Annotated in this window: 61 protein-coding genes and 1 pseudogene (2 of these 62 running past the window's edge); 44 read left to right on the top strand and 18 right to left on the bottom strand. The window is 38.1% G+C overall.

The window, feature by feature from the left end; translation table 11 throughout:
• Positions 1–256: the 5' end (the start) of an HDOD domain-containing protein gene (locus CYP64_RS00615; protein ID WP_021091523.1), read on the bottom strand. The gene continues 563 nt to the left of window position 1, outside the view; 256 of the gene's 819 nt are visible here — the first part of the coding sequence; the start codon lies at positions 254–256; its stop codon lies off the left edge, out of view.
• A 142-nt stretch (positions 257–398) separates the two neighbouring features.
• Between CYP64_RS00615 and ilvC the strand changes: the two genes are divergently transcribed.
• Genes ilvC through ruvX form a run of 4 tightly spaced genes read left to right on the top strand, consistent with a single transcriptional unit; the run spans position 399 to position 3963 of the window.
• On the top strand, positions 399–1421 hold the full coding sequence (ilvC, locus tag CYP64_RS00610) for a ketol-acid reductoisomerase (protein WP_054196937.1): 1023 nt from the start codon (positions 399–401) through the stop codon (positions 1419–1421).
• Between the two features lie 3 nt (positions 1422–1424).
• Positions 1425–2816 (top strand): divergent polysaccharide deacetylase family protein, encoded by a 1392-nt coding sequence (locus tag CYP64_RS00605; RefSeq protein WP_103648292.1) that lies wholly within the window; start codon positions 1425–1427, stop codon positions 2814–2816.
• Positions 2813–3583 carry a DNA-processing protein DprA gene (locus CYP64_RS00600; RefSeq protein WP_103648291.1) on the top strand — a complete coding sequence of 257 codons (771 nt, stop codon included), beginning with the start codon at positions 2813–2815 and terminating at the stop codon, positions 3581–3583. The genes CYP64_RS00605 and CYP64_RS00600 overlap by 4 nt, the downstream gene beginning before the upstream one ends.
• The gene (ruvX, locus tag CYP64_RS00595) at positions 3580–3963 is read left to right on the top strand and encodes a Holliday junction resolvase RuvX (protein WP_103648290.1); all 384 of its coding nucleotides are present in this window, start codon (positions 3580–3582) and stop codon (positions 3961–3963) included. The genes CYP64_RS00600 and ruvX overlap by 4 nt, the downstream gene beginning before the upstream one ends.
• A 21-nt stretch (positions 3964–3984) precedes the next feature.
• Here the strand turns inward: ruvX and CYP64_RS00590 are convergent, their stop codons facing one another.
• The 6 genes from CYP64_RS00590 to CYP64_RS00560 all read right to left on the bottom strand — a co-directional run bounded on the left by CYP64_RS00590 (position 3985) and on the right by CYP64_RS00560 (position 9017).
• Positions 3985–4785: a hypothetical protein gene (locus CYP64_RS00590; protein ID WP_103648289.1), complete on the bottom strand. Its 801-nt coding sequence runs from the start codon at positions 4783–4785 to the stop codon at positions 3985–3987.
• Complete coding sequence (gene queA, locus CYP64_RS00585) at positions 4782–5804, bottom strand: tRNA preQ1(34) S-adenosylmethionine ribosyltransferase-isomerase QueA (protein WP_103648310.1); 1023 nt, start codon at positions 5802–5804, stop codon at positions 4782–4784. The genes CYP64_RS00590 and queA overlap by 4 nt, the downstream gene beginning before the upstream one ends.
• Positions 5797–6567 (bottom strand): twin-arginine translocase subunit TatC, encoded by a 771-nt coding sequence (gene tatC, locus CYP64_RS00580; protein WP_103648288.1) that lies wholly within the window; start codon positions 6565–6567, stop codon positions 5797–5799. Before tatC ends, queA begins: the two co-directional genes overlap by 8 nt.
• Positions 6567–6965 (bottom strand): Sec-independent protein translocase protein TatB, encoded by a 399-nt coding sequence (gene tatB / locus CYP64_RS00575; protein WP_103648287.1) that lies wholly within the window; start codon positions 6963–6965, stop codon positions 6567–6569. The genes tatC and tatB overlap by 1 nt, the downstream gene beginning before the upstream one ends.
• A gap of 67 nt (positions 6966–7032) precedes the next feature.
• Positions 7033–8079 (bottom strand): radical SAM family heme chaperone HemW, encoded by a 1047-nt coding sequence (gene hemW / locus CYP64_RS00565; RefSeq protein WP_103648286.1) that lies wholly within the window; start codon positions 8077–8079, stop codon positions 7033–7035.
• A 53-nt stretch (positions 8080–8132) separates the two neighbouring features.
• Positions 8133–9017, bottom strand: a complete 885-nt coding sequence (locus CYP64_RS00560) for an AraC family transcriptional regulator (protein WP_103648285.1) — start codon at positions 9015–9017, stop codon at positions 8133–8135.
• Positions 9018–9159: 142 nt separating this feature from the next.
• Between CYP64_RS00560 and CYP64_RS00555 the strand changes: the two are divergent.
• The 12 genes and pseudogenes from CYP64_RS00555 (at position 9160) to cmoA (ending at position 21331) form a co-directional block, all read left to right on the top strand.
• Positions 9160–11070, top strand: a pseudogene (locus tag CYP64_RS00555) (TonB-dependent receptor domain-containing protein).
• Position 11071: 1 nt separating this feature from the next.
• Complete coding sequence (locus tag CYP64_RS00550) at positions 11072–12169, top strand: PepSY-associated TM helix domain-containing protein (protein WP_103648284.1); 1098 nt, start codon at positions 11072–11074, stop codon at positions 12167–12169.
• 63 nt (positions 12170–12232) lie between these two features.
• Positions 12233–12697 (top strand): RNA pyrophosphohydrolase, encoded by a 465-nt coding sequence (locus CYP64_RS00545; RefSeq protein ID WP_021091471.1) that lies wholly within the window; start codon positions 12233–12235, stop codon positions 12695–12697.
• Entirely contained in the window at positions 12697–13899 is a 1203-nt protein-coding gene (locus CYP64_RS00540) for an aspartate kinase (protein WP_103648283.1), read from the top strand. Before CYP64_RS00545 ends, CYP64_RS00540 begins: the two co-directional genes overlap by 1 nt.
• Positions 13899–14441 carry a HobA family DNA replication regulator gene (locus CYP64_RS00535; RefSeq protein ID WP_103648282.1) on the top strand — a complete coding sequence of 181 codons (543 nt, stop codon included), beginning with the start codon at positions 13899–13901 and terminating at the stop codon, positions 14439–14441. The genes CYP64_RS00540 and CYP64_RS00535 overlap by 1 nt, the downstream gene beginning before the upstream one ends.
• Positions 14442–15062 (top strand): DNA polymerase III subunit delta', encoded by a 621-nt coding sequence (locus CYP64_RS00530; RefSeq protein ID WP_103648281.1) that lies wholly within the window; start codon positions 14442–14444, stop codon positions 15060–15062.
• Positions 15059–16198 (top strand): dihydropteroate synthase, encoded by a 1140-nt coding sequence (gene folP / locus CYP64_RS00525; protein WP_103648280.1) that lies wholly within the window; start codon positions 15059–15061, stop codon positions 16196–16198. The genes CYP64_RS00530 and folP overlap by 4 nt, the downstream gene beginning before the upstream one ends.
• 24 nt (positions 16199–16222) lie before the next feature.
• Positions 16223–17083, top strand: a complete 861-nt coding sequence (locus CYP64_RS00520) for an NADAR family protein (protein WP_103648279.1) — start codon at positions 16223–16225, stop codon at positions 17081–17083.
• A 41-nt stretch (positions 17084–17124) separates the two neighbouring features.
• Entirely contained in the window at positions 17125–19068 is a 1944-nt protein-coding gene (gene ligA, locus CYP64_RS00515) for an NAD-dependent DNA ligase LigA (RefSeq protein ID WP_103648278.1), read from the top strand.
• Positions 19058–19771, top strand: coding sequence for a 23S rRNA (cytidine-2'-O)-methyltransferase TlyA (tlyA, locus tag CYP64_RS00510; RefSeq protein WP_103648277.1), 714 nt, complete (start codon positions 19058–19060; stop codon positions 19769–19771). The genes ligA and tlyA overlap by 11 nt, the downstream gene beginning before the upstream one ends.
• Positions 19737–20630, top strand: coding sequence for a bifunctional riboflavin kinase/FAD synthetase (locus CYP64_RS00505; protein WP_002939474.1), 894 nt, complete (start codon positions 19737–19739; stop codon positions 20628–20630). The genes tlyA and CYP64_RS00505 overlap by 35 nt, the downstream gene beginning before the upstream one ends.
• On the top strand, positions 20627–21331 hold the full coding sequence (gene cmoA / locus CYP64_RS00500; protein WP_103648276.1) for a carboxy-S-adenosyl-L-methionine synthase CmoA: 705 nt from the start codon (positions 20627–20629) through the stop codon (positions 21329–21331). Before CYP64_RS00505 ends, cmoA begins: the two co-directional genes overlap by 4 nt.
• A gap of 145 nt (positions 21332–21476) precedes the next feature.
• Here cmoA and fdhF read toward each other — a convergent pair whose 3' ends face one another.
• Both fdhF and rpsO read right to left on the bottom strand, forming a co-directional pair.
• Positions 21477–23756, bottom strand: coding sequence for a formate dehydrogenase subunit alpha (gene fdhF / locus CYP64_RS10415; protein WP_345968928.1), 2280 nt, complete (start codon positions 23754–23756; stop codon positions 21477–21479).
• A 393-nt stretch (positions 23757–24149) separates the two neighbouring features.
• On the bottom strand, positions 24150–24422 hold the full coding sequence (gene rpsO / locus CYP64_RS00485) for a 30S ribosomal protein S15 (RefSeq protein ID WP_004317763.1): 273 nt from the start codon (positions 24420–24422) through the stop codon (positions 24150–24152).
• A gap of 147 nt (positions 24423–24569) precedes the next feature.
• On the opposite strand from rpsO, the gene CYP64_RS00480 reads away from it, so the two are divergent.
• The 7 genes from CYP64_RS00480 to CYP64_RS00450 are packed head-to-tail and all read left to right on the top strand — an operon-like array spanning position 24570 to position 31074.
• Positions 24570–24974, top strand: coding sequence for an RrF2 family transcriptional regulator (locus tag CYP64_RS00480; RefSeq protein ID WP_054196916.1), 405 nt, complete (start codon positions 24570–24572; stop codon positions 24972–24974).
• A 2-nt stretch (positions 24975–24976) separates the two neighbouring features.
• A complete protein-coding gene (flhA, locus tag CYP64_RS00475; protein WP_103648275.1) occupies positions 24977–27169 on the top strand; it encodes a flagellar biosynthesis protein FlhA in 2193 nt (730 codons plus the stop codon).
• 9 nt (positions 27170–27178) lie between these two features.
• Positions 27179–28204: a DHH family phosphoesterase gene (locus CYP64_RS00470; RefSeq protein WP_103648274.1), complete on the top strand. Its 1026-nt coding sequence runs from the start codon at positions 27179–27181 to the stop codon at positions 28202–28204.
• A complete protein-coding gene (locus CYP64_RS00465) occupies positions 28201–28428 on the top strand; it encodes a hypothetical protein (protein WP_103648273.1) in 228 nt (75 codons plus the stop codon). Before CYP64_RS00470 ends, CYP64_RS00465 begins: the two co-directional genes overlap by 4 nt.
• Positions 28429–28437: 9 nt before the next feature.
• Positions 28438–28848 carry a tetratricopeptide repeat protein gene (locus tag CYP64_RS00460; RefSeq protein ID WP_103648272.1) on the top strand — a complete coding sequence of 137 codons (411 nt, stop codon included), beginning with the start codon at positions 28438–28440 and terminating at the stop codon, positions 28846–28848.
• A gap of 16 nt (positions 28849–28864) precedes the next feature.
• On the top strand, positions 28865–29794 hold the full coding sequence (locus tag CYP64_RS00455; RefSeq protein WP_103648271.1) for an aspartate carbamoyltransferase catalytic subunit: 930 nt from the start codon (positions 28865–28867) through the stop codon (positions 29792–29794).
• A 2-nt stretch (positions 29795–29796) separates the two neighbouring features.
• Positions 29797–31074, top strand: coding sequence for a dihydroorotase (locus CYP64_RS00450; RefSeq protein WP_103648270.1), 1278 nt, complete (start codon positions 29797–29799; stop codon positions 31072–31074).
• A gap of 89 nt (positions 31075–31163) precedes the next feature.
• Here the strand turns inward: CYP64_RS00450 and CYP64_RS00445 are convergent, their stop codons facing one another.
• Genes CYP64_RS00445 through CYP64_RS00430 form a run of 4 tightly spaced genes read right to left on the bottom strand, consistent with a single transcriptional unit; the run spans position 31164 to position 34119 of the window.
• On the bottom strand, positions 31164–32453 hold the full coding sequence (locus tag CYP64_RS00445; RefSeq protein ID WP_103648269.1) for a M28 family peptidase: 1290 nt from the start codon (positions 32451–32453) through the stop codon (positions 31164–31166).
• A gap of 16 nt (positions 32454–32469) precedes the next feature.
• Positions 32470–32727 (bottom strand): heavy-metal-associated domain-containing protein, encoded by a 258-nt coding sequence (locus tag CYP64_RS00440; RefSeq protein WP_103618595.1) that lies wholly within the window; start codon positions 32725–32727, stop codon positions 32470–32472.
• Positions 32720–33043, bottom strand: coding sequence for a hypothetical protein (locus CYP64_RS00435; protein WP_054196908.1), 324 nt, complete (start codon positions 33041–33043; stop codon positions 32720–32722). Before CYP64_RS00435 ends, CYP64_RS00440 begins: the two co-directional genes overlap by 8 nt.
• Positions 33040–34119 (bottom strand): transglutaminase-like domain-containing protein, encoded by a 1080-nt coding sequence (locus CYP64_RS00430; protein WP_103648268.1) that lies wholly within the window; start codon positions 34117–34119, stop codon positions 33040–33042. The genes CYP64_RS00435 and CYP64_RS00430 overlap by 4 nt, the downstream gene beginning before the upstream one ends.
• Before the next feature lie 93 nt (positions 34120–34212).
• On the opposite strand from CYP64_RS00430, the gene CYP64_RS09910 reads away from it, so the two are divergent.
• The 4 genes from CYP64_RS09910 (at position 34213) to CYP64_RS00415 (ending at position 37088) form a co-directional block, all read left to right on the top strand.
• Positions 34213–34380 (top strand): hypothetical protein, encoded by a 168-nt coding sequence (locus CYP64_RS09910; protein ID WP_181001659.1) that lies wholly within the window; start codon positions 34213–34215, stop codon positions 34378–34380.
• Between the two features lies 1 nt (position 34381).
• The gene (gene cmoB, locus CYP64_RS00425) at positions 34382–35251 is read left to right on the top strand and encodes a tRNA 5-methoxyuridine(34)/uridine 5-oxyacetic acid(34) synthase CmoB (RefSeq protein WP_258032876.1); all 870 of its coding nucleotides are present in this window, start codon (positions 34382–34384) and stop codon (positions 35249–35251) included.
• Positions 35252–35259: 8 nt separating this feature from the next.
• Complete coding sequence (locus CYP64_RS00420; protein ID WP_084109358.1) at positions 35260–35793, top strand: thioesterase; 534 nt, start codon at positions 35260–35262, stop codon at positions 35791–35793.
• Positions 35794–35921: 128 nt separating this feature from the next.
• Complete coding sequence (locus CYP64_RS00415) at positions 35922–37088, top strand: major outer membrane protein (protein WP_103648266.1); 1167 nt, start codon at positions 35922–35924, stop codon at positions 37086–37088.
• Between the two features lie 176 nt (positions 37089–37264).
• Here CYP64_RS00415 and CYP64_RS00410 read toward each other — a convergent pair whose 3' ends face one another.
• Positions 37265–37867 carry an MBL fold metallo-hydrolase gene (locus CYP64_RS00410; RefSeq protein ID WP_103648265.1) on the bottom strand — a complete coding sequence of 201 codons (603 nt, stop codon included), beginning with the start codon at positions 37865–37867 and terminating at the stop codon, positions 37265–37267.
• A gap of 121 nt (positions 37868–37988) precedes the next feature.
• Between CYP64_RS00410 and CYP64_RS00405 the strand changes: the two genes are divergently transcribed.
• From CYP64_RS00405 to kdsB, 6 genes are read left to right on the top strand one after another with little or no spacing between them, the layout of a single operon-like run.
• Positions 37989–38726 carry an NAD+ synthase gene (locus CYP64_RS00405; RefSeq protein ID WP_103648264.1) on the top strand — a complete coding sequence of 246 codons (738 nt, stop codon included), beginning with the start codon at positions 37989–37991 and terminating at the stop codon, positions 38724–38726.
• A gap of 10 nt (positions 38727–38736) precedes the next feature.
• The gene (locus CYP64_RS00400) at positions 38737–39867 is read left to right on the top strand and encodes a DegT/DnrJ/EryC1/StrS family aminotransferase (RefSeq protein ID WP_084109354.1); all 1131 of its coding nucleotides are present in this window, start codon (positions 38737–38739) and stop codon (positions 39865–39867) included.
• A complete protein-coding gene (locus tag CYP64_RS00395) occupies positions 39860–40780 on the top strand; it encodes a tetraacyldisaccharide 4'-kinase (RefSeq protein ID WP_103648263.1) in 921 nt (306 codons plus the stop codon). The genes CYP64_RS00400 and CYP64_RS00395 overlap by 8 nt, the downstream gene beginning before the upstream one ends.
• Positions 40781–40830: 50 nt before the next feature.
• Positions 40831–41145, top strand: coding sequence for a divalent-cation tolerance protein CutA (gene cutA / locus CYP64_RS10465; RefSeq protein ID WP_103648262.1), 315 nt, complete (start codon positions 40831–40833; stop codon positions 41143–41145).
• Positions 41142–42605, top strand: coding sequence for a threonine synthase (gene thrC, locus CYP64_RS00385; RefSeq protein WP_103648261.1), 1464 nt, complete (start codon positions 41142–41144; stop codon positions 42603–42605). Before cutA ends, thrC begins: the two co-directional genes overlap by 4 nt.
• Positions 42602–43315, top strand: a complete 714-nt coding sequence (gene kdsB / locus CYP64_RS00380; RefSeq protein WP_103648260.1) for a 3-deoxy-manno-octulosonate cytidylyltransferase — start codon at positions 42602–42604, stop codon at positions 43313–43315. The genes thrC and kdsB overlap by 4 nt, the downstream gene beginning before the upstream one ends.
• 105 nt (positions 43316–43420) lie before the next feature.
• Here the strand turns inward: kdsB and CYP64_RS09905 are convergent, their stop codons facing one another.
• A complete protein-coding gene (locus CYP64_RS09905; RefSeq protein WP_021091517.1) occupies positions 43421–43594 on the bottom strand; it encodes a hypothetical protein in 174 nt (57 codons plus the stop codon).
• Positions 43595–43840, bottom strand: a complete 246-nt coding sequence (locus CYP64_RS00375; RefSeq protein WP_072594609.1) for a DNA-binding protein — start codon at positions 43838–43840, stop codon at positions 43595–43597. It lies immediately after the preceding gene.
• Between the two features lie 347 nt (positions 43841–44187).
• Between CYP64_RS00375 and CYP64_RS00370 the strand changes: the two genes are divergently transcribed.
• The 4 genes from CYP64_RS00370 to CYP64_RS00355 all read left to right on the top strand — a co-directional run bounded on the left by CYP64_RS00370 (position 44188) and on the right by CYP64_RS00355 (position 47989).
• A complete protein-coding gene (locus CYP64_RS00370) occupies positions 44188–44982 on the top strand; it encodes an HrcA family transcriptional regulator (protein ID WP_103648308.1) in 795 nt (264 codons plus the stop codon).
• Positions 44979–45521 (top strand): nucleotide exchange factor GrpE, encoded by a 543-nt coding sequence (grpE, locus tag CYP64_RS00365; RefSeq protein WP_103648259.1) that lies wholly within the window; start codon positions 44979–44981, stop codon positions 45519–45521. Before CYP64_RS00370 ends, grpE begins: the two co-directional genes overlap by 4 nt.
• Before the next feature lie 35 nt (positions 45522–45556).
• Entirely contained in the window at positions 45557–47431 is a 1875-nt protein-coding gene (dnaK, locus tag CYP64_RS00360) for a molecular chaperone DnaK (protein ID WP_103648258.1), read from the top strand.
• Between the two features lie 126 nt (positions 47432–47557).
• On the top strand, positions 47558–47989 hold the full coding sequence (locus tag CYP64_RS00355; RefSeq protein WP_103648257.1) for a trehalose-6-phosphate synthase: 432 nt from the start codon (positions 47558–47560) through the stop codon (positions 47987–47989).
• A 51-nt stretch (positions 47990–48040) separates the two neighbouring features.
• On the opposite strand, the gene ppk2 is transcribed toward CYP64_RS00355, so the two are convergent.
• Entirely contained in the window at positions 48041–48850 is an 810-nt protein-coding gene (ppk2, locus tag CYP64_RS00350) for a polyphosphate kinase 2 (protein ID WP_021091543.1), read from the bottom strand.
• Positions 48851–48955: 105 nt separating this feature from the next.
• Here ppk2 and dsbD point away from each other — a divergent pair, with 105 nt between their 5' ends.
• Positions 48956–50686, top strand: a complete 1731-nt coding sequence (gene dsbD / locus CYP64_RS00345) for a protein-disulfide reductase DsbD (protein WP_103648256.1) — start codon at positions 48956–48958, stop codon at positions 50684–50686.
• Here the strand turns inward: dsbD and nth are convergent.
• Complete coding sequence (gene nth, locus CYP64_RS00340) at positions 50679–51311, bottom strand: endonuclease III (RefSeq protein ID WP_103648255.1); 633 nt, start codon at positions 51309–51311, stop codon at positions 50679–50681. The genes dsbD and nth overlap by 8 nt on opposite strands.
• Before the next feature lie 93 nt (positions 51312–51404).
• Here nth and CYP64_RS00335 point away from each other — a divergent pair, with 93 nt between their 5' ends.
• The 6 genes in view from CYP64_RS00335 to hisD are tightly spaced (at most 15 nt apart) and all read left to right on the top strand, a layout consistent with a single transcriptional unit that may run on beyond the window.
• On the top strand, positions 51405–52223 hold the full coding sequence (locus CYP64_RS00335; RefSeq protein ID WP_103648254.1) for a peptidylprolyl isomerase: 819 nt from the start codon (positions 51405–51407) through the stop codon (positions 52221–52223).
• A 15-nt stretch (positions 52224–52238) separates the two neighbouring features.
• Positions 52239–53303 carry a class II fructose-bisphosphate aldolase gene (gene fbaA / locus CYP64_RS00330; protein ID WP_021091432.1) on the top strand — a complete coding sequence of 355 codons (1065 nt, stop codon included), beginning with the start codon at positions 52239–52241 and terminating at the stop codon, positions 53301–53303.
• A 4-nt stretch (positions 53304–53307) separates the two neighbouring features.
• Positions 53308–54621, top strand: a complete 1314-nt coding sequence (locus tag CYP64_RS00325; RefSeq protein WP_103648253.1) for a MotA/TolQ/ExbB proton channel family protein — start codon at positions 53308–53310, stop codon at positions 54619–54621.
• Positions 54618–55709: an OmpA family protein gene (locus CYP64_RS00320; RefSeq protein WP_103648252.1), complete on the top strand. Its 1092-nt coding sequence runs from the start codon at positions 54618–54620 to the stop codon at positions 55707–55709. Before CYP64_RS00325 ends, CYP64_RS00320 begins: the two co-directional genes overlap by 4 nt.
• A complete protein-coding gene (locus tag CYP64_RS00315) occupies positions 55702–56553 on the top strand; it encodes a pyridoxal-phosphate dependent enzyme (RefSeq protein WP_103648251.1) in 852 nt (283 codons plus the stop codon). The genes CYP64_RS00320 and CYP64_RS00315 overlap by 8 nt, the downstream gene beginning before the upstream one ends.
• Positions 56550–56874, top strand: the 5' portion of a protein-coding gene (hisD, locus tag CYP64_RS00310; protein ID WP_103648250.1) for a histidinol dehydrogenase. The gene runs 968 nt beyond the window's last position; 325 of the gene's 1293 nt are visible here — the first part of the coding sequence; the start codon lies at positions 56550–56552; its stop codon lies beyond the right edge, outside the window. Before CYP64_RS00315 ends, hisD begins: the two co-directional genes overlap by 4 nt.

Genomic DNA, 56874 nt, shown 5'->3' with positions numbered 1-56874 from the left:
AAAGTGCAAAACCTCGAATAGTAGCCATACCAAAAAGAGAAATAGCTCTTGCGATGGTTGTGATCTCTTGAGAAAACCCATAAAGTGGAGAGTTTGCTGAACGCAAGATATTTGCTGTTAGCATCGGATCCTTTTCGACCACTTTTGTAAGATCACTTATTGAGCTATTTTCGTCCGCATGTAAGCGCTGAATTTGTATAACTGTGTCATCTAATGGTGGAAGTGCTTTGATTTTTTTAAAAACTGATTCATTCATTGAGTTATCTCTTTTTTTGAAATTTCAGCGTATTTTATCAAAATAAATTATCATAAAACTTAAAAAGAGTTTCTGTATATTTCAGCCGAATTTTTGCTGGCTAAAGTTATAATTTCGCCAAATTTTAATAATAGGAGTAACAATGGCTATAAATGTTTATTATGATAAAGACTGCGATTTAAGCCTTATTCAAAGTAAAAAAGTAGCAATCATCGGCTTTGGCTCACAAGGTCATGCACATGCTGAAAATTTAAGAGATAACGGTGTAAGCGTTGTGATTGGCCTTTCAAAAGGTGGCAAAAGCTGGGCAAAAGCTGAAGCAAAAGGCTTTGAGGTAAAAACCGTAAGTGAAGCTACAAAAGGCGCTGATGTGGTTATGATTTTAACTCCAGATGAGCTTCAAGCAGAAATTTATAAAAATGAGATCGAACCAAATTTAAAAGATCACGCTGCTATCGCGTTTGGACATGGTTTTAACGTTCATTTTGGCCAGATAAAAGCTCCAGCAAATATAGATGTCATCATGATCGCTCCAAAAGCTCCGGGACATACAGTTAGAAGCGAATTTGTAAGAGGTGGCGGCATACCTGATCTTATCGCTGTTGAGCAAAATGCAAGCGGAAAGGCTAAAGAGATCGCTCTAAGCTATGCTTGCGGTATAGGTGGCGGTAGAACTGGCATCATTGAGACAACATTTAAAGATGAAACTGAAACAGATTTGTTTGGTGAGCAAGCTGTTCTTTGTGGCGGTCTTTGCGCGCTAGTAAATGCTGGCTTTGATACACTTGTAGAGGCTGGTTATGAGCCTGAGATGGCCTATTTTGAATGCTTGCACGAGCTAAAACTAATCGTTGATCTAATGTATCAAGGTGGTATGGCTGATATGCGCTACTCTATCTCAAACACAGCTGAATACGGCGACTACGTAAGCGGCGTAAGAGTAGTTGGCGAAGAGAGCAGAAAAGCTATGAAAGAAGTTTTAAAAGAGATTCAAAATGGCAAATTTGCAAAAGACTTTATCCTAGAGAGAAAAGCAGGATATGTTAGAATGAACGCTGAACGCGGTATAGCTGAGAGAAGTTTGCTAAATCAAACTGGCAAAAAACTTCGCGCGATGATGCCTTGGATAACTAACGGCAAACTTATAGATCAAAATAAAAACTAAGCCTTGAGCGAAAAAAAGACTGCAAAGAAGCGACCCATAAAAAATAGTGCAGGTCGCTCTCACAATAAAACCTATCTTGGTATCGGCATTATCGCAGCTATTTTGATAATAGCACTTAGCGTAGCCCTTAGTATAAAAAATAATGGTACAGAGCAGTTAAGCAAAACAAATGAGCCAAAGATAGAGAAGCAAATTTCTAAAAAAACTGAGCCAAAGTTTGCCAGTAAAGAGAAAAAACAAGAGTACGAAAAGAGAAAATACCCTCTAAAATTTGATGAAGATGAAAATTTAAGTAAAATTTTTACTGATCCTAAGCATAAAAGTGAGCTTGCTTTAAATTCAAAAGTTGAGCCAAAAGAGCAAAAAAAGATAGCTGAAGTAAAGAGTGAAGCTAAAAAAGAAGAGATAAAAAAAGAGCAAAACGATACTAAAAATTTACTTGCAAGTTATAAAAACACAGAGCCTAGTGTAATAGAAAATGAACAAAAGATAGAGCCATTTTATAGCTCAAAAGTCGAACAAAAAACCGAGTTAAAACCTCAAAATTTTGAAGCAAAAGTCGATCAAAATAAAAGCACTGAAATAGAAAAAAAAGAAAAATTCAAAAGCGAGAACACAAAAGTCGAGTCAGCTAAAAAAGCTGAAAATTTAACCACTAAAAAGATAGAAAAAACAAAGTATAAAGAAAAGAATATAAAAAAAGATAGCTTTGAAGCGGTACCTTTTACGCCAAATGCCAGCATAAAAGGGCGCGCAAAGCTCGTTATCATAATAGACGATGTGGCGACATTTGAACATGCAAGTATGATAAAATCACTTGGCCTAAAAATCACGCCGTCTATTTTTCCAGCGACAAAGACTCATCCAGATACGCCAAATATCGCAAGAACATTTGAGTTTTATATGATACATCTTCCGATGCAAGCGAAACACTTTGATAGTCCAGAGATAGGCACTCTCACGATCAACGAGAGTTTTGAGAGCATGCTTGAGAAGATAAAAAAGATACGCAAAGACTTCCCACGTGCAAAATATACAAACAACCACACAGGATCGCGCTTTACAAGCGATTTTGACGCTATGGATAAAGCTTATAGGGCGCTGATAGAGCAGGGCTTTATCTTTGTTGATAGTAAAACTATTGCTCAAACCGCAGTAGCAAGAGCTGCAAAAAAACATAATCAGCCATACATTTCAAGAGATATATTTTTAGACGACGATCCATCGGCTAGTGCTGTTAGGCGTGAGCTTGTGGCTGCTGTAAATTTGGCCAAAAAAAGAGGCTATGCGATCGCCATCGGGCATCCAAAGAAAAATACGATCACAGTGATAAAAGAGAGCAAAAATAATCTTTTAAAAGATGTTGATGTGGTTTATCTAAAAGATATTTTATGAGACTTGATTTTATCCCAGAGCCGTTAAAAAGACTAAAAAATCCACCAAAACAGCTAAATTTTATCGGAGATACTTCACTTTTATCCTTACCAAAGATCGCAGTTGTTGGCTCAAGAAAGGCAAGTGTTTATACAAAAGAGTGTGTCGCGGCACTTTGCGCAGCGCTAAAAAGTGCAAACATATGCGTGGTAAGTGGTGGAGCTATCGGCGTTGATATTGCAGCTCATAAAGCTGCTATGCCACGAACGATTGGCATTTTTGCGAGCGGACTTGACACCATCTATCCAAGCCAAAATAAAGTGGCGATAAATGAAATTTACACCAAAGCCTTGGCACTTAGTGAGTATGATGAAGGTGAGCCGCCACTTGCTTATAGATTTTTGGAGCGAAACCGCATAGTTGTGGGGCTTTGTGAAGCTCTAGTCGTCGCGCAAGCTGATCTTAAAAGTGGCTCTATGCAAAGTGCGAGGCTTGCAAATGAGCTTAAAATTCCAGTTTATGTACTGCCACAGCGCATGGGTGAAAGCGATGGAACAAATTTTTTGCTTGCAAATAAAAAAGCCGAGCTTATCGATGACTATCATAAATTTGCTTCACTTTTTGGCAAGATTAAAGAGCAAGAAAAAACTAGTGATGAGATCTTAAAATTTTGTAAAAATGGCGTAAGTCTTGATGAAGTTTTAGTAAAATTTGGCGATATCATCTATGAGTACGAGCTTGAAGGACTAGTTGAAATTTCAAATCTAAGAGTAAAGAGCTTGCTATGAGAGAGAAATTTATGGCTATTGATGTTGGGCTAAAGCGAATAGGGCTTGCCTTTGGTTTTGGCGAGGTCGTGACGCCGCTTGAGCCAGTGCTTAGAAAAAATAGAAACCAAGCCGCAAGAGATGTGAGTCAAAAGGTAAATGAATATGCCCCAGATACGCTGGTAGTGGGCGTGCCAATCGGCGGTAGTAGCGAAGATGAGATGAGAAGACGCATCGAGCATTTTGTCTCACTTCTTGATGTAAAGGCAAATATTGTCTATCAAGATGAAGCCTTTAGTAGTAGCGAAGCTAGTGAAATTTACAACAATACAAAACGAGATGGTAGGCTAGATAGCATTTCAGCCACTATTATTTTAAAAAGATATCTTGGGATAAATTAAAATCATAAGGTAAAAATCGGTCTATTTCTCAAGCGAATTTTTAAAAGCTAGCTGAAAGCTATCTGTGCTAAAAGGCTGCTTTAATACCGTGACATGATTTGGCAAATCGTTAGCCGACTCATCGTTTTTGCAAATGGCTACGATACGAAAATTCTTAATATTTTTAAACTCAAGTATATCTTCTAGCATCGCTTCATTTTTTAAAATTTTACTATCGATAAAGATAACAAATGGGGTAAAAATAGAATCTTTTATGTGTCTCATTAGATTGCTAAGGTCGTTTTTGCCGATAACTTTTAGACCTAAAAAAATTATCTGAGTACTAATGGTGTCAAATAAAGCATCGTCATCGCAAGCGACTAAGATATTTGTATTTGTTTGATTTTTGATATTTATTTGTCTTTGGATGGCTCTATCGCCCGTTAGTGCCGCGCTAAAAGATATTAAAAATTCTCCATCATTATGAGAGATCATAGATTCATTTGCTTTTTTTAGATAGTCATTTATCTTGCTGAGATAGTAATGACTTGGTCTCATTACGCTATGGCTAGATTTTATCTTAATGTCAAAATGTACAGATTTGGGACTATAATTTTTAAGTTGAAAGAGAATGTAAATGTCTGCATATTCGGTAGAGTAAAGGAAAAATTTGCAAATATTTTCAAGTGTTTTTATGAGATTTGTAGCATCAAATTTTAAAAGCCTTGGATAACTTGGATCGTAGCTAAAAATGATGGAATTTTTAGTATCTTGCGCGTCTTGGTATATGGCGCTAAGAAAAATTTCCATTCTATTTATGATATCGATAGGCTTATCTTTCATATTATCAACATCCCGTCGCCGTATGAGTAAAATCTATACTTTTCATCAACTGCCGTTTTATAAATTCTCATCGTCTCTTCAAGCCCTATGAAGCTGGTAACTAGCATTATTAGAGTTGATTTTGGTAGATGAAAATTTGTAAGAAGGTAGTTTTGCCTGATAGGCTTATTATTTAGGTTTAAAAATAGCTTGCAAAAGCCGCTTGCTTGCTTGCTTCTTGCAAATTCTTCAACACATCTAGTAACCGTCGTGCCAACGCCAAGGATTGGTTTATTAGAATTTATAATCTCTTGAGCTTGCTCGCTTAGCTCGTAAAATTCTGAGTGCATTTTGTGGTCATTTATATTTTGGCACTCCACACCTTTAAATGTTCCAGCGCCAACGTGAAGCGTAATGTAGGCGACTTCATGCTTTGCTTTTATCTGCTCTAGCATTTGTTCACTTATATGAAGGCTAGCTGTCGGAGCTGCCACTGCGCCACTATTTTTAGCAAATATGCTTTGATACCAGCTCTCATCATCCTTTGTATCAGCCCTTTTAATGTATGGCGGAAGCGGGACGTGACCAATCTTTTCAAGCTCACTAAAAAGGCGAACATTATCAAGCAAAACGCCATTTTGCGTAAAATTTACCACTCTTGTGCCATCATCATTTAGCTCAAGCACATTTACTTTTAGATTATCATGAAAATTTAAAACGCTACCAGAACTTACTTTGCCTCTTATATAGACGCTAAATTTATTCTCGCCTATGGGCTGATTTAGCATCACTTCGCAAGCCCCGCCGCTTTCTTTTTGTCCTAAAATGCGAGCTTTGATAACTTTTGTATTATTAAAAATGACCGCTGCGTCCTCTGGGATGAGACTGGAGAGATCTTTAAATTTGTAGTGTTTTATCTCTTTTGTTTTTTTGAAATAAACAAGCAATCTTGCCTCTTCTTTTGGCAAAACTGGCTCTTTTGCGATGAGCTCTTCAGGCAAAAAATAGTCGTAGCTTGAAATATCGTTTATGTCACTCATCATCGTCACTGGTGTCATTTTGCTCTTTGTTATTTTCTTTTTCTTCTTCATCGTCATCGCTTTTGCCAGCTCTTTTGGCGACAACTATTGAAATTCCATAAAGTCCGATGAGCGGTACTGCCATTAAAATTTGACTTATCACATCAGGAGGTGTCACTATGGCCGCAAATATAAATATGACAACTACTGCATATCTAAAGTACTCTTTTAACATCTTGTCGTCGACTAGACCGATCTTTGCTAGGAAAAATGTAATGACTGGAAGCTCAAATGAAATTCCAAAGCCGATTAGCAGCTTTGTAAAAAAACCCACGTATTCGCCGATACTTGGTAGTGCCGTAAAGAGCTGGCCACCAAAATTTACCAAAAATGTAAAGCCAAGCGGGATGACCACATAGTAGCAAAATGCTGCTCCACACGCAAACATAAATGAAGCTGAAATAACAAATGGAATCACATATTTTTTTTCATTGTCATAAAGTCCTGGTGCGACAAATAGCCAAAATTGCCAAAATATGATAGGTAAAGCGACGATAAGGCCAGCAAAAAATGCAACCTTCATCGCAGTAAAAAATGGCTCTTGGATTTGAGTAAAGATGATGTTTGAGCCAGCAGGAAGTACTTGTTTTAGTGGTTCGCTCATCCATGCAAGTATTGGGTTCCAAAAAGTAAAGCAGATGCCAAAGCAGATAAAAACACTCACTATACTTACAAAAAGTCTTTTTCTAAGCTCGATTAAATGGGGTCTTAACTCTTCAAACATTACGCCTCTTTTTTATCGTTTAAGATTGTATCTTTAACTAAATTTGTTGGATTTTTTATATTTTCTACCGTTTTTTTGGTGTCATTTACGACATTGTGTATATCATTTGTAATGTCGGTAGCGCTTTTTTTGATCTCGTCAAGCTCTTCAAAAGTTAGCTTCTTACGTACGTTTTGTGTGCTTTTGGTTATGCTTTCTTTATATTTTTGAGCATCTTCTTTAAGTTCAGCTATCTTCATCTCTTGATCAAAGGTTGATTTTGCATCATTTATACCTTTTTTAAACGTCTTTAGAAATTTCGCGATCTGGACCATTGCACTTGGTAGCTTGTCCGGTCCTAAAATTAGTACTGCAATGACGGCGATAACTAAGACTTCAGAAAAACTCATTCCAAACATTTTTGCCTCTATTAAATTTTATTTAAGCTTTGTATTTTATCTTGACTTTGCTCAAAATTTTATAAATTCACCCTTCGATAAAGAGTGCAATTTCGTCGCTTAATAAGAAATTTGGATTATAAAATTTACCGTTTTTAAGATCAAGTTTTTTATTTTCCACAAGCAAATTTGCTCTGTTTAGCTGTGATTTATTTAAGCGAGTAGCATCTACTCCGACTATGCTTCTAAGCCCTAAAAATATATGCTCTCTTGCTAGCTCACTCTCGTTTAAAATTTCCTTTTCTCTATATGTTGGTTCGGCGATGTAAACATCTATGTTATTCTTGGCGTAGTGTCTGGTGCCATCCACAAAACCCACGCTAAAAGCCCCTACACCAAGGTAGTTTTTGCCTTGCCAGTAGCCAAGATTGTGCTTGCAAATTTGACCAAAATTTGAAATTTCATACTGCTTAAAACCAGCAAACCCAATTTGTTCTATCATAAATTTAGCCAGGCTGTCGCTATCCTTTTTATAGCTTTTTTTGCCAAAAAACGGAGTATTTTCTTCAAGTGTGAGCGAGTATGCGCTAAGGTGAGTGATATTAAGATCTTTTAAATTTGCCACTTCAGCTAAAAGGCGTTTTTTAGTATCAAATTTGGTGTCGTAGATGAGGTCTAAATTTATGCTCTCAAAGCCAGCTTTCTGGGCATTTTCTACGGCTTTAAAAATTTGTTCTCTACTGTGAATGCGACCAAGAAATTTAAGCTTATCTTCAAAAAAACTTTGAGCTCCAAAGCTTATGCGATTTGCCCCTAAATTTTTTACATGCTTTAGCCAAGCAAGGCTTGCTGAGTTTGGATTTGCTTCAAGTGTGATCTCGGTTTCTGGTGTGCAAAGAGGCGTTAAAATACTAAAAATTTCATCATAAAATTTAGCATTTACCGCGCTTGGTGTGCCTCCACCAAAAAATACGCTTGAGATTTCTTTTACATTTTGGCTTTTTAGCTGAAAATTTAAATCAAGGCAAAGTGCCTTAAAATAGGCGCTAACCTTGTTAAATTCGTCGTCACTTGAGCCAAAAGCACAATAAGGACATTTGCTTTCGCAAAATGGCACGTGGATATAAACTTGCAAATTTCTCTCTTTAAAATTTTGGCGATTATAAGAAATTTGGCATTTATAGCAGTTTAAAAGTAGCTTTTGGTCTTTAAGAGTTTACTTGGCAAAAAGCCAAAATTTATCTTAAAAATTTTTGCAAAATGTGCAGTATTCGCGTAGCCTACGATATTTGCGGCTTCTTTTATGCTGATATCATTTTGCTCTAAAAGAGTAAAAGCTAGCTTTAGGCGCTCTTTTGCTAAGAGTTGATAGATCGTATCTTTGAAAAATAGCTTAAAATTTTTCTTTAGCCAAAAGTCATTTGTGCCACAAAGATGGGCTAGTTCCTTGATGCTTGGAGGATTTTGCATACGGCTTAATAAGATCGTTTTAGCCTTTAAAAGAGTCTTTTCTTCGTCACTGCTAAGTGAAATTTCGCTCTCTTTTTGTATTTTACTTTTATAAATAAGCTCTAAAATTTTTGACTCGGTAAAAATTTCCCTCATCGCGCCTTCATATAAATTTGTCGTATCAAGTTCATTCAAAACGCAAATTTGAGCTAAATCTTTTTTATATTTTAAAAGCTCAAATTTATCATCAAATCTAAGTCCAGCAAATATCTCAAGCTTATTTGCATAGCTTTCGTCAAAAAGTAGTGTTTTAGTCTTATAAAATTTATTTTGATACTCAAAGACACCTTTAAAATCGTCATTAACAAGCCCAATGCAAAATTCATCTTTGTTTAAAATATACTCTTTTCTATCAAGCTTAAAGCAAAGATCGTTTTTATCCTCATTAAACATTAAAAATAGATATTTTTTAGACTTGTGACGATCTCTTTTTATCCTACCATTACATAAAATTTCACTTTTTAGATAGCTGATGCCGCTGCTTTGCTTGAAAAACTCCACGCTTACTTGTTTTTCCTTTTGAGATATCTTTCTCGTTCCATATTTTTTGTCTAAATTTATCATTTTATCCCTCAAGCATTAAATTTAATCCCTTTAGCGTTATGTATGATATTGATAACGATTATTTAATTTTAGTAAAATATGCATTAAATTTTTATAAGGAGTTTTTGTGAAAAGTGCATTAAAAATTTCTATTTGTGCGGCAATTTTTATAAATTTACCTCTTTTTGCAAATGAAGATAAGGTTCTACCAGAAGTTAAAGTAGTGAGTGCGACAGGATTTGAGCAAAATATCAAAGACGCACCAGCAACGCTTAGTGTTATAACCAAAGAGGCATTAGAAAAGAAAAATCACAAAGATATCGAGAGCATGACAAAGGATATCCCAAGTCTTTTTGGGACAAGTCCCGCAGCGGCAAATAGACGAGGAATTTCTATACGTGGATTCTCTCCAAGATTTACTAAAATTCTAGTAAATGGCATGCCAGTACCAGGCGATAACGCCTATAAAGGACTTAGAAGTGTTGGAGGCTCATATAGTTTCATTCCGCCAGCAAGTGCGATAAGCCGTATCGAAGTAATACGCGGCCCTATGAGCTCGCTTTATGGAAGCGATGCACTTGGTGGAGTTATAAATATCATTACAGATGAGTTTAGTAATGAATTTGGTGCAAATCTTGGCTCAAGCTATAAATTTGCAAGAAATAAAAATATAAGCGGTGAGTTTTACAATAGCCTTTATTTGCACTCTGGACTAATTGATGATGTTTTAAGTGTTTCTGTTTATGGTAAAAATTTAAATAAATCAGAAGATAAAATTTCTTATGCAATCAGAGAGCAAAAGGATAGAAATTTTGGTGCAAAGCTATTTTTTAAGCCAAATGAAAATAATGATCTTATACTTGAGCTTGCAAGAAGCGATGTGAAATATAAAAGAACTAAAGGCAAAACACTATCAACTGGTACTAACTCGGTTGCTAGCGAGAGAATAGAGGGAGATATGATAAATTTAAGCCACGAAGCAAGGCTTGATAATATCTTGCTTCAAAGCTATTTATCTTATGGCAAGCTAAAAGAGACAGCTCAACAAAATTTGACGTTAAAGACTCTAAATTTTGATACAAAAGGCTCATATTTTACCGATAATAATACCTTTACATTAGGACTAAACGCTAAAAAAGAAAAGCTTGACGAAAAGGCTACCACAGCAGATGCGGCAAATGTAAAAAGGTATGATGTTTCGCTTTACGGCGAAGATGATTATCATCTTACAAAAGACTTTATCTTAAGTACTGGTATTCGTTATAACTACGATGAAAACTATGGATCGCACGTTTCACCAAGAATTTATGGCATCTATAGCTTAAACGACTTTTTCGCCTTAAAGGGTGGAGTTAGCACAGGTTATGCAACACCCGATATCAAGCAACGCACACAAGATCTTGCGTTGCCATTTGCTGGAGGACGCGGAGCACAGCTTGGTAGAAGCAGCCTTAAGCCAGAGACAAGCGTAAGTTATGAATTTGGTGGCGTTTATAATAATAATGAAGGTTTTGAAACGTCTTTAACTGGCTTTTACACAAGTTTTAAAGATATGTTAAGCTATAACCCTATCTGCTCAAGAGGCAGCGTTTGTATGCATAAAGGTAAAATTTATCCAAATGGTATTTGGGAGAGTATAAATATCGGCAAGGCTGAAATTTACGGAGTTGAGCTAACAAATGAGTAGCAGGTGACAAATGCTCTTAGACTAAATCAAAGCTATGTTTATACAAAATCAAAACAAAAAGATGGACCAGAAGCTGGTAAAACCTTAAACAACTATCCGCTTCATACATTTAAATTTGGAGCGAACTACGAGCTAAATAGATGGCTAAATTTCTGGTCACAGATAAATTACTATGGTAGAACTAAAAACTCTTTTAACTATGCTAATGATATGGGAGCTTACGTTATTGCGGATCTTGGCATAAACTACAATGTAACTAAAAATTTCAGCCTAAACCTAAGCGTTTATAATCTCTTTAACGAGTTTTTTACGACAAGATCAAACGGATATGATATCTTAATAGCCGATGGGCAAAAGATCGAACTTGGCTTTAATCTAAAGTTTTAAAATGTTTAAAATTTGGCGAAAATTTCACTTAATTTTAGCTCTTATCTTTGCTTTACCGCTTTTGATAATCTCAATTAGTGGAGCAATTATTTCGTATCACGATGAGATAATTGAAGCTTTTAGTAAAGATGAGATAGACATAACGACTAATAAAAGCGCTTTAAAAATAGATGAAATTTTAAAGGTCTTTAATAAGACTTGGCCAAATTTTAACCTTAGTTATATAAAGATAAAAGGCGAGGCAAATAGAGCTTATGTAGTAAGTGGCACAAGCGAGAGTGGCGAGTTTAAGTCATTCTTTGTAGATCCTTATACGGGCGAGGTAGTCTCTGAAAACAGTGTGGAAAAATTTATAGGGCTAGCTTTAAATTTACATAAAAATCTAGGACTAGCTCTATTTAAAAATGAAAATTTATCTAAATTCGCAAGTGAGCTAGTGGCGATTTCAACGCTTGCACTACTTGTGATTTTATTGACTGGAGCGTTTATACAATTTTGGAGATTTAGAAGCAAATTTATTAGTGCCTTTAAGCTAAACCTAAAGGCAAAGAAATTTGCGTTTTTATATTCACTGCATGGATTTTTAGGGCTTTATTTGGGAGCCATTTTGCTTATTATCTGTTTTAGCGGTCTATACTTTTCTTATGAGAAATTTGCTCTTTTTATAAATCAAATTTGTGGCGAAGAGAAGGTCTTTAAAAAGCCAAATTTTACTAGTAAAAATGGTTTTAGCCTAAATGATGAGCAAAAGGTAGAAAATCTTCAAAAAGCTTATGAAATTTTTACTTTAAAATTTGGAAATGAGTTTGATGCTTTAAATTTTATTCTCAATAAAGACGGCGTAAAATTTATGATCTTTTACTTGCCAAAAGGCGCTAGTGAGAGTAATGGCGTTAGGTTTGTAGTCGATACGGCAAGTGGAGAAATTTTAAAAAACACCATGCCAAAATCTTTTGAAATTTATAAATTTATGCTTGATTTGCACGCTGGATATACATTCGGAGAGGCTGGAAAATTTATCTTTTTTATGGCTTCTTGTGGAGTTGGCGTGCTACTTTTTAGTGGCTGTGTGATTTACTACAAACGTCGTAAAAAGTAGTCTTATTTATCTATCTCTTAACTCTTTTTAGTTATTATCCCAAATAAAATTTTTGGAAAAATCATGCAAAAAAAATACAGACCAAATGTGGCAGCTGTTATTTTGTCTAGCTTGTATCCATTTAAATGTGAAATTTTAGTCGCAAAAAGGGTGGATATGGATGATATTTGGCAGTTTCCTCAAGGCGGAATAGACGAAGGTGAGAGTCCAAAGCAGGCTTTAAAAAGGGAGCTTAAAGAAGAGATCGGAACTGATAAAATCGATATCTTAGATGAGTATCCGCAGTGGCTAAGCTACGACTTTCCAGCTAATGCGGCAAAGAAATTTTATCCATTTGATGGACAGACGCAAAAATATTTTTTGGTTAGACTTAAAAATGGTGCCAGCATAAATTTAAAGACAGAGCATCCCGAGTTTAGTGAATATAAATTTGTAGATTTTGGTAGAAGTTTAGAGGGTATAAATCACTTTAAAAAGCCTATTTATGAAAAGGTTTTGAGTTATTTTAAAGAGAAAGGATATTTTTGATGTTGATCGTTCAAAAATTTGGCGGAACTAGCGTAGGAACACTTGAACGCATCGAAGCTGTGGCAAATAGAGTCATTGAGACAAAAAATAGCGGTGCAGACGTAGTTGTGGTAGTTTCTGCGATGAGCGGAGTTACAAATCAATTGGTTGAATATAGTGAGTATTTTTCAAAACACCCAGATGGCGTCGCCACTGATATGCTTTTAAGCTCTGGAGAGCAAGTAACGACCGCGCTTTTAACGATCGCACTTAATGCAAAAGGCTATGCGTGTGTAGGTATGACAGGTGCGATGGCGGGCATTATTACCGATGATGTACATACAAAAGCTAGAATAGAAAAGATAGATACACAAAGGCTAAAAGCTGAGCTAAAAGCTGGCAAGATCGTGGTTGTAGCCGGTTTTCAGGGCATAGATGAAAAAGGCGATATTACGACACTTGGTAGAGGCGGCAGTGATCTTAGTGCAGTTGCATTAGCAGGGGCGCTTGATGCTGATCTATGCGAAATTTTTACCGATGTTGATGGCGTTTATACGACTGATCCAAGGATAGAAAAAAAGGCAAAAAAACTTGAGAAGATAAGCTATGATGAGATGCTAGAGCTCGCTTCTGCTGGAGCAAAGGTACTACAAAATCGCTCAGTCGAGCTAGCAAAAAAACTAAATGTAAAACTCATTACAAGAAGTAGCTTTAATCACAACGAAGGTACATTAATAGCAAAGGAAGATGACAATATGGAAGCAGTTTTAGTAAGCGGAATAGCACTAGATAAAAATCAAGCAAGAGTAACACTAAGAGGCGTAGTTGATAAGCCTGGCATTGCAGCAGAAATTTTTACAGCTTTAGCTCATGAAAATATAAACGTAGATATGATCATCCAAAACGTAGGACATGACGGCACTACAAATTTAGGCTTTACAGTGCCGCAAAACGAGCTTGAGCTAGCAAAAGAGACTATGCAAAAGCTCTCGGCTGCAAAACATATAGAATTTGATGACGCGATCGTAAAAGTTTCAGTTATTGGCGTAGGCATGAAGAGCCATAGCGGCGTAGCATGTTTAGCATTTGAAACGCTTGCAAAAGAAGGTATAAATATCCAAATGATCTCAACAAGCGAGATAAAAATTTCAATGATCGTTGATCAAAAATATGGCGAGCTAGCGGTTCGCGTACTTCATGATGCTTATAAGCTAGATAAATAATGCAAGATTTTATTCAGTGGACGTTAAAGGCTATTAGGGACGAAGGCCCTTTGATGAGCTGGATGGAGGAAAGGCGTGTTGAATGGACGCCTTTGCTCGCATCTAGGCTTAAATTTTTACTTGAAGGAAGGGCTTTTATAACTATAAGTGATGAAGAGCGAAGATGGTTTGAAATTTATCTTTTAAAAAAGATGAACTATTCAAAAAGCATAAGGCCGTTTTTGCCATTTTTTAGCCTAAGATCGCTTTATCCATCGCTTGATGAGATAGAGACAAATGAGCAAAAGCAGCTTCTAAAAGATATGCTAAGTCTTGCTTTTCCAAACGGTTACTTGTTTTTTTATATCGGAAAGAGCCTTGATAAATATGCGAATTTAGCTAAAAGTGATGAGGATAGTTATATGTGGCTATTTGACGAGCAGGCGCAAAATAGCTTTACTCTTAGCTCGAGCGATGAAAATTTAGACATTAAACTAATAAGTCTTTGCAAAATTTTTGATAAAAGCATCGATGCGGCGCTCTTTGCAAAGGTGATACTCTAAATGCTTAATAAAATCGTCGTTACAAGCGATTTTGAAAGTTTAAAAGCCAAGCTTGAAAGCGAGTTTGGCATAAATAATTTAAGATTTTTTATAAGCGATGATTTTTTGCTAGAAAATGCAAAGGAGGTCATCGCAGAAGCTTACATTGCTGAAAAAGATGAAAAAATTTTAGTAATACATGCTAATTCTTTTAGGACAGAGGCTCAAAACGCACTTTTAAAGATCATCGAAGAGCCTCCAAGAAATATCAAATTTATAATAGCAACACAGAGTAAAAATTTACTTCTACCAACGATTAGATCAAGAATGCTCATAGAAAATAATCTCACAAAAAAGCCAAAAATAACTCTTGATCTAAACTTAAAAACACTTAGCCTAAAAGAGATAACAAGCTTTATCGATCAAAAGATCGCAGACGAGCAAGCTCAGAAATTTGGCAAAAACGAGCTAAAAGAGCTTGTTGGCGTTATCGTGACAAAAGCAGTTGATGCTGGGTATAAATTTAGCGGCGATGAGATGGATTATTTTTTCTCGCTTATAAAGCTAGCAGATCTAAATGCCAAGTCTCACGCCGTGCTAACACCACTACTGCTTACTATATTTCAAAAAGGACGACGTTGAAAATTTATAAGATAAATAACAAAAGTAACTTTGATGAAATTTGCAAAGCCATCTCGCCAAGCCCTGCTGGTGTGAAGCTCATGCATGAAAAGAGCGAGATAAATTTTATATTTATAGATGAGATAAAAACCCCAGCGGCAAATATTCTAAAGCAAGATGCTCTAAGCGTTGGAGCTGAGCTTGTGACGCATAAAGATACGATTTTGGGTCGTGAGAGTCTAAACAAAGCCTTACTAATGGCGACAAATGCACAACTTGGGCAGCTAGCCAAAAAAGAGAAGTTGCAAGACTTTGGACTTAAAAATTTAGCAGCCTTTTTAGAGACAAAATTTATAAAGCCAACAAAGCCTCTTATAATGGGCGTTGCAAACATAAATACAGATAGTTTTAACGAGCAAAGCCACATAAATACGCAAAATGGCATAGTAAAGATTGAAAGTATGATCGAAGCAGGTGCGGACTACATCGATCTTGGCGGCGTTAGCTCAAGGCCAGGGAGCGAGTATTGCGGACGTGAGGAGGAGTTTAGGCGCATAAAAGATATCATAGAAGAAATTTACAAGCTAAATTTACACGAAAAGGCGAAATTTAGCCTTGATAGCTTTGATGAGTATTGCTTAGAATTTGCTCTAAACCACGGCTTTAAGATGATAAACGACATCACGGCAAATGCAAATTTAGCCACGCTTGCTGCAAGATATGACGCCCAGTTTTGCATGATGCACATGCAAGGAGACCCTGCTACCATGCAGATTGCGCCAAAGTATAATGACTTAATTGGCGAAATTTCAGACTTTTTTGAGCAAAAGATAGTCCTAGCAAAGGAGCTTGGCGCTAAAAAGATAGTGCTTGATGTGGGTATCGGTTTTGGTAAGACGGCTGAGCAAAATTTGCTGCTTATTAAGCATTTGGAGCATTTTTTGAAATTTGGCTACCCGCTGCTAGTTGGTGCTAGCCGCAAATCAGTCATAAATCACTACTATAAAAGCGAGGTTAAGGAGCGCTTGCCAGGCTCACTTTATCTGCATCTAAAAGCCTTCGAAAATGGCGCGCAGATCATAAGAACGCACGATGTGGCCGAGCACAGACAGCTTTTTAATATGCACGAGGCGATGAGCCAAGCCACGCTTTGGTAGGGCGCTTGGCTAAAAAGAGGCTAGATGAAAAATTTATTGCCGCCACCTTGGATCAAATTTCCCCAGATTGCTCCCTTTTCTATCGGCTGGAGGATGGGCTGCGGCGAGGATTATAAGTTTAAATTTAATGAGTGGCTAAAAACGCTAAGTCAAGATGAAAAACGTCAATACGAGCAGCTCTTTGCCGAGCCTGCGACGTGGCGTGGATACTGGGATGAGAGGCTAGGCTTTGATGAAAGCACGCTTTTTATCAAGGATGATTTTGTCACCGACCTTTGGGAGCGTGAGCCTAGATATGAGTTAAAGTGGCTTAAAAAGCGCTATAACGCTGGCAAGTCGGATAAATTTCTCTTATTTTGGGGTCATCAAAAGAGCGCAAATTTAAGCGCAAGCTGCCTTAGTCAGTGGTATGGCTCTAGTTTTTGGCAAGATGAAACTAAATACATTTGCGCCGAGCAATATATGATGGCTAAAAAAGCCGAGTGTTTTGGCGATAAAGAGGCTTTGGAACAAATTTTATCCGCCAAAGATCCAGCGCAGATGAAGGCGCTTGGCAGGCAGGTGCGTGGCTTTGACGCTAAGGTCTGGGACGAGGTCAAATTTGGTGTCGTGCTAAATGCGAGTTATCTAAAATTTAGCCAAAATGCCCCTTTGCGAGAGTTTTTGCTCTCGACAAAGGATAAAATTTTGGTTGAGGCAAGCCCAGTTGATAAAATCTGGGGCATAGGTTTGGCCGCAAGCGATGAAAATGCGCAAAATCCTATGAAGTGGCGCGGGCAAAATTTACTTGGCTTTGCGCTGATGAGAGCTAGAGATGAGATAGCAAAGGTCTATAAAAATGTCCATCTTTGTGACGCAAGAGAGCTAAATTTGGATCATTTATAAAGTATGTTTAAGATAAAATGCGGTGTAAATTTGGAGCAAAAATGACAAAACAAGAGTACGAACGAGCGATAGATACGCTAAATGTGTGGGCAAATGCCTACTACGACGATGATGAGCCGCTTGCAAGCGACGAGGAGTATGACGCGCTCTATCACGCAGTGTTGGCCTTCGAGCAGGCAAATCCAAGCGAAATTTCTATCTTTTCACCTACAAAACGCGTGGGCGGTACTGTAAAAGAAGGCTTTAGTAAGGCCAATCACATCAAGCGCATGTGGAGTATGGAAGATATCTTTGATCTTGGCGAGCTTGATGCGTGGCTAAAACGCGGCGAGAAAGAAAATTTAACTTTTGTAGCCGAGCCTAAATTTGACGGAGCGAGCCTAAATTTACTCTATGAAAATGGTGTTTTAGTTAGGGCGATAACTAGGGGTGATGGCGTTACTGGTGAGGATGTGACACAAAATGCAAGGACCATTAGCTCGGTGCCAAATAGCATTAGCTACAAAGGACTTATCGAAATTCGAGGCGAAGTCGTCATAAGAAAAGATGACTTTGAGCTTCTAAACGCAGAGCGCGCAAAAAATGGCGAGGCGTCGCTTTCAAACCCTAGAAATGCAGCTGCCGGAAGCCTAAGACAGCTTGATAGCGCAGTCACTGCTAAAAGAAAGCTGCTTTTCATACCGTGGGGTGTAGGCGAGCAGAGCCTTGGGCTAAAAGATCACAGCGAGGTGATGAAATTTGTGCGTGATCTTGGCTTTGAAAGAGATGATTTTTTTAAAATTTTAACAAAGGATGAGCTTGAGGCTGCATACAACGAGCTTTTGGCAAATCGTGACTCAAAAAGCGTGATGATGGATGGTATGGTGATACGTGTAAATGACCTTACGCGCTGCGAAGAGCTAGGCTATACGGTCAAATTTCCAAAATTTATGGTGGCGTTTAAATTTCCAGCCATTGAAAAGGTGACTAGGCTAAGAGATGTTGCACTTCAGGTTGGCAGAAGCGGCGTAGTAACACCTGTTGGTGTGCTTGATGAGGTAAATATAGATGGCGCAAATGTAAAATCCGCTACGCTTCATAACTTTGACGAGATCGAGCGCCTTGGCGTCATGAAAAACGACTACATCGGCATCATCCGCTCAGGAGATGTGATACCAAAGATCACAAAGGTCTTTAAAGATAGGCGAGATGGCAGCGAGCAAGCGATTGATAGGCCTAAATTTTGCCCAGTTTGCGGCTCGCACCTGCTTGATGAAGGGGTCTTTGTAAAGTGCCAAAATTTAAGCTGCAGGGCAAGAGTGGTGGGCTCAATAATCCACTACGCATCGAAAAAATGCCTAAACATAGATGGCCTTGGCGACGCGATCGTAAATTTGCTATTTGATAAAGGACTAATTTTCTGCATAAAAGACATTTACGGCCTTAAATTTGATGATCTCATGGCGCTTGAGGGCTTTAAAGAGAAAAAGGTAAATAACCTTTTAAACGCTATCGAAGCCAGTAAGGGTGCGGAGCTTTCGCGCTTCATCACGGGGCTTGGCTGCGAGCACATTGGCGAAGTGGCAGCTAAAAAGCTTGCAAGTAGCTTTGGGCTGGGCTGGCTTGATGCTAGTTTTGAGGAGCTTGTCTCGCTTGAGGGCTTTGGCGTGGAGATGGCAAATAGCCTAATTGACTTTGCCGAGGTAAATAGAGCAGAAATTTTAGCTCTTAGCCAGATCGTGCAGCCAAGCGTGGCGCAGGTGCAAAGCGTCTCAAACGCGCTAAGTGGCAAGACGGTCGTGATAACTGGCACGCTAAGTCGCCCAAGAGATGAGATAAAGGCCGAGCTTGAGAGTTTTGGCGCAAAGGTTTCAAGCTCAGTTTCTAAAAAAACGGACTTTGTTTTAGCTGGCGATGAGGCTGGCAGTAAGCTTGATAAAGCAAATGAGCTAGGCGTGCGAGTGATCGATGAGAGCGAATATGAGAGGCTAAAACTTGAGGTTTGATAACTACGTCGCAAGCGTTTTAAACATAAGCAGAAACAAGGCGAGTGAGCTCATTAAATCTGGCAAGGTGCTAACAAATGGCGAAATTTGCACCAAGGTTTCAAGCGAGGTTAGTGAGGCTAAAATTTCGCTGCTTGATGAAATTTACGTTGGGCGAGGAGCTTTGAAGCTAAAGAGCTTTTTGGAGACGGTAAAATTTGATCTAACTGGCAAAAATGCGCTTGATATAGGTAGCTCGACTGGTGGCTTTATGCAAATTTTGCTTGAGCGTGGCGTAAAAAGCGTGACTGGTGTGGATGTTGGCACTGATCAGTTAGATGCCAGTCTAAGAAGTGATGAGCGAGTAAAAATTTATGAGAAGACCGATATAAGAGAGTTTACCAAGCAAGAGCAAGATAAATTTGATCTAATAACCTGCGATGTTAGCTTTATCTCTTTAGCTGAAATTTTGCCTGCTATTTGTGAGCTAGCAAGTGGGAATTCGCTCATTATCACACTCTTTAAGCCACAATTTGAAGTGGGTGTTGGCGTAAAACGAAATAAAAAAGGCGTCGTCACTGATATGAAAGCTATAAATTTAGCAATGAAGAGGTTTGAAGTGATGGCTAATGGCTTAGGATTTAAAATGATAGCTTGCAAAGAGTGCGAAGTAAAAGGGAAAGAGGGAAATGCCGAATTTTTCTACGCTTTTAACAAAAGATAACATCACTGCCGTTGCGATCGGGCACTTTGACGGCGTGCACAGGGGGCACAAGCAGCTCTTAAAGCAGCTTGGCGAGTTTGGCGGACTTGTCGTCATCGACAAAAATAAGGCAAACATAACGCCAAAGCTAAAGCGAGCCGAGTACTCAAACTATCCTTGCTTCTTGTATGATTTTGAAAGCATAAAAGGGCTTAGCGGTGAGGAATTTATCGCACTTTTAAAGAGGGATTTTAAAAATTTAAAAAAGATCGTTGTTGGATTTGATTTTAGATTTGGCAGAAACAGAGCGTGGGACAAGCACGATCTGAAAAGGATTTTTGATGGCGAGGTAGTCGTCGTTGATGAGGTTTGTTATGACGGCATGGGCGTGCATAGCTCATCAATCAGAGAGCTGATACGCCAAGGCAACATCGATGAGGCAAACAGGCTAATAGGCAGGGAGTACTCAATCGAGGGCAACGTGATAAAAGGGCAGGGCATCGGCGCAAAAGAGTTGGTTGCTACGCTAAATTTAGATATAAAAAGCTATCTTTTGCCGCGTGAGGGCGTCTATGCGACAAGAACGAGGATGGGCTCATACACCTATGGCTCGGTCACTTTTATAGGCAACAGACTTAGTACGGATGGAAATTTTAGTGTCGAGACGCACATCTTAGACGAGGTCGCGCCAAAAGTAACGAAGCACGTTGCCGTTTGCTTCATAAAACGCCTAAGAGATAATAAAAAATTTAATAATCTTAGCGAGCTAAAAGAGCAGATAAAGCGTGATATAAACGAGGCTAGACAGTGCGTGGGCGTGTGCGATCTCTTTTTTGGAGAGACGATGAGATACTTTGATGGATACGGAGCTGGCATATGAGAGATGAAATTTTTAAGGAGCCTATAAGCAAGCAGTTTGAATTTGATGACTTTGTGGCGAGCGTTTTTGATGATATGATCTCGCGCTCGGTGCCATTTTACGACGTGAGCTCAAATCTAAACGCAAAGCTGCTAGCTAAAATTTTGCCAAAAGATGCAAGTGTATGCGACCTTGGCTGCTCGACGGCAAATAGCCTACTTTTACTAAATAACCTTAGAAACGACCTCGTGCTAAGCGGTGTGGATAACTCTGAGGCGATGCTAGCAAATGCCAAAAACAAGGCAAAGGCATATGGAGCAAAGATAAAATTTTTGCTTGATGATATTTTAAAGTGTGAGCTAGCGGGCTTTGATGCAGTTTTGGCAAACTATACTTTGCAGTTTATCAGACCGCCAAAAAGGGCCGATCTAGTGCAAAAAATTTATAACGGACTAAATGAAAATGGAGTCTTTTTGTTTAGTGAAAAGATCATCTTTGAGGATAAAAAGCTTACTAAAAGCGTCATAGAAATTTACGAGGACTACAAGCAAGCGCAAGGCTACTCACGCTACGAGATCGCTCAAAAAAGAGAGGCGCTTGAAAATGTGCTGGTGCCATATACTGAAGAAGAAAATAGAAACTTAGCCCTAAATGCTGGCTTTAAGCGTGTCGAGAGCACATTTAAATGGGGAAATTTCATGAGCTTTTTGGCGTTTAAGTAAATTTAAAAATATCTGCTTTTGTATTTAAATATAAAATTTAATCACAAACAGTGAATTTAAAATTTAGATTTTGCTTTGCAATGTCAGCATTTTTGGACAATGAAATTTAATAGTAAAGAAATTTAGCGGGAGTTACCCGCTAAATTTACTCATTTATCGCTGCGTTTCCGTGGTGGTGGAAGTCATCGTAGATGATCTTTGAAGTTTGGAATTTCTCGCGTTTTAGCTCGCGAACTCGTAAAAATTCCTCTTCATCGATCTTTTTGATCTGGATAGCTGCTTTAAATGTCGGAGTCTTACTGATGTAGTCCCAACCGCTGCTTGTTAGCTCGTTGCAAGAGCTCTCCCAGTAGTGGAAAGTCATCTGTATGATGCCATCAGGCACGATGTCAGTCACTTCAGCTTTTACGACGATGTAACCGTATCTACTCCAAGCTTTGATAAAGTCGCCTTGTTTTAGTCCGTATCTTTCTGCAAGCGCTGGGCTCATCTCAGCGATAGGTCCGATGCTATCTCCGCCCTCTTCGATAGCACGTGAGCGTCTTGTCATGGTGCCAACTGTGTATTGATAAACTTTTCTTGTAGTTAAAAGCTGTATCGGATACTCAGCGTCAGTCTTCTCATCGACTGAACCAGCCATGATAGGATACTCAGGTGACATATTCATCTTCTTAGCAAACTCAAGTTTTGCGCTCTCGATCTCATCAGCCTTATCCACAAATAAGCAAGGCACAAAGCGACCTTTGCCATCAGGGGTAAAGAATTTCTTATCAAGATAGAGGCTTTGACCACCCATATCATCTTCAGTTGGGCATGGCCAGTGAAGTCCGTGATATTTTTTAAGTCTATAGTAGCTCATGCCGCCGTAGCGTCTAGGGTCGCATTTTCTAACTTCTTCCCAAATCTCTTCTGGTGAGTTAAAATTAAAGCCCTCGGTTGCGCCCAAACGACGTGCGATCTCGCAAACGATCCACCAGTCTTGTCTAGCATCACCTGGAGGTGTGATGACTGCTTCGTTGTGTTGGACACGGCGCTCCGCGTTTGTGTAAAGACCCTCTTTTTCGCTACTTGCAACGCCAGGGAGAACGACGTCAGCTTTTAGCGAAGTCTCAGTTAAAAATAGATCTTGAACCACGTAGAAATCGACATTTGCGATGCCTTTTAAGAAGTGGTTTGTATTTGGCTCAGAGATGACCGGGTTTTCGCCGATAGTCCAGAAGAAATGAACTCTGCCATCAAGGATCGCATCAGGTACTTCAGTTTTATGGATACCTATCTTTGAGTTTAAAAATCCAGGCTCTAAGTGCCAAATTTTCTCAAACCAAGCTCTTTGCTCTGGGTCAGTTACTGAGCCAAGATTTGGGAAGATGTTTGGTAAAACGCCCATGTCGCAGCAGCCTTGAACGTTCTCTTGACCTCTAAGTGGCAAGTCACCTGTGCCAAGCTCGCAGATATTGCCAGTGATCAAGAATAAATTTGATACATCGCAAACTCCGCCAACGCCGTGGTTGAAGTGAGTTACGCCCATACCGTGAGTGATGACGGCTGGTTTGGTTGTAGCATACATTCTAGCAGCTGCTCTGATATCCTCTGGATTTAGCCTTGTGTATTTTGCTACAACCTCTGGGGCATAGTCTTTTACAGCTTCTTTAACATACTCGATGCCTATTGTGTGGTCTCTTACAAATTCCTCATTTACAAGGCCTTCTTCGATGATAGTATAAAGAAGTGCGTTGATAACTGGGATGTTGTGCTCAGGCTCTAGCTGCAAGTGGATGTCTGCTCTACTTGCAAACTCGGTCTTGATAGGGTCGATAACGATCAGTTTTGCACCGCGGTTTAGCGCTCTTTGGATGTGCATAGCTGCTATTGGGTGGCCATTTTCTGGGTTTGAGCCTATCATTAATATACAGTTACTATAAGTGCCAATCTCTGTAAAGCTATTTGTGGCAGCTCCGTTTCCGATTGTTTTAGCAAGTCCTGCTACTGTCGGAGCGTGTCAAATTCTAGCACAGTGATCGACGTTATTTGTGCCAATTACAGCGCGCATTAGTTTTTGAGCAACGTAGTTGTCCTCAAGTGTGCAACGTGCTGAGAAATTTCCAGCTAATGAGTCAGGGCCGTATTTCTCTTTGGCTTCTTTCATTTTTTCTACAACAAGGTCAAGTGCTTCGTCCCAGCTGGCTTCCTCAAAATCACCATCCTTTGAAAATACGCCATTTTTCTTTCTGATAAGTGGTTTTGTGAGTCTATCTGGACTTGCAACGTAATCCCAGCCATAAAAGCCTTTTAAGCATAAATTTCCTTGATTAACCGGATTGTCTTCAACGCCAGTTGCAGCACGAACGACGTTATTTTCCACATGCAAGGTTACTTGACAGCCCGTCCCACAATAAGGACAGATGACTTTGCCCTCTTTCATCATTTTCTCCTTTACTATGCAATATTTGCATATTTCTATATGAGTAATATTACTAGCCGAATTCTTAATCTTTAATAAAAATTCTTTATTATTAAAAATAAATTTATATTCTAAGTTAAAATTAATATAGTTCTACTAAAGTCAATTATCTAGGGATTTTAAAATTTATTTAAAATTGATAAATTTATTATAAAAGAAATAAAGATATAGAGATTTAGCTTTTTATATAAAATGAATAAATTAATTCTAATTTTACTTTATTTAAAAAGGTTAGTCATATTGTGAGTAGATAAATTAATACTAAAGATGGAAAATTTTAAAATAGACTGTAAAATTTTGAATAAAAGAAATATATAAATGAAATTTAGTAAGGAGAGCAGATCGCTCTCCGATGGATCATTTATCTCTTAAGCCAAGCTCAGAGATTAGTTTTGAATATGTAGTGTAGTCTTTGTTTTTAAGATACTTTAAAAGTCTTTTTCTTTGACCAACTAGTTTTAAAAGACCTAAGCGTGATGAAAAGTCTTTTTTGAAAATTTTAAGGTGTTCTGTAAGTTCAGTTATTCTAGCTGTTAAAAGAGCTATTTGAACTTCTGGAGAGCCTGTATCTCCCTCTTTTCTAGCGAATTTCGCAACTATTTGAGCTTTTTTAGCCGAATCCAAAGCCATAATGACCTCCTGATTGGTGAATTTTGGAAGAGCGATTATAGCATTTAAAACATAAAATTAGATAAAACGGTGCTTTTTAAAAATTAATGAAAAATGCAGTAAAAATTTTATAGAATAATGGCTATTTAAAGAATTTAAGGAAGATAAATGCTTTTTACAAAGGCAAGCGAATACGCTCTACTTTCACTTATTTTAATATCTCAAAAATCATCACCAGTTGATGTTGATACGATCTCAAATGAGCTTAAAATTTCAAAAAGCTTTTTAGCCAAAATTTTACAAAATCTTGCAAAAGATGGAATTTTAAAGTCGTTTAAAGGGGCAAATGGCGGTTTCGCACTAAATAACGAACCTGAAAATTTAAGCATAAAGAAGATAATTGAGTGTGCCGAAAAACGTGAACTTAATGTCTTTGAGTGCTCATCTTCTGCAGATGGCTGCCCATCAAATAAAGCCTCAAGCTGTCAAATTTGGTCGATGTTTAGCGGTCTTCAAAGCAAGATCGACGAGATGCTTGATGCGATCAAGCTAAGTGACATCGTTAAGAAGTAGAATTGGCAAAGCAAAAAAATAATATCTTAACTCTTGTTGCGCCGTTTCTTGCGCCAATTGTTAAGTTTAAAAGTCTTAGCATCGTTGGTATCATTGTTGCCATCCTTGCTATCATCATCGTACCGCTTCCAAGTGCGGTGCTTGACTTTTTCTTGGCACTTTCGATCTCGATTTCAGTGCTTATAATCTTAATTTCGATTTATGTGCCAAAACCAACCGATCTTAGCACATTTCCGACACTGATCCTTATCGTTACGCTTTTTCGCCTCTCGCTAAACATCGCAACCACGCGTATGATCTTAAGTGAAGGTCACAACGGCCCAGAAGCGGTTAGTGAGATCATCTCAAGTTTTGGAAATTTTGTCGTTGGTGGCAACTTTGTCATCGGCACCATCGTCTTTTGTATCCTGGTACTCATAAATTTCATGGTTGTAACCAAAGGTTCAACTCGTGTAAGTGAAGTGCAAGCACGTTTTACACTTGATGCGATGCCAGGTAAGCAAATGGCAATAGACGCGGACCTAAATGCAGGTCTGATAGACGAAAAAACAGCGCGCGAAAGACGCCAGGCTATCATCGGCGAGGCAAATTTCTACGGCGCGATGGATGGTTCTTCTAAATTTATAAAAGGTGACGCTGTCGCTGGCATCATTATCACTATTATAAACATCATCGGTGGATTTGCTATCGGTTCGTTTCAGCATGGCCTTGATATGGCGACATCTGCTCAGTATTATACGATCCTAACTATCGGTGATGGCCTTGTGAGCCAGATCCCAGGACTTATCACTTCAACAGCGACTGCTATTATCATCACAAGGGCTAGCAAAGACGACGAGGACTTTGCAGAGGGTACGTTAAATCAGCTCTTAGGGGATTATAAAACATTGCTAATAGTGGGCTTCATACTATTTATGTTTGCCCTTGTTCCTGGCCTACCAACTCTATCTCTTGGCTTCATTGCAGTGCTATTTTTGGGACTTGGCTACATCATCAAGCAGACCAAAGATGGCGGGCTAAATTTAAGCCTTGCGTCAAAAGACAAAACAGCTTCTAAAAAAGCTGGAGCCGCTACGCAAGGTGGAGCAGGGGCAGCTGCTAGTGGTGCCACTACTAAGGTGCCAAAGAAGAGCGACGAAGAGATCGCAAGAGAAGAAGAGACAAAGATAAACGATATCTTAAAGCTTGAAATTTTAGAGCTCGACCTAGGATATGGTTTGCTAAAGCTAGCTGATGTGGATCTAATCGAGAGAATTCGCGCTATGAGGCGAAATATCGCTTCAAGTCTTGGCTTTTTGATGCCAAAGATAAGAATTCGTGACAACCTTCAACTACCGCCAAACGAGTACCGCTTTAAGCTAAAAGGTATCGTAATTGGTCAGGGTGAAATTTATGCGGATAAATTTCTAGCGATGGATAGTGGCCTAGTTAGCGAAGATATCGAGGGTATTCCGACAAAAGAGCCAGCTTTTGGACTAGACGCTCTTTGGATCGACGCTAGCGTCAAAGAGGACGCCATACTTAGCGGCTACACGATAGTTGATCCTGCAAGCGTCATCTCAACACATATGAGCGAGCTTATCAAGCAAAACGCAGCCGAGCTTCTAACTCGCCAAGAGACGCAAAATTTATTAGACAAACTAAAGATCGACTACCCAGTTGTAGTCGAGGATACGCTAAGGATCGCACCTATAAATTTGATCCAAAAGGTTTTAAAAGCGTTGCTTAAAGACAATATACCGATCAAAGATCTGCTTAGTATACTTGAATCAATTAGCGACATCGCCGAGGTTAGTAAAAACCTAGATATGATCATCGAGCACGTACGTGCAGCGCTCTCGCGTGTCATCACCTCGCTTTATGTTGATGAAAAAGGTCAGCTAAATTTTTACATTTTAGATAGTGCTGCGCAGCAAAAGCTTATGGATGCGGTGCAGTATAAAGACGGCGCGTATCACCTGATGATAAATGTGGCTCAAACTTCATCGATCGTTCAGGCTCTAAGGCATGAAAAAGAGAAACGTCCGATGAGTCAGCACGGTGAAATGGTGCTTTGTGTGGAGCCAAGTCTAAGAAAATTTATAGCAAATATCTGCGCAAATTTTGCCATCGACATCGTGGTGCTAAGCTTTGCTGAGATCTCGGCAAATACGCCATTTGAAACGATTGGCGTCATAGAAATAGAAAATTTATAAAGGAAAACGATGAAAATTTATCACCTCTCGCACACCGATCTTGACGGATACGGCGCGCAATACATAACAAATTTTTACTTCAAAGATGTGAAATTTCTAAACTCAAACTACGGCAGAGAGATAGATGATAAATTTGCTCAAATTTTAACTGAGATAGATGCCTCAAATGACGATAAAAACATCATCTTGATCACTGATCTAAATTTAAGCCTAGCTCAGTGCGAGAGCTTTGAAGATATGATAAGGGGTAAAAATATAAAGCTATTTTTGCTAGATCATCACCAAAGCGGTGCCGAGTGCGCGAGCGCTTACTCATGGTATTTTTTGGATAGTTCAAGGTGCGCTACAAAGATCACTTACGACTTTTTTGCGGGCATCTTTGGCAAAAACAAAGAGCTTGAAATTTTTAGTGACGTCGTAAATGCCGTGGATATCTGGCTAAAAGATGATAAAAATTTCGAGATGGGAAAGGTCTGCTTGGGGCTTGTGGCAAATGCTAAAGAGATAAATAAAGTGATGTTTGAAGCTGAAAATAACCTCTATATGGATCACATCCTAAAAGAAGCAAGCAAATTTTTTAACGAGAAAAACGACTATATCGGCCTTGATATGCAGGTGCATGCTATTAAGAAGTCATTTTTCAAAGAGGATAAAGACGATACGCTAAGCAATCTAATTTCAAACTATGTCGTAAAAAAACTTAGTGAAAATAAAGAGAAATTTAGCATAAACTATAAAGATCATAAAGGAATTTTAACCTACAATATCGGCAATGTTTCGGTTATCGGCAACGACTTTTTAGTGGCAAATCCTGAATTTGACTTCTTTATCGACGTGACAAATAAAAAAACGCTAAGTTTTCGCGCAAATGGCAAGCTTGATGTTAGCGCCATGGCAAAACACCTAGTTGGCGGTGGCGGACACGTGAATGCAAGCGGCGGACTATTTGCAAATTTCAAAGATGGCTTTAGCTATGAGCCGATCAAGGCGCAGATAGTTGATCTAATAACTAAAAAAACACAGGAGGAGATATGAAAGAAGAAGAGGTAAGCGTAGAGGAGCTTAGCTACGAGCTTAGCATGGTGCTTGAGGCGATGTTTTACTATGCTGGAGTGAAAAAAGACAAGCTTGAAGAGGCGGCAAATCTCTATGTCGAGTGCATCGATGATGCGCTAGAAAACTCTGATGCTAGTGGTAGCGACGAGGTCATAGAGATAGTTGAATATATGAAAAAATACCATCCAAAGTTATTTAAATAAGGAGAAAATATGAAGAAAATTTTAGTTTTAGCGGCGGCGCTTTTTGCGTTAAATGCTATGGCAAATGAAAATTTAGACAAGGCAAACGAGCTTTATGCAAAGAAAAATTTTAACGAGGCTTATCTTGCTTTTAACAAAGCTTGCGGCGAGGGCGAGAAAAAAGCTTGCACGATGAATGCGATCATGCTATTTAACGGCGACGGCGTAGCAAAAGATAGAGTTCAGGCTGAGAAAATTTTTACAAAAATGTGTGACGAAAATGAGGGCATGGCGTGCGAAAAACTAGGCGAAATGATCGCTTATGGCCTTGTAAAAGATAAAGACGCAAACGAAGCAAAGAACGAAGAAAAAGCAAAGGCTTTATTTAAAAAAGCTTGTGATAACGGCTACCAACCAGCTTGCGACTTTGTGACAAAATAAATTTAAGAGGCTTAAAATGGGCTACAAACATAAAGATTTGATAGGAACTAGAGAGCTTAGCAAAGAAGAAATTTTATATTTTTTGGAGGCGGCGAAAGAGTTTAAGGAGCTAAATTTAAGCCAAGTGAAAAAAAATGACTATCTTCGTGGAAAGACCACGATCAACGCATTTTATGAAAACTCGACAAGAACTAGGACATCCTTTGAGATCGCAGCAAAGAGACTTGGAGCTGATACGATAAATTTCAGCTCATCAAGCTCAAGCGTGACAAAGGGCGAGAGCCTAAATGATACGATGAATAACATGGCTGCTATGAGAACTGACATCATCGTGCTTCGTCATCCAAGCTCTGGAGCGGCGAAATTTGCAGCTGATAGGACAGAGGCTAGCGTCGTAAATGCAGGGGACGGCACAAATGAGCACCCAAGCCAAGCCTTGCTTGATCTTTTCACACTAAGAGAGCATGGCAAAATTTTAGATAAAAATCTAAACGTGGCGATCATCGGCGACATCGCTAGAAGCCGTGTGGCAAGGTCTGACATCTGGGCGATGAAGAAATTTGGCATAAATTTAAAGCTCTTTGCGCCAAGGATGATGATGCCAAAAGATGCTGAGGTCTTTGAGTCTAAAATTTGCAAAAATATGGAAGAAGCCTGCGAGGGCAGTGATGTCATCATCATGCTTCGCATCCAACTAGAGCGTGGCGGTGCGGACGTAGCATTTCCAAGCTCGAGGGAGTACTCGAAATTCTTTGGACTAAATAAAAATAGGATAAAGCTAGCCAAACCTGATGCGATCGTACTGCACCCAGGACCGATAAATAGAGGCGTGGAGCTAAACTCAGATGTGGCTGATGGCGCGCACTCAGTCATACTAAATCAAGTTGAAAACGGCGTTGCTATAAGAATGGCGATACTAAATACGCTTGCAAAAAATAGGGGCTAACGATGAAAATAGCAATAATTAACGGCACTATCGTAAATAGCGACGAGAAATTTAAGGCAAATATCCTAATAGAAAACGGTAAAATAGCCAAAATCGGAAGTGAGAAATTTGAGGCCGATAAGGTCATAGACGCTACAAATAAGCTCATCATGCCAGGACTTATCGACATGCACGTGCACTTTCGCGATCCTGGTCAAGAATATAAAGACGACATCATCTCAGGCTCGCAGGCAGCGGTGGCTGGAGGAGTGACAACCTGCCTTTGCATGGCAAATACAAACCCAGTAAATGACAACGCCTCGATCACAAGAGCGATGATAGAAAAAGCTAAAAATTGCGGACTAATCGATCTTTTGCCAATAGCAGCCATCAGCAAAGGGCTTGGTGGCAACGAGATCGTTGAAATGGGCGATCTTATAGAGGCTGGCGCAGTTGCATTTAGTGATGATGGTCTACCAGTGACTAGCTCAAGCGTGATGAGAGCGGCACTTGAGTATTCAAGCATGTTTGGTAGCTTTTGCATAAGCCACTCAGAGGACTGCTCGCTTTGCAGGCAGGGCGTTATGCACGAGGGCAAGGTCTCAGCCATACTTGGACTTCGCGGCATGGCGAGAGAGAAAGAAGAGATCGCAGTGAGCCGTGATATGTTGCTTGCAAAGCTTACCAAAGCGCACATCCATATCGCTCACGTAAGCTCGGAGTACTCGCTAAAGATCATCGAAATGGGCAAAAAAGAGGGCATAAACATTACTTGCGAGGCCACACCTCACCACTTTAGCTTTAGCGACGATGAAATTTTGAAAAATGCCTACGATACAAATTTCAAAATGTCACCGCCACTTCGCGAGATAAGCGACGTAAAAGCGGTAAGAGAGGCGCTAAAAAGCGGTCTTATAGACGTCATCGCCACCGACCATGCGCCACACCACACGGACGAAAAGATAGTAGAATTTGACAAGGCGCCATTTGGTATTATCGGACTTCAAACCCTTGTGCCACTCACTCTAAAGCTTGTAAATGAGGGCGTTATAAGCCTAGAGCGCATGGTGGAGCTAACATCGACAAATGCGGCTAAAATGCTAAATTTAAAAGATAAAGGCAGGCTTGCTGAGGGCATGCTAGCTGATATTACGGTGATTGATCCTGAGATCGAGTATGTTTATGATGAGAAGATAAACCGCTCAAAATCGATAAATTCTCCACTATTTGGTAAAAAGCTAAAAGGAGCAGCGACTACCACAATAAAAAGTGGTAAGATCGTTTATGAGTTTGGAAAATAATATAAATTTGATCGTTCTCAAGAGCAAATTCTAAATCTATAAAAATACAGAATCAAAATTTGCTAGAAATTTCTAGCAAATTTTATTTTTTATGAGTTATATTTTTTAACGATACCGCGAACGACTTTTTCTATAAAAAGCGCAGATTCAATCTCACAGCACTCTCTTGTTGAGTGAGGTGAGTGGATATTTGGTCCTATTGAGCAAGCGCTAAGACCCGCTTTTTTCTCCAAAAGCACGCCGCATTCAAGTCCAGCATGCACAGCTGTTATCCTTGCATTTGGCTTATAAATTTTTAGCTCTTCTAAGATATCGTTTGCAAATTTATCATTTATAGGCTTCCAAGCAGGATTCCTATCTTTTGCAATGACGCTAAAGTCAAGCGCTTTTGCAAGCTCAGAAATTTCAAATTCCATCCTATTTAGTCCATCTTTGCTCATAGATCTAGCAAAAAACTCCACTTCAAGCACGCCATCATCTTTGATCTTTGCAAGTGAGAGGTTTACGCTATCTTGCGGTATGCCTAGCTCGCAGTTATAGGCTCTTACGCCTTGTGAAAATGAGTTAATTAAAGCTAAAATTTTCTCGCCATTTTCTAAAATTTCATCGCCAGTACCAAGCTTTTTCACGCTTAAATTCTCACACTCGCTCTTTAGCTCTTTATCGCTTAGAACCAGTGCAGTTGCGCCGCTTGGGATAGAGTTGCTTCGCTCGCCACCTTCAAATTTGACAAGCTTACAGCCATTTTTAGTCACAAATGCCGCCAAAATCTTGATCGCATTTGGGATATTTTTATGTATCTCGTTGCCAGAGTGTCCGCCAGGAAGCCCACTTACTTTTACTTCATAAAGCGTGCTCTCTTTTGTTTTTTTGCTATTAAGCGAGATAGTGGCAAATAAATTTACACCGCCAGCACAGCCGATGGTGACTCTATCGTCTTCTTCGCTGTCTAAATTTAAAAGCTTATCGGCTTTTAACTCGCCGCTAAAGCCAGTAGCTCCGATCATGCCGACTTCTTCGTTGTTTGTAAAGAGGCACTCGATGTCGTCAAATTCGCTTATCATCTGCATCATGATAGCCACGCCGATGCCGTTATCGGCACCTAAAGATGAGTTTTTAGCCCTCATGTAGCCATCATCGCCGTAAACTATTTCGATCTTTGGAGCATCGCCCATGCAGACCATATCATAGTGGCTTTGCAAGCAAATTTTTGGCTTGCCTTTAAACGCATGAATGTTGCCAAAGCTATCGACTGCGACCTCACAGCCCTTATCTTTTGCATAGCTAGCTAGAAAATCACGCATCTTATCAGTCTCATAACTGCAGTGTGGTATCGCAGCAAGTGTCTCAAATTTCGTTAAAATTTCACTCTTTGACATATTTGCCTCCGTAGATTTATTTTATCTCGCCCTTATAGCCAGTCGCATCGACTGCTTTTAAAAGCTCTTTTTCATCGACCTTATCATCTGCTATAACGACAGCTTTTCGCTCTTTTAGCGATACATCTGCCTTTTTTACGCCATCAACGCTAAGAGCAGCCTTTCTAACAATCGCCGTGCAAAGCGGACAGTGCATGCTAGGCACTAAAATTTCTATCTTTTTATCAGCGTAGCTTGCTGCTACTAAAAGGGCTAAAATTAAAATTTTACGCATAAATTTCTCCTAAAAGCTCTGGGTATGTAAGGAGTAAAAGCAAAATCACTCCAAAAAGTATATATATAAGTATCCATTTTTTCTTTTTGTAGCTTAGGTTGCAGCTTTTTGGCTTGTAAAATAGACTAATTCCTGAAATCACAAAGCAAATGACGGCTATAACGCTTAAAGGGACGCGGTACTCGTATAAATTTTGTGTCCAAGATAGAAATGAAAATGATGTGCCAAAAAGTAGAAAAAGAAGTGCTGGCAAACAGCACAAGGTAGCGCCAATAGCACTACCTATGGATGTTAGTATCAGCCAAAAGGCTCTCATTTTAGCTCTGTTGAGGCGTAGTCGTAGCTAAATTCTTTTGGCGAATAGTAGTTTTGTGTATTGCCATCAACCTCAGCGTATGGATAGCCAAAGTTGTTTAGCGGAGTTTGCTCTGGAGTTGGCTTCAAGATAAAGTCACGTCCGTAGTTAAAGCCTATCCAGCACATCTCCCAGTTGCCAAAGCAATAATCCCTAACAGCTTTGATCTTAGCGTCATCGTTTGTTAATTTCTCGCCCAGTCTTACCTTTGTAACGTCAGCTGGATCAACCGGTATCCAACCATAGCCTTTTAGATAAAACTCAGCCCTGCAGTGCTGTCCGCCTGAAATTTTAGCCACGCCATCTTTTGCGCTACCCATCTGATCTGAAAATCTAGACTGGCCAACCCTGATACCAAAAATTTCTCTTGCAGGGATGCCAACTGATCTGCAAAGTCCCACGAAAACTGAGTTTATGTCGGTGCATTTGCCAACTAGTTTGCCACTTTCAAGTATCGCTTTAACGTCGCCTGTGCCACATCCAAGGATGCTGTTATCGCGCTGCATAGTGTTTGCAACCCACGTATAGATTGCTTTTGCACGCTCCAAATCGCCTTTAGTATTGCCGATAATCTCTAGCGCTTTTGCTCTTACGACGCCGTCAGTTGGGATGTGTGAAGTTGGTTTTAAAAACTCTAAAACAGCAGGATCAACCTTCTCATTTGGATCGTAATTTACCTTGCTAAAGTCAGTGTTGCGCTCTGTTGTTTGAATTTTAAACTGAACATTTAAGATAGGTCTTGGCTCGTTTTCTTCAAAATCAGCATACATTGTAGGTATTAGCGTATCTGAAATATAGACGTTTTTAGCGGTTGTGTTTATGACGTAGTCTTGAGTTAGTTGCTGATAAGTAGTGCTTAGTGGGAGTGGTAGCCAAATTCTTGAGCTTTTGCCTTTTTCAAGAAGTTGGTGTTTGAAATTTACATCAAAATTTCTAACCACTGGGTTTGCTGGCTCATCGCTAGCTAGAGTGACACTTGGAAGCAGACTCGCTGCACCTAAAAAACTACTGAATTTAAAAAAATCTCTTCTTTGCATAAAATGCCTTTTTTGCTTAATATTAGCCAAACTTGGCTCTAAAACTGCCTGCTATTCTAGCATAAAATTTTTATTTATGATAAAATCCGCCACATGAAAAAGATTATATTTTTAGGCTTTATAGCGCTATTTTTCAACGGTTGTCTTTATACGAATGAGCGTGGAGTTTCGACTCAATATTATAATGATTGTAAAGAGTATTATGACGCGACTGGCACCTACCAAAAAGAGTGTCCGCACAACATCGTCGACTGGAAATAGCGTGGATCTTAGTAAATTTAATGAGCAGCAAAAGCAAATTTATAATAGGATAGAAAATTTAGCAAATTTTGACTGCGAGCTTGAGCTAAAAGATAGTGTAAATGTGAAATTTAAAAATTTAGACCAAGCTAAAAAAGATGAAATTTTTGATCTCGCCCTTAGCCTAAAGCCTTGGCGAAAAGGGCCATTTTTGCTTGATGATATATATATAGATAGCGAGTGGCAAAGTTTTATTAAATTTAATATCCTAGCGCCACATCTAAATTTAGCTGGCAAAAGCGTGGCTGACGTGGGGTGCAACAATGGATATTATATGTTTAAGATGCTTGAATATGCCCCAAAAAGCATAACTGGCTTTGATCCTAGTGTGCATACATATTTGCAGTTTAAATTTTTAAACAAATTTATCCGCTCAAATATCGCTTATGAGCTTCTTGGCGTTGAGAACTTGCCAGAATTTGGAGCTAAATTTGATACGATTTTTTGTCTTGGAGTGATATATCACAGAAGTGATCCTATTAAGATGTTAAAAGAGCTAAAAATGGCTTTAAATCCTGGAGGCGAGCTATTTTTAGATACGATGTATATAGATATGGATGGTGATTTTGCACTGAGCCCAAAAGATAGGTATTCAAAAATTCCAAATATCTACTTTGTACCGACTCTCTCGGTATTGCAAAACTGGTGCGAGAGGGCTAAATTTAGGGATTTTACCTTGCTTGAAACAAAGGCAACTGATCTAAATGAGCAGCGAAAAACGCAGTGGATAGATGGTGAGAGCCTTGGAAATTTCTTAGATCCAAATGATAGTACAAAGACCATCGAGGGCTACCCAGCGCCAAAAAGAGCATATGTTAGAGTTAAAATTTAAGGATAAAAATGGCAGAAGAAAATATCTATGATGTAAAAGATGAGTCGCAAATAATCTTACCAGAAGATGAAAATCCATTAAGAAACGAGATCAAAACCGCTCCACTTACAAAGCTAAATTTTAGTGGAACGGCATTTTTACTTGAAAAAAATCACGCAAAGACTAGATTTTTTACTACGGATGATATGGTGTGCGATACTGAGGGGCTTATTCATAGTGGATTTATTTTTATGGGCGCAAACCATGCTGCCCTTTTAGCTATTAATGAAGAATTTTGCGTTAGTATCGGGGCTAGGATAAATTTCTTTGGGCCACTAAAGCTTGGTGACGTGGTGGAATTTGACGCGCAAGCAAGATTTGAAGAGAGCAGAAAAAGAGAAGTAAAAGTGCTTGGATACGTTAAAGATATAAAAATTTTTGAAGGAGTATTTCAACTTGTCACACTTGAAGAGCATATCTTCTTGGCTCAACAAAAAAATATCCAAAAAGAAGCTGCTATAAGGCAGAAAAAAGAACGAGAAGAAGCTAAGGCTAATAGCTAAAAGTAAGTAAAAATTTTTGATTTTTAATCCCAAATAAAACGAAATTTTAAAAAGACAATCTTTATCTCATTATCCTATTTTGGTAAATAATTGGTAACATTTTTTAAATTTTTAAGAAAAATTAAGCAATAAAATTAATTTTCTATGATAATATAAAAAACGTAGATATTTCAGGATATGCTAGATATCGTTATACAAATGATCATTTCAAAACTTCATATCCAAAAAGCATAGTTAAAGATAGTGATGCTGGTCATGTTTTTAGAATGCAAACAGCATTTAAAGCTGCGATAGACGATAACTTCTTTGGTGTTTTAAATTTAAGATACCAAGCAAAAGATAACTCTGGTGATGGTGTTACAGCTGGTACTGATAAAACAAACACAACCGGATCATTTGGTGTATATGAAATGTATCTAGGATACAAAATAGGTAACACTACAGTTACAGCTGGTAAACAACTTATAAAAACATTCTATGACGATGGTGATATAGCTGGTACTGGTCTAAAAGTGGTAAATACTGATGTACCTGGTCTTACTTTAACAGCAGCAGCTTATGACGCATTACAAAGTGATGGCTACGAAGTAGATGGTCCATTACTAAGCACAATGGCAAGCGGTCTTAGCGATGCTCCAGGTAACCTTTATTATTTAGGTGCAGCTGGCAGCTATGATCCAGTATCATTCAAAGCTGCAATTGCAAATATTCAAGAATTTGCCACACTTTATGGTGCCGATGCGGGTGTTAGCTTTAATGTAACTGATGATATAAATCTAAACCTAAAAGGTCAATTTGTTCATAATGACTCAGACCACAAAGATGTAGCTGATGCAAATTTCTGGGCAATTCAAGCTGGCACAAAACTATTTGGAGCTAAACTTAATGCTGGCTATTTAGACTTTGATGCTAAGAACAAAGACAATAATAAAATTTCTTTTGTAACAATTGATGCAAACGGCGAACTTATCAATCCAACTAAGATCTTAAATGGTGTTATGTCTGGAAGCAAACAATACTACAATAACATCAAAGGAAACAACGACTACTGGTTTGTTAATGCTGGATATGATATAGATAAATTTGGCTTTGGTGCTGGATATACTCAAGGTAAAGGCACAAGTTATGCGCTTGGTGAATTAAGAGCAAAAAGAAGTGAGTGGTCTCTTGACGCTAGCTACAAATACAGCAAAAAACTTACATTCCTTTCTTGGTATGCAGCTGCTAAAGACAAAAAAGATGGCGAAAGCTTTAAGCAAGATCGTATAAGATTTGAAGCAAAATATAGCTTCTAAAAACCTTTCATCCGAGCGAGCTTTCGCTCGGATCTCTTTAAAATTTAAAATAGACCCCATACAAAATTTCTCTATCTTTTTTGATTGACTCTTAGTTTTATAAAAAATATAAATTTTTAATAGTGATTAAGTGTACTTTAGAAGCTTGAAATTTGAAATTAATACCACCGAAATTTTTAGCTATTTTTTACTATACCTATCCAATAACCAATATTGTTTTGCTCAGCCTTTAGTGTACTGCCTTCTCCGTGTCCTGGATAAAGCGTGAAGTTACCTTTTAAATTTTTACACTTTTCTAGGCTTTTTAGCATCTCGTTTTTATCTGAAAAAGGAAAATCCCAGCGTCCTATGCTTCCTCTAAATAAAAAATCCCCACTAAACATCGTGTCATCTATCTCTATCATCGAGCAGCCTGGTGTATGTCCTGGAAAATGATGAAATTTGATGCAAAAATCATCAATGTTAAAATTTTCATCATTATCAACTAAAACATCTGGAGCAAAAGTACTTTTCATATAACCAAAAATATCACTCTCACACATGAAAGCATCAAATTTGTTAATATAAACTGGAATTTCTAGCTCATCTTTTAATTTACCAGCATCAAAAATATGATCAAAATGCCCATGAGTACAAAGGATGGCTTTTAAATTTTTAGCATTTTGTAAAACCCAATCTTTTGCCCCGTCTCCTGGATCTATCACTAAAGATGAGTCATTTTTTGTAACGATGTAACAATTAGTGCCAAAATTTCCAAAACCTTTGTGTATTACTCTCATTTTTTACCTTAAATTTATTATTTCTTAAAATTTTACATCTTTTTACTTAAACTTAAAGAAAAATTTTAAATTCACTTAGTATAATTTTCGCAAAAAGGAAGCAAATCTAGGCAAAGAAAGAATGAAGGAGTATCAAAAGATCGAAGAAACTTTAGTTTTAAGCTTAAGAGATAAAACTAAAGATAAAAATTTGTTGTTGGGTGTTAGTGGAGGTATTGATTCTGCTGTAGTAGCGACTTTGTGTGCAAGAGCAAAACCAAATGAAACTCATGCACTCATCATGCCAACAGCATCATCAAACAGACAAAATATGGACGATGCCTTAAATTTATGCGAAAAATTAAACATAAAATATAAGGTTTTATCCATAGAGGGTATTTTAAGTGCCTTTTACGAAACGATAGATGTAAATTTAAGCAATTTAAGAAAAGGGAATTTAGCAGCTAGAGTTAGAATGAGCTTGCTTTATGATTATTCATCTAGTATAAACGCTCTAGTTATCGGAACAAGCAACAAAAGTGAGCTTATGCTTGGATACGGTACGATATTTGGGGATTTAGCATGTGCGATAAATCCTATCGGAGAGCTTTACAAAAGTGAAATTTTTGAATTTGCAAAACATCTTGGGGTTGATAAAAATTTTATCAACAAAGCACCTTCGGCTGATTTGTGGGATGGACAAAGTGACGAAGGCGACATAGGTTACAGTTATGCTGTTATCGATGAGATTTTAGAAAATTTAGAAAATAACAAGGAGCAAGTCATCAAAAAGTTCGGATTAAAAGCGGTATCGGATATAGAAAATAGAGTTGTTTCAAACAGGTTTAAACGACAAATGCCGTTGATAGTGAAAATTTAAAGGATTAAAGATGAGAGAGATTCCGTTTTATAGACCAACTATCACTGAGCGTGAAAGTGAGCTTATTGAGGAGGCTTTGCACTCTGAAAATACTACTAATATCGTTGCTAGATTTGAAGAGAAGTTAAAAGAGTATTTTGGTGCAAAATTTGTAGTTACCACAAATAATATCGCAGCTGCACATCACTTGGCACTAAGCGCGCTTGACACTAAACGCGGAGATAAGGTCATTTGCTCCATAAATGCTTTTCCTAGCATTGCGCAAGCTGTTAGACATTTTGATGCTGAGCCTATTTTTGTGGATGTTGATGAAGAAGATTTTAACATCTGCCCAGACGCCCTTGAGAAAGTGCTAAAAGAACAAAATCATAAAAAATTAAAATGTGCCTTTATCTCTCATATCGCAGGTCAAAGCGCTAGGATGGACGAGATAACGGCGGTTTGTGAGAAATACGGTGTAAAAATTTTAGATGATGCAAATCGCGGTATGGGACTAACATACAATGGCAAAAAAGTTGGTTCAGACTCCTTTTTATCGTGCTTTCAAACACATTCTCGTGTACAAAATCCTATATCAACGGTTGGATTTTTTACGACAAATGATGAGGAAATTTATAAAAGAGCAAAACTACTTCGCAACTATGCTCTTGTAAATGGCATTGATAAATTCGGTAGCTTGAGTTATATTTATGATGTCGTAGATATTGGCTTAAAGTATGATATAAACTCGATAAATGCAGCATTTTCTATTGCGCAGCTAGAAAGAACAGACAAGCTCATACAAAGAAGACAAGAGATCGCAAAAATTTATGATAAAGAGCTTGGTGAGTGCCACAATATAACAATCCCTGTCAAAAAACGTGAGCATATTTATACTCAGTATATTATTAAGATAAACAAAAATCGTGATGGCTTTGCTAGAGAGCTTTTGGAGCACGGCATTCACACATCATTGCACTACATACCGATACATTTACTAAGTTATTACAAAAACAAATACTCACTTAAAGTAAATGATTTTCCAAATGCTTTAAAAAATTATCAGCAAGTATTGTCACTGCCTATTTATCATAGTTTGAGTGACGAAGAGGTGCAATACGTCTGCAACAAAGTAAAAGAAATTTCTAAAACTCGTGTTTAAGAAATTAAATATTTTCTTGCATGCTTGGGCGAATGAATATTTTTTTCGCCCAAATTTCTTTCAAATTTTACTGGCATTTTTACTTTTACCACTAAGCTTTATCTATTTTTTTATTGTAGTTCTTAAGAAATTTACTGCTAGAAAAATAGACTTTGGCATAAAGATAATAAGCGTGGGAAATTTGACACTTGGAGGAAGTGGTAAGACTCCACTTTGCGTGGCAATTGCTAAAAATTTCGAGGGCGCTTTTATAATTCTTAGAGGCTATAAAAGAAAAAGCAAAGGCATGCAAGTTGTCGCTCGAAATGGCGAAATTTTACTTGACGTAGCAGCAAGTGGCGATGAGGCGATGATATATGCCACAAGTCTTAAAAACGCAAATGTAGTCGTGAGTGAGGATAGAAAAATAGCTATAGAGTACGCCAAAACTCACGGTGCGAAGTATATTTTGCTAGATGACGGATTTTCTAAATTTGACATAGCCAAATTTGACATTCTAATACGCCCAAACCCAGAGCCAAGGTTAAAATTTTGCCTGCCAAGTGGAGCTTATAGATATCCATTTAGTTTTTATAAATTTGGTGATTTTATAGCGATTGAAGGGCAAACTCATTTCAGAAAGAGTGAAATTTTAAATAAAAGCGAAAAAATAGTTCTAGTTACTGCCATAGCAAATCCAGAGCGTCTTAAGTCATTTTTTGATGAGTGTGTGGCTTGCGTCTTTTTTCCTGACCATTATGATTTTTCAAAAGATGAGCTAAAAGAGATTTTAAAAAGATATGGTGCGACCTCGCTTTTGATGACGCAAAAGGACTACGTAAAGGCAAAGGACTTTGGGCTGAGAGTATCGCTTATAACGCTTGAGGTTACGCTAAGCGAAGAGTTTAAAAAGGTTTTGGCGCAGCAAATTTAAGCCCATTTTGTTATAATGAGCCACTTTCTTAAAGGAAAATTTAGATCAAAATGAGAATTTTAATCACCTCGGTCGCAAAGAAAAAAGAGGCAAAAAAACTAAGTAAAAAGCTCGTAAAAAAGGGACTTGCAGCTTGTGTGAGTAGCTTTAGCGCAAAAAGCATTTATCTTTGGCAAGAGAAGCTTTGCGATGAAAAAGAGCAAATTTTACTCATAAAAACGGACGTGAAATTTAAAAAAGTAGCTAAATTTATAAGAAAGCACCACAGCTACGAAACCCCAGAAATTTTGGCACTTAAGCCAAAAGATATCTTTAAAAAATATGAAAAATGGATAAAAAAATCAACCAAAAAAGGTAAAAAATGAGACTAACACCAACTAGAAGCGTGAAAGATGAAAAGGTAAAAAATGTAAATTTAAGCACAGCTATGCTTAGCCCAAGCTCCGCTCACGGCGGACTTTATGCGCCAAAAAAGCTTCCAAAGATAACAAAATCAAAGTGGCAAGAGCTCTCACAATTAAGCTACGAGAAACTCGCACTTTATATCATATCGTTATTTAAATTTGATGTACCAGAGGCGTTTTTCAAAAAGGCAGTCAAGAGATACGCAAGCTTTGATGATCCAAAACATCCAGTCATTTTTAAAAAAATAGATAAAAATTTATACGTAAACGAGCTATATCACGGCCCAACTAGGGCATTTAAGGATATGGCGCTTCAGCCTTTTGGCTCACTTCTTAGTCAGCTAGCAAAGGAAAGAGGTGAAAAATACCTTATCATGTGTGCAACTAGCGGTGATACAGGTCCTGCGACACTTCAAACCTTTGCAAACGACGAAAATATAAAGGTTGTCTGCCTCTATCCAGATGGTGGCACGAGCGAGGTTCAAAAGCTACAAATGCAGACCATACAAGGTGAAAATTTAAAGGTTTTTGGCATAAAAGGCGACTTTGACGACGCTCAAAGGGCGCTAAAAACACTGCTTGCAAATGATAAATTTAAGGCCGAGCTGAAGAAAAAGCGCCTTAAGCTAAGCGCGGCAAACTCGGTAAATTTTGGCAGAATTCTCTTTCAGATCATCTACCACGCCTACGCCTACGCAAATTTACTAAAGCAAAAGGCGCTTAAGGCAAATGAGAGCTTTGATATCATCGTACCAAGTGGAAATTTCGGCAACGCACTTGGGGCGTATTACGCTAAAAAAATGGGCGCAAAGATCGGCAAGATCAAGATCACCTCAAACGCAAACAATATCTTGACGCAGTTTTTTACTACCGGCATTTACGACCTCAGGGACAAAAAACTAGTTAAGACGATAAGTCCGGCAATGGACATTTTGATCAGCTCAAACGTTGAGCGTTTGCTGTTTGATAAATTTGGTAGCGTTAGAACTAATGAGCTTATGCAAAGTCTAGCTAAAGATAAATCTTATAAACTTAGCAAGCAGGAGCTTGAAGCACTAAAAGAGGACTTTGAGGCTAGCTGGTGCGACGACAAAGAGTGCGAGGTATACATCGCAAAGCTCGCAAGGGGCGGCTACGCGATCGATCCACATACAGCTACTTGCTTTAAAATGGTGGATACTAGCCGCATAAACGTCATTACATCGACCGCGCACTGGGTGAAATTTACGCCAAGCATGATCAAAGCGTGCCAGATCAAAGATACAAAAGATGAAAAAGATGCGCTGGCAAAGACCGCTAAAATCTTAAATGATAGCGTGCCAAGCTCGATAAACTCGCTATTTAGCGCGAAAATTTTACACAAAAATATCATAAAAGAGGACGAGATCGAAAAGTGCGTCCTAGAATGGATCGAGCGATGATAATCATTCCAGCTCGCCTTGCTTCAACAAGGTTTAGTAATAAAATTTTAAAAGAGATGAATGGCGTGCCAATGTTTGTGGCAACGGCTCTTAGAGTAAGTGGCGTGGACGATGTAGCGGTTGCTGTGGACGAGCCAAGCGTGCTAGAGATCGCCAAGGCTCACGGCATAAAAGCGGTGCTAACTAGCAAAGATCATCAAAGTGGCACTGACAGGATAAACGAAGCGGCACAAATTTTGGGGCTAAGCGAGAGTGAGATCATCATAAATGTTCAGGCTGATGAGCCATTTATTGAACCTGAAAATATCGCTAAATTTAGGGCGTTTTGCGAGCAAAACAAAGGGAAAGCCTTTATGTTTTCTTGCTATAAAAAGATGGATGATGAGTTTGCGGATGATAAAAATTTAGTCAAAGTAGTGACTGATTTTGAGGGATATGCACTTTACTTTTCAAGATCAAGGATACCATTTAATAGAAGTGAGTGCAAAAACTACAAGGCGCACCTTGGCATTTACGGATACAGCGTAAAAAGCCTAAAAGAGTTTTGCGCTCTTATGCCTTCAAGCCTTGAAAACACTGAAAAGCTTGAGCAACTCCGTGCCCTAGAAAATGGCAAAAAGATAGCGATGCTAGAGGTTGAGAGCCAAAGTATCGGCATCGATAGCGAAGAGGACTACCAAAGAGCGCTAGCTAAATTTGGTAAGAAATAAGTCGGCAAATTCTCTTTAAATAAAGTCAATATTTAAGGAGAATTTATCTAAATTATTAATCTTTAAATGTAGCAAAAAATATTTTTCTACTCAAATAATATAAAACTAATTTTTCTTGATTTTTATTTTTTTAATTCTGTCTTTAACTACGTAAAATTTTAAAATCGCACTTGAGTAAAAGTCTTTATAGAAACCTAAAAATTTAGGCTCTTTCTTAGTGCAGATAGCTGCAAACACGCTCTCAAGGTCTATTCTCTCTTTTTGTGTCAAATTTTCCATCTATTTTCCTAATAACTTTCTCATCTTATTGATAACAAATAATATTTCATCGTCGTCAAGCTCACAAAGTAGTTTACAAACTGCAGCAGCAGCTTGCGGCTTTGAGTTGCCAAGCCTCCAATCTTGATATGTTCTCATTGGTACACCAAGCTCTTCTGCCATTTTTGCTTGTGAAATTTTCTTACCGATATTTTTTGCCTCAACTGCATTGTGAAGCAAATTAAATATATCACTTGTTTCAATCATTAAAGTATTATACGGATTATTTTATTAAATATACATAAAATAATATATAAATAATAGAAATACGTATAAATAAATTAAAATATATTATATATTATACTATAAATAATTATATTAGTACGTAAAAACGTATAAAAATATTAGAACGTAGAGGTAATATAAAAGACTTTTAAGTTTGTTTAATTATTTTTTGTAATTTTATTTTCGGAAAGGCTTATACAATTAATATTAAATAAGCTTAGTTATATAGACTAAAGATACATAAATAAATTATTTTAACTTAAATACTTGACATTGATAAACTAAAGTTGTATAATCCGCTTAGCAATTAAAAAGAAAGAGTGCTAAAAGTGAGTAAAACAAATAAACGTGATTTGATACTAAATTCTATCATTGAGGCTTATTTGCAGGATAATATGCCTATTGGTTCAAATGAGCTTGGCTCTCGTATGAGCGCGGCTATTCCGGCTTCTACGATACGCGTTTATTTCAAAAAGCTTTCAGATGAGGGTGAGATTACAAAGCTTCACATTAGTGGTGGTAGGATCCCAACAATCGCTGCGATGAGAAGATATTGGAGTGAAATTTTTGCTATAAGTGATATAAATTTAGAGATAAATGACGCCGAAGGATTGAAAAAGTTATGCGATGAATTTGAGCTTTATTGTATGATTTTTGGTACAATCGATAATGAATTGCTAGAAATTTTAAATTTAAATGATAGATATATGATCTTAAATTTTGGTGAAGATGAGATCGTTATTAAATTTGATGCTAGGATGTATAAATTTTTAAGTAATCTTGCTGGAGTTAGTTTAAACAAGCTTGAGCTCATCTGCTCTCAAGTTGGTTTAAGCGAACTAAAAAGTAAAATAAGAGAGCTTAAAAGGACTAAAATTTACTTCCAAGAAAATGAAATTTTAGCCTTTGATATGTTTAAGGATAGACGCTTTAAGATGGTTTTTGACCCAAGTTTTAGTTTACAAATGGATGAGAAACTTACATTTTCTCCTATGTTTGATGAAAATTTTATGGGGCTCAAATTTAGTACAAACTATCTTGGCAACGAAGCACAGATGATCTGTGCTGGCAGTATTTATACTGACTATGTAAAATTTATAAATCTAATAAAGGAGGCTGCGTGAGCGAAGAGGTAAAAGAGCAAAACCTACCTGAGGTTGAGCCTGTGCAAGAACTAGCTAATGATAGCGTAAATTTGGACGCGCTTGGCGATATTTCAAAGGTTGAAAAACTTGAAAAAGAGCTCGGAGAAATAACTGATAAATATTATAGAGCAAATGCTGAGTTTGAAAACATGAAAAAGCGTTATGAAAAAGAGAAGACGGACGTTGCAAACTATGCAAATGAGAAATTCGCTAGGGACCTGCTGCCAGTCATCGATGCTCTTGAGATTGCTGCAAATTTTGATCCAGAGGATGATGAATTTGCTAAAAAGATCAAAGAGGGCATTTTGATAACTATAAATCAGTTTAAAAAATGCTTTGAAAAGCATGGCGTAAGCGAGATACCAACTGATACTGAGTTTGATCCAAGCGTGCATAATGCCGTTTTAAAGGTCGATAGCGAGGAGAAAGAGAGTGGTCAAATCGTGCAGGCTTTGCAAAAAGGCTATATGATAAATGGTAGGGTTTTACGCCCAGCTATGGTCAGCGTGGCAAACTAAATTTATAAAAATAAAATCTAATAAAAAGGAAAAATATGTCAAAAGTTATAGGTATAGACTTAGGTACAACAAACTCTTGTGTGAGCGTTTTTGAGCGTGGCGAGAGCAAAGTTATCCCAAACAAAGAGGGCAAAAACACGACTCCATCAGTTGTTGCTTTCACAGACAAAGGTGAAATTCTAGTAGGTGACGTTGCAAAACGTCAAGCAGTTACAAACCCTGAAAAAACGATATATTCTATCAAACGTATCATGGGTTTGATGAGCAATGAAAAAAATGCTGAAGAGGCAAAGGCTCGCTTGCCATATCACGTCGTAGATAGAAACGGCGCTTGCGCGGTTGAGATCGCTGGTAAGGTTTACACTCCACAAGAAATTTCAGCAAAAATTCTTATCAAACTAAAAGAAGACGCTGAAGCATACCTTGGAGAGAAGGTAACAGATGCGGTTATTACTGTGCCAGCTTACTTTAATGATAGCCAAAGAAAAGCTACAAAAGAGGCTGGAACGATCGCAGGACTAAACGTACTTCGTATCATCAACGAGCCAACAGCTGCAGCACTTGCTTATGGTCTTGATAAAAAAGAGGCTGAGAAAATTTTAGTTTACGACCTAGGTGGTGGTACATTTGACGTTACAGTGCTTGAAACTGGCGATAACATCGTTGAAGTTTTGGCAACTGGCGGTAACGCATTCTTGGGTGGCGATGACTTCGATAACAAGATCATCGACTGGCTTGTAAGCGAGTTTAAAAACGAAACTGGTATCGATCTAAAAGGCGATATCATGGCACTTCAACGCTTAAAAGAAGCTGCTGAAAATGCTAAAAAAGAGCTAAGCTCAGCTCAAGAGACTGAGATAAATTTACCATTTATCACAGCTGATGCGACTGGCCCAAAACACCTTGTTAAAAAGTTAACTCGCGCTAAATTTGAAGGTATGATCGACTCACTTGTGGCCGAGACTATCATTAAGATAAACGAGGTCATCAAAGATGCAGGCCTAAGCAAGAGCGACGTCAAAGAGATCGTAATGGTCGGTGGTTCAACTCGTGTGCCACTTGTTCAAGAAGAGGTTAAAAAAGCATTTGGCAAAGAGCTAAATAAGAGTGTAAACCCTGATGAAGTCGTAGCTATCGGTGCTGCTATCCAAGGTGCGGTTATAAAAGGCGACGTAAAAGACGTGCTACTTCTTGACGTTACTCCACTTAGCCTTGGTATCGAGACACTTGGCGGTGTGATGACAAAGATCATTGAAAAAGGTACAACTATACCAACTAAGAAGAGTCAAGTCTTCTCAACTGCTGAAGATAACCAAAGTGCCGTTACTATCATGGTTTTACAAGGTGAGCGTGAGTTTGCAAGGGATAATAAATCACTTGGAAATTTCAACCTCGAAGGCATCCCAGCAGCTCCAAGAGGCGTACCTCAAATAGAAGTCGAATTTGACATCGACGCAAACGGAATTTTAACCGTTTCAGCAAAAGATAAAGCGACTGGTAAAGCTCAAAATATTACCATCTCTGGATCAAGCGGCTTAAGCGAAGAAGAGATAAACAACATGGTAAAAGATGCTGAGCTCCATAAAGAAGAGGACAAAAAACGCAAAGACGCAGTTGAAGCTAGAAACCAAGCCGATGCACTAGTTCATCAAACTGAAAAGAGTATGAGCGAGCTTGGCGAGAAAGTCCCAGCTGAGGATAGAAGTAACATCGAAGCTGCGCTAAACGATCTAAAAGAGGTCTTAAAAGATGAAAATTCTTCAAAAGAGCAAATCGATGCAAAAGTAGAAGCTCTAAGCAAAGCTAGCCATAAACTAGCAGAAGCTATGTATAAAAAAGATGAAAACGCTGGAGCAAACGGCGGAAATAATAAAAAAGACGACGACGTTATAGACGCTGAAGTCGAGTAAAACTCCTAGAGCAGGGCGCTTGCCTTGCTCTTTTATAAAATTATCTTCATAAATTCTTAAAATTGATTCAAAACAAGCAGTTTAGATAGTTAAAATTTATATAATGCCAAACAAAAAGGCTAAAAAATGTACTTATTTTTTTTGATTACTCATTTAATTTGTGCCATTGTATTTATAGGATACGTATTTTTCGATGTTTGCATATATCCATTTGCTAAAAAAACGGTTGATGATAAAACCCTTGAAATAGTTAAAAAGGCCTACACAAAAGGCAGCGCAAAGGTTTTTGGCACAGCATTTTTATTGCTTTTAATAAGTGGCGCTTATATGGCAAAAGACTATTTTGGAGGCGAGCTTGGTTGGTGGCAAAGCAACTTTCAAAAGCTACTGCTTGTAAAAATTTTTGTTTTACTCATAATGTGCCTTGTAACTTTTATCTCTGTTTTTAATGTCATTATTTTAAAAAAGTCTGATCCATTTGGCAAATTTTCACATTTAATAGCTCTAGTACTTTGCCTAATAATGGTCGTTTTAGCAAAAGTAATGTGGTGGGCTTAAAAATTTAGCTAGCAAATCTAAGCAAATCGCCAGCTAGAAGTTAAAAATTCTCTAATCGATACTCTTTAACTTATCTTTATTCAGCCCTTCTTCTATGCGTTTTATCTCTTCACTTCCGTCTCTTACGACATTTTTGTCAAATTCTAAGTAGTCATTTATCTTTTTTGGATATTCAACGTGACTTAGGATAAATTTAAAGACATTTAGCCTAGCTTCTTTTTTGTTATCACTTGAGACGATAACCCATGGCGAAATGCTATTGTGAGAGGCAAGAAGCATAGAATATTTGGCAATAGAGTATTGATCCCAAAGCTCTTGTGCTTTTTGATCAACGGGTGAAATTTTAAATTGCTTTAACGGATCATTTTGCCTCTCTTTGAAGCGTTTTTTCTGCTCATCTTTTGTGATTGAAAGATAAATTTTAAAGAAAATTATGCCAGAGTTTATGATCATCTCTTCAAATTTTGGCACTTCACGTAAAAATTCCTTATGCTCTTCTTGCGTGCAAAAGCCCATCACTGGCTCAACGCCAGCTCTATTGTACCAGCTTCTATCAAAGATCACGATCTCTCCGGCACTTGGTAGATGAGTCACATATCTTTGAAAATACCACTGCGTTTTTTCGACATCACTTGGCTTAGCAAGCGCTACTATACGGCAACCTCTTGGATTTAGATGCTCGGTTAAGCGTTTTATCGTTCCGCCTTTACCGGCTGCGTCGCGCCCTTCCATTAGCATAAGTACTCTAAGGCCTTTTTCTTTTACGTAATTTTGAAATTTTAAAAGTTCAATTTGAAGCAGTCTAAGCTCTTCCTCGTAGCCAAGTTTCTCACTTTTTTGGTGTTTTTTGTCTTTTGACATCTTTGCTCCTTTAAAATTTCACATATTTTCACGATTTTACAATAAAATAGAATAAATTTAAGAATTTAGACTAAAATCATCTTTTTTAATTTAGCAAGGATTAGTATGTTTTTAAAATTTCTTTTTTCGATTATTTTATTTGCAGGCTCGCTTTTTGCCGAGGTTTTAGATGTTAGCAAAGCCTTTGTTTTAACTCCAAGCGTTGATAGTCAAAATGTTGAAGTGAAGTTTAACTTTGGTGAAAATATCTATCTTTATAAAGAGAGTTTTGAGATTAAGCTAGCTGGCAAAAAGATAAATGAGCTATTAAATTTGCCAAGTAGTGAAAATACGGGAGAATATGAAATTTATCCAAAAGATTTTTCGATTTTTATCCCATTAAATTTAGTAAAAGAAAATCTTTCAAATGGCAAAGCAATACTTGACATTAACTATCAAGGCTGTGCTAAAAACGGCATTTGCTACCGTCCACAAAGTAAAATTTATGAGATAACTGACCAAGCTGGAAAATTTAGCATCGCCACTTTTAAAAAAGAGCAAAAAAACGATGCCGACAGCTTTGCTGAAGAATTTTCTAGCGAGCAAGATATTGCAAATGGGCTTGGAGATAAAAATTTCTTTATCTCACTTCTTACTTTTTTTGGTTATGGTCTCTTGCTTTCACTAACACCTTGCGTCTTTCCGATGATACCGATACTTTCAAGTATAATCGTCTCAAAGGGTGCTAATTTAAATGCAAAAAAAGGCTTTTTATTATCATTCATTTATGTTGTCGCGATGAGCCTAGCTTATGCACTAGCTGGAGTTGCAGCTAGCCTACTTGGTTTTGGTATCGCAGGAGCTTTGCAAAACATCTATGTACTTGGTGCTTTTGCAGCCATTTTTGTTATTCTAAGCTTTAGTATGTTTGGATTTTATGATATAAAATTGCCAGCAAAATTTGAAAATTTGATAAGTAAAAAATCGCAAAATAGCTCAGGCTATGTTGGAATTTTTATTATGGGTTTTGCCTCAGCTCTCATCGTATCACCTTGCGTTGCAGCACCATTAGCGGGCGCACTTCTTTATATCGCTCAAAGTGGAAATATCTTTTATGGTGGCATTATGCTTTTTGTCATGGGGCTTGGCATGGGTGTGCCGCTGCTTATTATCGGACTAAGCTCTGGAAAGCTCTTGCCAAAACCTGGTAGTTGGATGGATGAAGTGAAAAAAATCTTTGGTTTTTTGATGCTCATCATGGCGATTTGGATCCTTGCACGTGTGCTCGGAGAATTTTTTGAGCTATTAGGATATGGCATTATAGGCGTTTTTATGGCAGTTTATTTTGGGGCATTTGAAGTAGCAGAGCAAAGCTGGACTAAGTTTAAAAAAGCGTTTTTTATCTTGGTTTTTATATATTCAGTTATGCTAATAGTTGGTTCATTTTTGGGCTCAAAGGAGGCTTTTTCTCCGCTTTCTGGACTAAATTTGGCAAAAAGTGATAGCGCGTTAAAATTTAATTCCGTTAAAAATTTAGATGAACTAAATGAGATAATAAAAAACTCAAAGAAGCCCGTTCTAGTAGATTTTTATGCTGATTGGTGTGTAAGCTGCAAAGAGATAGAAAAGAACACTTTTAAAGATAGTGATGTTATGGATGCTTTGGCAAATTTTGCACTTATTCGTATCGATGTAACAAATGGTGGATCACAAAATGATGAGATGCTAAGAAATTTTGGGCTTATTGATCCGCCTGCACTCTTGCTATTTAATGGTGGCGATGAGCTAAAATTTCTTAGAACTATCGGCTTTATAGATGCTAAAAATTTTCTAGCAAAGCTTGAAAAAATTAAATAATCTTGTCCTTGCTGTTACAAAGATCATTTAAGATACACTCATGGCAAAGCGGTTTTTTGGCTTTACAGGTGTAACGTCCAAAGAGCACCATGGCTTGATGAAGCTTACCAAGATCTGTTTTAAAGGCATGGCTAAGATCAGCTTCAGTGGCTTCTGGCGTTTTTGCATGGCTAAGATCAAGTCTATGCGCTACTCTAAAAACGTGCGTATCAACAGCCATAACATTTGCATTTGTAGCTTCTAAAAGCACGACATGAGCGGTCTTTTGTCCAACTCCAGCAAGCGCTTTTAGCTTCTCTTCATCAAGCGGGATTTCTCCATTATAAAGCTCAACCACGCTGTTTGCCATTTTGATTAAATTTGCCGCTTTGTTATTAAAAAAGCTGCACGAGTTTATCATGAGTTTTAGACTCGCTAAATTTGCGCTAGCTAGCTCATAGACATCTTTATACGCTTCAAATAAAGCTGGAGTTATTAAATTTACTCTTTTGTCAGTGCACTGAGCTGAGAGCATGACGCAAACGAGTAACTCGTATAAATTTCTAAACTGAAGCTCGCTTTTGGCGTCCTTAAACTCATCCAAAAGTCTTCTTTTTATCTCTAAAATATCTTTTTTTGTTCTCATTTGGTTATTTTACCTAAAATTGTATATTAAACGAAAAGTTATAGCATTATTTGCTATAATCGTCCCCGAAAATCAATTTTTTAAAGGATTTGTATGAAAAAATTTTTGTTTCCAGCAGTTTTAAGTTTAGCGGCAGCTGTTACTCTAAATGCAGCAGTAGTTGCAACAGTTGATGGTGATGCTATAAGCGATAGCGATATTTCAAGCCTTTTATCAGCAGCTATGCCAGGATTTGACGCTAGCAAGCTTCAACCAAATGAGAAAAAACGTATAATCGACGATCTAATAAATAGAAAACTTCTTTTAAAAGATGCTAAGTCTAGCGGTATCGAAAAAGATGTAGAGTACATCAAAGCTGTAAAAGCAGCGCAAGAAGGCATCGCGGTTGAGCTTTATATGAGAAAACTATTTGACGGTATCAAAGTAAGCGATAGCGAACTAAAAGATTTTTACAATAAAAATAAAGCAAGCATGAACGAGCCAGCTCAAGCAAAAGCAAGGCATATCCTGGTTGAAGATGAAAAAACAGCAAACGACATCATCGCTCAACTTAAAAATTTAAAAGGTGAGGCATTAACAAAGAAATTTGCAGAGCTAGCAAGCCAAAAATCAATCGACAAAGGCTCAGCAGCACACGGTGGCGAGCTTGGCTGGTTTGGTCAAAGCCAAATGGTAAAACCTTTTGCAGACGCAGCATTTTCAATGGCTAATGGCACAGTTTCAACAAAACCAGTTAAAACTCAGTTTGGCTACCATGTTATCTTAAAAGAAGATGGCAAAGCTGCTGGTACTGTAAGCTTTGAGCAAGCAAAACCAGAGATCGAGCAAGCTGTAAAAATGGAGAAATTCCAAGCTGCTGTTAGACAAAAAAGTGAAGCTCTACGCCAAAAAGCAAAGATAGAATACAAATAAAATTTGGAGGATAAAATGGGCGTTTTAGATATCGTAAAACCTGGTGTTTTAAGCGGAGATGATGTAACAAAACTTTATGCTTATGCCAAAGAGCAAGGTTTTGCAATACCTGCTGTAAATGTCGTAGGCAGTGATTCAGTAAATGCTGTTTTAGAAGCGGCAAAGGTTGCTAACTCGCCTGTTATCGTTCAGTTTAGTAATGGCGGTGCAGGTTTTTACGCTGGTAAAGCCTGCGAAAACGCAGCCGTTCTTGGTGCGATCGCTGGAGCAAAGCATGTTCATTTGCTTGCCCAGGCTTACGGCGTGCCAGTCATTTTACACACTGACCACGCTGCTAGAAAGCTCTTACCTTGGATAGATGAGCTAGTAAAAGCAAGTCATGAGTATAAAAAAACTCACGGCGTGCCACTTTTTAGCTCTCACATGCTTGATCTTAGCGAAGAGAATATCAACGAAAATTTAAGCACATGCGAGAAATATCTAAAAGAGCTTAGCGAGCTTGGTATCAGCCTAGAGATCGAGCTTGGCGTCACTGGCGGCGAAGAAGATGGCGTAGATAACACAAGTGTTGATAACGCACTTCTTTACACTCAGCCAGAAGATGTCGCGCTTGCTTATGAAAGACTAAGCAAAATAAGTGATAAATTTAGCATTGCGGCTAGTTTTGGCAACGTTCACGGCGTTTATAAACCGGGCAATGTTGTGCTAAGACCAGAAATTCTTAAAAACTCACAAGCCTATGTCGCTAAGAAATTTAATACAAAAAGCGACAAGCCAGTAAATTTTGTATTTCATGGCGGTAGTGGTAGCGAGCTAAAAGATATCAAAAATGCTGTGAGCTACGGCGTTATCAAGATGAACATTGATACAGATACGCAGTGGGCATTTTGGGACGGAGTACGCGAGTATGAGGCCAAAAATAGAGCATACTTGCAAGGCCAGATTGGTAACCCAGAGGGCGATGATAAGCCAAATAAAAAATACTACGACCCAAGGAAATGGCTAAGAAGCGGCGAGGAGAGCATGGTTAAGCGTCTTCAGACTGCTTTTAGCGACTTAAACTGCCTAAATAGGAACTAATCCTATGCAAAATCAAAATGATTTTAGTGAGCTAAGTGTGCCAAAAGAGCGCCAAGCTCACTCTTTCTTTGTCTTTTTTAAAGTTATCTTTATCCCTTTAGCTATCTATGTCTTGGCCATCCTTGCATATCTTGGCGTTATAAATTTTCAGATGAAACTTCACACCATCGTGATGATGGGCGTTATACTCTTTGTCGCTTTTGTATTTTCACGCCACAGTGCTTTGGTCGCTTACTCAAATTTCTTAGCAAATGCCAAAGACTACAAGATAAGGCTAAAAGAATTTATCATCGCTCATCTCTTTGAAATCTCAAGCGTCAAAAAGGCAAACGCTAAATTTGAAGATTTTTTTGAGAGTTACACAAGAAATTTTATAAATGACAACCTAGCAAACATCGGCCAAGCAGTCTTTCCTATGCTTGGAATTTTGGGCACATTTATCAGTATCGCTATCTCTATGCCAAGCTTTAGCTCAAGCACTGCAAACGGACTTGAAAAAGAGATCGCTATACTGCTAAATGGCGTAGCTACGGCGTTTTATGTATCGATATATGGCATATTTTTAGCGCTTTGGTGGATGTTTTTTGAAAAGATCGGCATTAGTAAATTTGAGAGATTTTATAGCGAGCAAAAAGAGCTAAGCCGAGAGTTTTTCTGGCAAGAAAATGAACTAAATGCAAATTTCATGAAAGTAAGTGTAGGCTACTTTAAAGATAGTCACGATGCTTTTAAAATGGTGCTTGATGATAAATTTATAAAAGAGCTAAGCGAGCAGACAAATGAGAAATTTAACAGTCTAAAAGAGCTTTGTGAGGTTGAAAAAAATATCATCAATCAAAGCAAAGCAGAACTTAGCGCAAGTTTAAAAATGCTAAATGAATCTGGGCTAAAACAAGATGAATTTGTAAAGATCCACTCCGATATACTAAAGGCAGTTGGCGCGTTTTCTAACGCCTTTAAAGATATGGAGGTTAAAATTTTAACCGAGCATGCAAAGCTTGGCGAGATTTTTAGCAGAAATTTAAACGCCACAAAAGAGAGCCAGCTTAAATTTGAGCAGACTATAAAGAGCTTTGACGCCATTTTAAAAGAATTTTCTCTCTCTTTGATGAAAGAGCAAAACGAGGCGTTAAAGGCATTTAGAGCCTCACTCGTGGAGAGTGCGACGATATTTAAGGCAGCCTACGAGCAAGAGGGCAGGAGCTTGGAGCGTGAAAAAGAGCGCGAGAGCCTCATTGCTGAGCTTAAGAAGAACATAGACGAGATCGACAAAGAAGCAAATTCTGTAATAGAAAAAATCGAAAATCTAGTGCAATGAAAATAAACAAAAATAACGAGGATCAATCGAGCTTTTGGGTTTCGTACGCAGACTTGATGGCGGGTCTGCTCTTTGTTTTTATGCTGCTAATAGGCGCTGTCGTCGTAAAATACGTCCTAACTCAAAACACTCTTGAAAATAAAGAGCAAGCCATCATCGCAGCGCTAGCAAATTTAAAAGACGCCCAGGGTAAGAATTTCACTCTCGAAGAGCTAAATGACGCTCTAAAAAGTGAGCTTTCAAAGATAAGCGACGAAAACATAAATTTAAAAAAATCAAATGAAATTTTTGTCATCCAAATAGACGCCCTAAAAGAAAAACTAGCCCAGCTCATAAACGAAAATAAGGACGCAAATGCGAGCATAAAAGAGCTAAATGCTAGCATTTTTGATCTAAATCAAAAGATGATCGTGCTAAATGATGAAATTTCATCAAAAGATAGAGCGCTAAGCGACGCAAATGAAAGTAGCGAGAAAAATTTAGCCAAGATCGCCTTTTTGCTCGAGCAAGTAAGCCAAAGAGAGGCTAGATATGACGAGCTTTTAAGGGATCTAAACGTCACTCGTGACAGAGTCAAAAACCTAACTGGCATAAGGGTAAAAGTGATCTCAGCTCTAAAAGATAGGCTAGGATCGAGCATCGAGATCGATCCAAACTCAGGCGCGCTAAAGCTTAGCTCCTCAGTACTTTTTGATAAAGGAAGTGCGGTCCTAAAAGAAGAGGTCAAAGAGGAGCTAAAGGCGACACTTGGTAAGTATTTTGACGTACTTTTAAATGATAAAGATATTGCATCAAATATTGATCAAATCATAATCGAAGGTTTTACAGATAGTGACGGAAGTTACATTTATAACTTAGAGCTTTCACAAAAAAGAGCTTACGCGGTGATGGAGTTTATAAATTCATTTGATGGTGATACTCGCCTTAGAAAGTTGCTTGTTGCAAGCGGGCGAAGCTACAACGAGCTAGTTTTTAAAGACGGAGCCGAGGACAAGGACGCTTCAAGGCGCATCGAGATCAAATTTTCACTCTCAAACAAAGAGGCTATCAACGAGATAGAGAAATTTTTGGAGTTTAAGGGTGATTGATAAAATTTGCTTAAGAGGTCGAGAATTTTGGCTTTTAAGAGATGATCTGTTAGGCGAGTTTAACGGCAACAAAGCAAGAAAGCTAGAGTATTTTCTAAAGGCTGATCTTGGCGGCATCAAAGCCATCGTGTCTCACGGCTCAAGCCAGTCAAATGCGATGTATAGTCTAAGTCTTTTTGCCAAGCTAAAGGGGCTTAAATTTTACTACGTCGTCTCTCATCTAAACTCAAATTTAAAGCAAAGTCCAGTTGGAAATTTCAAATTTGCACTTGAAAATGGCATGGAAATTTTCGTAAAAGAAGAGCGTGAGAAATTTGCTAAAGAGCTGGCAAAGAGCCAAAATGCACTATTTATAAACGAGGGCGTAGCGCAGAGTGAAGCCGAGCTTGGCTTTATCACGCAGGCAAATGAGATAAATGAGTGGAGCAAAAAAAGTGGCATAAGGCCTGATATATTTTTGCCATCTGGCACAGGCACTAGTGCATGCTATCTGGCAAAGCATACCGATCTTAGGGTTTTTACAACTCCTTGCGTGGGGGATGGAGACTATCTAAAAAAGCAAATTTATGAGCTAGACAAAAATAGCAAGGTGCAAATTTTAAATCCCCCAAAGAAGTATCATTTTGGGAATTTATACCCAGAGCTTTATGAAATTTGGCTAGAGGTTTGCAAAAGTGGCGTGGAATTTGACCTAGTGTATGACCCTGTTGGCTTTATCACGCTTTTTGTAAATTTAGATAAGCTTGGGGATCAAATTTTATACATCCACCAGGGCGGAATTTTAGGTAACATTACACAAAAGCAAAGATATGAGAGAAAATTAAAATTAAAGGAGCATAAATGAAATTTTTTCATAGTAGTGACGCTGATTTTGAGAGTAAATTTTTACAGCTTGTTAAACGAAGTGATAATGACATGAGTGCTGTAATGCCGGTGGTTGCTGGAATAATAGATGAGATAAGAAAAGATGGCGATAGTGCACTTTTTGCGCAGATAAGTAAATTTGATAAATTTAATGTCACAAGTAAAAATGACATAATAATCGATGTAAAAGAGATGGAAGCTGCCTATAATTCGCTAGACAATGCTTTGAGAGTAGCTTTAAATTTAGCTCACGATAGGATAAAAAGCTATCACGAGCGTACAAAGCCAAGCGACTGGACAT

Source organism: Campylobacter concisus, from assembly GCF_002913945.1.
Lineage (GTDB): Bacteria > Campylobacterota > Campylobacteria > Campylobacterales > Campylobacteraceae > Campylobacter_A > Campylobacter_A concisus_P.
The sequence above is the reverse complement of the archived record's forward strand: the minus strand, read 5'-3'. Positions and strand labels throughout refer to the sequence as shown.

Excerpts from the sequence above, each read along its gene's own strand:
- ilvC (WP_054196937.1), top strand. The coding sequence starts at position 399 with ATGGCTATAAATGTTTATTATGATAAAGACTGCGATTTAAGCCTTATT.
- CYP64_RS00600 (WP_103648291.1), top strand. The coding sequence starts at position 2,813 with ATGAGACTTGATTTTATCCCAGAGCCGTTAAAAAGACTAAAAAATCCA.
- ruvX (WP_103648290.1), top strand. The coding sequence starts at position 3,580 with ATGAGAGAGAAATTTATGGCTATTGATGTTGGGCTAAAGCGAATAGGG.
- CYP64_RS00590 (WP_103648289.1), bottom strand. The coding sequence starts at position 4,785 with ATGAAAGATAAGCCTATCGATATCATAAATAGAATGGAAATTTTTCTT.
- queA (WP_103648310.1), bottom strand. The coding sequence starts at position 5,804 with ATGAGTGACATAAACGATATTTCAAGCTACGACTATTTTTTGCCTGAA.
- tatC (WP_103648288.1), bottom strand. The coding sequence starts at position 6,567 with ATGTTTGAAGAGTTAAGACCCCATTTAATCGAGCTTAGAAAAAGACTT.
- tatB (WP_103648287.1), bottom strand. The coding sequence starts at position 6,965 with ATGTTTGGAATGAGTTTTTCTGAAGTCTTAGTTATCGCCGTCATTGCA.
- CYP64_RS00560 (WP_103648285.1), bottom strand. The coding sequence starts at position 9,017 with ATGATAAATTTAGACAAAAAATATGGAACGAGAAAGATATCTCAAAAG.
- CYP64_RS00550 (WP_103648284.1), top strand. The coding sequence starts at position 11,072 with ATGTTTAAAATTTGGCGAAAATTTCACTTAATTTTAGCTCTTATCTTT.
- CYP64_RS00545 (WP_021091471.1), top strand. The coding sequence starts at position 12,233 with ATGCAAAAAAAATACAGACCAAATGTGGCAGCTGTTATTTTGTCTAGC.
- CYP64_RS00540 (WP_103648283.1), top strand. The coding sequence starts at position 12,697 with ATGTTGATCGTTCAAAAATTTGGCGGAACTAGCGTAGGAACACTTGAA.
- CYP64_RS00535 (WP_103648282.1), top strand. The coding sequence starts at position 13,899 with ATGCAAGATTTTATTCAGTGGACGTTAAAGGCTATTAGGGACGAAGGC.
- CYP64_RS00530 (WP_103648281.1), top strand. The coding sequence starts at position 14,442 with ATGCTTAATAAAATCGTCGTTACAAGCGATTTTGAAAGTTTAAAAGCC.
- CYP64_RS00520 (WP_103648279.1), top strand. The coding sequence starts at position 16,223 with ATGAAAAATTTATTGCCGCCACCTTGGATCAAATTTCCCCAGATTGCT.
- ligA (WP_103648278.1), top strand. The coding sequence starts at position 17,125 with ATGACAAAACAAGAGTACGAACGAGCGATAGATACGCTAAATGTGTGG.
- CYP64_RS00505 (WP_002939474.1), top strand. The coding sequence starts at position 19,737 with ATGCCGAATTTTTCTACGCTTTTAACAAAAGATAACATCACTGCCGTT.
- cmoA (WP_103648276.1), top strand. The coding sequence starts at position 20,627 with ATGAGAGATGAAATTTTTAAGGAGCCTATAAGCAAGCAGTTTGAATTT.
- rpsO (WP_004317763.1), bottom strand. The coding sequence starts at position 24,422 with ATGGCTTTGGATTCGGCTAAAAAAGCTCAAATAGTTGCGAAATTCGCT.
- CYP64_RS00480 (WP_054196916.1), top strand. The coding sequence starts at position 24,570 with ATGCTTTTTACAAAGGCAAGCGAATACGCTCTACTTTCACTTATTTTA.
- CYP64_RS00470 (WP_103648274.1), top strand. The coding sequence starts at position 27,179 with ATGAAAATTTATCACCTCTCGCACACCGATCTTGACGGATACGGCGCG.
- CYP64_RS00465 (WP_103648273.1), top strand. The coding sequence starts at position 28,201 with ATGAAAGAAGAAGAGGTAAGCGTAGAGGAGCTTAGCTACGAGCTTAGC.
- CYP64_RS00460 (WP_103648272.1), top strand. The coding sequence starts at position 28,438 with ATGAAGAAAATTTTAGTTTTAGCGGCGGCGCTTTTTGCGTTAAATGCT.
- CYP64_RS00455 (WP_103648271.1), top strand. The coding sequence starts at position 28,865 with ATGGGCTACAAACATAAAGATTTGATAGGAACTAGAGAGCTTAGCAAA.
- CYP64_RS00450 (WP_103648270.1), top strand. The coding sequence starts at position 29,797 with ATGAAAATAGCAATAATTAACGGCACTATCGTAAATAGCGACGAGAAA.
- CYP64_RS00445 (WP_103648269.1), bottom strand. The coding sequence starts at position 32,453 with ATGTCAAAGAGTGAAATTTTAACGAAATTTGAGACACTTGCTGCGATA.
- CYP64_RS00440 (WP_103618595.1), bottom strand. The coding sequence starts at position 32,727 with ATGCGTAAAATTTTAATTTTAGCCCTTTTAGTAGCAGCAAGCTACGCT.
- CYP64_RS00435 (WP_054196908.1), bottom strand. The coding sequence starts at position 33,043 with ATGAGAGCCTTTTGGCTGATACTAACATCCATAGGTAGTGCTATTGGC.
- CYP64_RS00430 (WP_103648268.1), bottom strand. The coding sequence starts at position 34,119 with ATGCAAAGAAGAGATTTTTTTAAATTCAGTAGTTTTTTAGGTGCAGCG.
- CYP64_RS09910 (WP_181001659.1), top strand. The coding sequence starts at position 34,213 with ATGAAAAAGATTATATTTTTAGGCTTTATAGCGCTATTTTTCAACGGT.
- CYP64_RS00420 (WP_084109358.1), top strand. The coding sequence starts at position 35,260 with ATGGCAGAAGAAAATATCTATGATGTAAAAGATGAGTCGCAAATAATC.
- CYP64_RS00410 (WP_103648265.1), bottom strand. The coding sequence starts at position 37,867 with ATGAGAGTAATACACAAAGGTTTTGGAAATTTTGGCACTAATTGTTAC.
- CYP64_RS00405 (WP_103648264.1), top strand. The coding sequence starts at position 37,989 with ATGAAGGAGTATCAAAAGATCGAAGAAACTTTAGTTTTAAGCTTAAGA.
- CYP64_RS00400 (WP_084109354.1), top strand. The coding sequence starts at position 38,737 with ATGAGAGAGATTCCGTTTTATAGACCAACTATCACTGAGCGTGAAAGT.
- cutA (WP_103648262.1), top strand. The coding sequence starts at position 40,831 with ATGAGAATTTTAATCACCTCGGTCGCAAAGAAAAAAGAGGCAAAAAAA.
- thrC (WP_103648261.1), top strand. The coding sequence starts at position 41,142 with ATGAGACTAACACCAACTAGAAGCGTGAAAGATGAAAAGGTAAAAAAT.
- kdsB (WP_103648260.1), top strand. The coding sequence starts at position 42,602 with ATGATAATCATTCCAGCTCGCCTTGCTTCAACAAGGTTTAGTAATAAA.
- CYP64_RS09905 (WP_021091517.1), bottom strand. The coding sequence starts at position 43,594 with ATGGAAAATTTGACACAAAAAGAGAGAATAGACCTTGAGAGCGTGTTT.
- CYP64_RS00375 (WP_072594609.1), bottom strand. The coding sequence starts at position 43,840 with ATGATTGAAACAAGTGATATATTTAATTTGCTTCACAATGCAGTTGAG.
- dnaK (WP_103648258.1), top strand. The coding sequence starts at position 45,557 with ATGTCAAAAGTTATAGGTATAGACTTAGGTACAACAAACTCTTGTGTG.
- CYP64_RS00355 (WP_103648257.1), top strand. The coding sequence starts at position 47,558 with ATGTACTTATTTTTTTTGATTACTCATTTAATTTGTGCCATTGTATTT.
- ppk2 (WP_021091543.1), bottom strand. The coding sequence starts at position 48,850 with ATGTCAAAAGACAAAAAACACCAAAAAAGTGAGAAACTTGGCTACGAG.
- dsbD (WP_103648256.1), top strand. The coding sequence starts at position 48,956 with ATGTTTTTAAAATTTCTTTTTTCGATTATTTTATTTGCAGGCTCGCTT.
- nth (WP_103648255.1), bottom strand. The coding sequence starts at position 51,311 with ATGAGAACAAAAAAAGATATTTTAGAGATAAAAAGAAGACTTTTGGAT.
- CYP64_RS00335 (WP_103648254.1), top strand. The coding sequence starts at position 51,405 with ATGAAAAAATTTTTGTTTCCAGCAGTTTTAAGTTTAGCGGCAGCTGTT.
- fbaA (WP_021091432.1), top strand. The coding sequence starts at position 52,239 with ATGGGCGTTTTAGATATCGTAAAACCTGGTGTTTTAAGCGGAGATGAT.
- CYP64_RS00325 (WP_103648253.1), top strand. The coding sequence starts at position 53,308 with ATGCAAAATCAAAATGATTTTAGTGAGCTAAGTGTGCCAAAAGAGCGC.
- CYP64_RS00320 (WP_103648252.1), top strand. The coding sequence starts at position 54,618 with ATGAAAATAAACAAAAATAACGAGGATCAATCGAGCTTTTGGGTTTCG.